Here is a 57,671-nt window from a genome sequence, read left to right as displayed (position 1 = left end):
CATGGGAGGGGAAGGCGAAGCGACCGCGAGACTCGTCGCGGAGAATAGCGACCCGGCCGCGATGGCCGGGGCGCCTAAAGGCAACGCTCAGGCGCTACCAGTGCCAGTGCGAGAGCTGGCTGTGGTGGCCGTTGCCGCCATCGTCCTGGCTCCACTGGCTACCCCAGTCATGACGGCCACCGCCATCCCAGGACCAGCCGCGGCCACCACCGAGACCGCCCCAGCCACCATGGCCGCTCCAGTGCCCGGAATTCGACGGCGTTTCCGCGTCCGTTCCACCCGTGCCGGTATCGACGTCAGGGATGGTGATCACGTCCGGGTTCCCGCTGCCAGGCTCGGAGGTGCCGGGCGTCGTGCCCTCCCCGGTCGTGGGCGTCGTCGGCGTCGCTTCGTTCGGCGTCGACGGCTCGGCGGTCACCGGAGGTGTCTCGCTGCCAGGTTCGGAAGAGCCGGGTGCCGTGCCTTCCCCGGTCGTGGGCGTCGTCGGCGTCCCTTCGCTCGGCGTCGACGGCTCGGCGGTCACCGGAGGCGTCTCGGCGCCTGGCTCGGAGGTCGTCGGCGGCGTGCCGCTCCCGTTCCCGCTCGACGGCGGATCAACCTCAGGCGAGGTGCCGGTCAGCGACGAGCCGACCGAGTCGAACGGCACCGAGTCGATGCCATGCGCCTGCGCCACCGACCCCGAGACGAAGCCATAATTGCCGTTCGCCGCGTCGACAAAGCCCGCCTGGCTCGTCTCCGTGCTGCCGGAATCGCCGCCCTGCCGCTGGAAGCTCGCCAGCGAGACGTCGGCGACCGTCAGCTCGCCACCGTTGGGGTTGTAGTAGACATTGTCGTGGATCAGGCTCGGATCGGTCTGGTCGGTGTCGATCGTATTGCTGCCGTCTCCGGAGACCTGGATGAAGTTGTTGTAGGTCTCGTTGCCGTTGATCGGATGACCGTCCGCCTCGATCGTCGAGACCCCGTACTTGCCGTTGTCGAGCAGCGTGTTGTCGTGGATCTGGTTGTTCGATCCGCCATGGACGAGGACGCCGCTGAACGTCGTCCCCTGGACGAAGTTGCCATAGATCTGGGCATTGCTCGCCATGTTGTCGAGATAGATGCCGGAGCTCCAGTCTTCCGCGAAGCCGCCATCCTTGGTGTTGGTTCCACCGGTGTCGACGATGGTGTTGTAGCGGATGATGCTGCCGTCCGCGCCAGAATCGTCGGCCGAGAACAGGTAGATGGCGCCAGTATCGGGCGTCTGCTGCCCGGAATGGCGGATATCGTTGTATTCGATGGTATTGCCGCCGGACTGGATGTCGGGATCGTAGTTGACCTCGGAGATGCCGAAGCGCGGCACGTTCGTGATCGTGTTGTGGTCGATCTGGTTGCCCGCCGACTCCTGCATGTCGATCGAGCCGTACTGCACGAACACCTCGTTCGAATGGTCGACAGTGTTGTTCGTGACGTGGTTGCCGCTCGTTCCGGCCGTCATCGCGATGGCGCTCGACCAGGTGTGCTCGAAGCTGTTGCCCGAGACGGTATTCCCGCTGCTGTCGCCGTGCAGGGCGACGCCGACGCCGACATTGGTGAAGTGGTTGCCTTCGATGACCAGCCCGGTCGCATCATGCGCCTCGATCGCAGCGGTCTCGGGGTCGCCCGACTTCGAGGCGGTGTCGGTGAAGGTGATGCCCTTGATGGAGACGTTGTCGGCCCCGTCGACGGCGACGATGCTGTGATCCCCGGAGACGACGCCGCCCTGGCCGGTGAAGCCGTCCGGAGCCTTGTAGGAAATGGTCTGCGTCGCAGCGTCGTAGGACCATTCGCCGACATTGTCCGGCGTGTCCTGCGAAACATAGTAGCGGCTCGCGGCGCCAAGATCGTAATTGGCCTCCGTGGTGAAGGTCATCACATTGCCTTGGACCGAGGCGACGGTCAGCACCTCGCTGGAATAGCCGTTCTCGGTGAAGACCGTGACGGTATCACCGGCTTTCGGCTGCTCGCCGGCCGGGTAATCCGACGGGTCGAACGCCATCGACTTCTGGGCGTCGTATCCCGACGGGAGGTCCTGCCCCCAGAGCCAGCCGCCATGAACCGGATCGGTCGGATCGACGTCGGGGTAGCGGCTCTCGGTCTGCTTCTCGCCGTTGACGGTGAACTGCTGGACGTCCTGCGCATCGACATGCGCCGTCCAGATGCCGTTGGCACCTTGCGTCCAGCCGCTCACCTGCGTGCCGCCGCTGATCACGACGTTCTGCCCGGACATCGCCACGATGGATGAACCGGAATCGGCGGAGGTCAGCTTGAGAGCATCATCCACATAATAGGTACCGCCGGCGATGTAGACAGTGTCCGCACCATTGCTCTGGTGCATGGCTTCGACCGCCCGCTCCAGCGTCTGGAAAGATGAATTTTCATTCAATCCCGTATTGTTGTCGCTTCCGGTGGTCGAGACGTAAAATGTGGCCATAAAGGGGCTCCTTTTTTGGCTGCAACACGTTAAGTGATCGCTGCCTAGATACCCTTGAGGCCTGATTCGGTGCTACCGGAACCGGCGAACTCTTACTCCGAAGGATTAGTTCATTCGGATTAGTCGTCTTGTTTTGGCGCAGTATATCAATGGATTGTTTCTTGGCGCCGTCTCCCCCGCCCTGTTGATGGATTGGCCTGATCGGCCCCGAGGGGCCGGTTTACCGCGCAGGCGGAGCCCTCAAATGGCCTTATTCTCGCAGCCAGAAGGCGAAATCGCCGCGTAACTCAACGCGGCCTTGTCCGAATCGGTTCCACCATCCGCATGGCAGACGGTCAGGTGATGGTCGCAGAACCGGGCGCTTGCAGCCAAGCTGTCGACATAGGCCCGAAAGGCGGCCAGCGTCCCGACCGGGCGCTGGCAACCATCGCAGATCACCAGCGCCTCCCCCGAGAGGTCGCTCGGCAGATGGACAGCGGGCGATCCGCAATCCTGGCAGCTGAACCCGCCAGCCTGCGGCGTCGGCGCAGATGCGCCGAGATCCGGGGCTGCGAGCAGAGCAGCATAGCGATGCAAGCGGCTGCTCATGCCGAGGCCTGATAGAAGGACTTGTAGTTGCGATAGACCCGGCCGCGGTCGGAGACGTCGTAGCGGCCCTGCTCCTCGAGATCGACGCCGTTGAGCACGACGCCGGCGACATCGAGGCCGAGCTTCCCGAGATGATCGAGCGTGGCGGCGACGGTGCTCTTCAGCGTGTCGTTCCATTTGACCACATGCAGCACCGTATCGGCATGCTCGCGCAGCAAGGCACTGTCCGCAGAGAGCAGCACCGGCGCCACCTCGAACAGGATGACGTCGTAGCGTGCCCGCGCCTCGCGCAGCATCGCCTCGAAAGCCGGGTTCGAATAGACGTTCTGGCTGTCGCGTAGGCCCGACGCGCGCCGGACCGTGGCGACCGGGCTCGTTCCGGGGCCGCCGGCGTCGCCGACCTGCGGCAGGCACTGGTCGAGCAGCGCCTCGTGCGGGAAGTTCTGGCCGAGCAGCAGGCGCCGGGGCGAACCGTCGACGACCAGGACCCGCTGGCCCATCATCGCCAGCACGCGCGCCATGGCGGAGGCGACGAAGGACTTGCCTTCCCCCGGGGCCGAGGAGGTGATCAGCACGAACTTGGGCGGATTGCTGGCCGGGAACAGCTCGGCCACCATCGAGCGCACCGCCTCGGCGAAGACCAGGCTCTCCAGGCCGCCCGGATAGTGCTCGAGGTTCGGCAGGAGGCCGACGCAGTTGGTCCTGGTCTCGACGGCGAACTCGTTCTCGCTGCGGAAGCCGCGATCACGCTTCTCCAGCAGATAGGAGAGCCCGGCCCCGGCCATCAGCCCGCCGGCCATGGCGAGGCCGAGCACCAGCGACGGCTTGATCGAACTCGGCAGCGAGGGAATATCGGCCGGGGCGACGATCTGGGCGATGATCGGCCGCAATTCGCTTACGGCGCTGGCCTGCTGATGGGCATCCGACAGTTGCTTCAGCCGGTCGCGCGCCGCGGTGGCTTCGGCCTGCAAGGTGCGCAGCTGTCCTTCCAGCCCCCTCGCCTCGATCGACTTGGTCTGCAGCGCCGCGACACGCTCGCGCAGAGCGGCCTCGGCGGCGCGGGCGGCCTGGACGTCGGTCTCGATATTGGCGACCGATTGCGCCAATTGCTTCTGCAGCCGCTCCTGCACGGCACTCAGCGACAACCGAAGCCGTTGGACAGCGGGGTGACGCTCGCCCGAAACAGAGACCATCTCGTCGAGCGCCCGGCGGGCCTTGCCCTCCTCGTCGAGGAGTTGCTGGACCACCGGCGAGCTGCCGAGATCGCTGGTCTGCGGGATGTTGCCGGCAGCGAGGGAGACCTGCGCGCGCTGCAGGCGGGTCTCCTCCGCGAGCCGCGTGGCGGACACCGTGTTGAGCTGGGTCAGCATGTCGCGAAGCTGTTGCTGCTGGATGTCGGCGCCATCCTGCCCGAGCTCGACGAAGCCGGTCCTGATCCGGAAGGCTTCGATCTCCTTCTCGATCCGCCCCAGATTGGCGCGGGCTTCCTGGGCCTGCGCCCCATACCACTGGCTGGAGCGCTGCGAAGCGTTCGCCGTGGCTTCCATCTTTCGGCGCAGATACTCGTTGCCGAAGGCGTTGACGATCAGCGCGGCGCGGTCGGGATCGGTGTCGCGATAGGTCAGCGTGACCAGATAGGCTTTGGTGTCGTTGCTCACACCGAGCGATGCGAGCAGCCGCTGGGCGGCGATATCGCGCTGGGTCGGCTCGGCGGCATCGCCAAAACCGGTGAGGTCGCGCAACGTCCTGCGCACAGACGACGGAAAGATCAGCTCGGCCGCCCCCCCAAGAAGACCGGAGGACTGCGTCCTTGTCTCCTTGTCGAGCCCCAGGCGCGCTGCGACGGCGCGCGCCGTCGCGAGCGAGCGGATGATCCGCGCCTCGCTCTCGACCAGCGTCGAGGCGTCGAGGGCGACGCTGCTCGCCTTGCCGCCGCCACCGCTGTCCTCGCGCGTGAAGTCGAATTGCAGCACCAGATCGGCGGTGTAGCGCTGCGGCGTCACCATCAGATAGAGGGCCGTCACCAGCATGATCCCGCAGGTGACAGCAGCGATCAGCAATCTGCGCCGCCACAGCATGGAGAGGAAGTCGAAGGTCACCGCATCATAATGCCGGGCGAGCGGCGCGGGCTGACGGTGGCCTCGCATATCGCTGAAGAGATCCATGGTCCGATGCCTCGCCTGCGGTTGCATCCGGGATGCCGGCCAGCCCGGCCGGCTCCGCCTCACATCGTCTTGCGCGCTATTTCGCGCCGCGCCCGTGCAGGACGGCCGGGACCGTTTGCAGCAGCACGTAGAAATCCAGCCAGAACGACCAGTTGTGGATGTAGAAGCTGTCCTGCCGCTTCTGGACGGCGAGATCGCCGTCGCTGCGGTCCGTGACCTGCCAGAGACCGGTCAGGCCGGGCGGCACGCTGGTGCGCAGCGCCTGGAAGGCGGTGTCGAAGCACTGGTTGTGATAGGCCGGGAACGGCCGCGGCCCGACGATGCTCATCTCGCCGCGCAGGACATTCCAGAGCTGCGGCAACTCGTCGAGGCTGGTGCTGCGGATGAACTGCCCGATCCGCGGCAGGATCCGGGGGTCGCTCGACAACTTGAAGAAGCGCTCCCATTCATTCCGGGCCGCGCTGTCCGCCTCCAGATGGGCAGCGAGCCGCGCCTCGGCGTCGGCATACATGCTGCGCAGCTTGTAGACCTTGAAGACATGGCCGTTCCGGCCGATCCGCGGCTGGGCATAGAAGGCGGGACCGTTGTCGACCGCCTTAACCGCGAGCGCCAGCACCGCGATCACCGGCAGGGCAAGGAGGGCGAGCGGGATCGCGACGATGAGGTCGAGCACCCGCTTCAGGCGCAGATTGCTCGGCATGTGGATGGCGCTGCGCAGTTCCAGGCCGAGCAGCCCGCCCATCGCCCGCAGCTGCGGATTGAGGACCTGCAGCATCGAGGCGTCATGGACGACGAAGATCTGGCGCAATGGCAGGCGGGCCAGCCAGTCGGCCTTCTCGACATGGAGATCGCCGGAGGCGCAAAGCGCGACCTCTATTCCCCGCGAGATGATGTTGGCCTGGCCGCGGGTGATCACAGGCAGCTCAGAAGCCTCGATGGCCTCGCTGAGCGCATCGGCCTCCTCGTCGGTGAGGATGGCGACCGGCTTCAGGCCGAGCTCCGGATGCAAGGCCAGATCGCGTGCCAAGGCCAGGCAGGCCGGCATCGTGCCGTAGAGCACGGTCTGGGCGCTCCAGAGATCACGCCGCACCAGCACGCCACGGACCAGCGCCTCGACATAATAGCCGAGCACGACCGTCAACCCCGCGCCCGCGACCACGAAACCCCAGAGATGGCTGGCGGGATCATCGACCGCCAGCCAGGTGAGCACCACGGCAGCGGCGACGACATTGCCGAGCGTGCGCCGGCGCAGGCGATCGACCGGCTCGGCCCGGTCCGAGCCATAAAGCCCGAAGCCGCCCAGGGCACCGCATAGCGCCAGCGTCCAGACCAGCATCAGGCTCGCCATGTTGGTGTCGGTATCCGACACGGCGATGGCCGCGCCCAGCTGCAGCAGCCCGGCGATGATGGTCAGCGTGACGAGATCCCCGACCATCAGAGCGGCGGCGACAAGCCGCCGCCGCTCGGTTGGCGTGACATTGGCACCGAGCAGCCGGCCCGGCTTTGCCATGCCGACCGAGGCGGGCACGACAGTCGTGATGACATCCGGCATGACAAACTCCCGGGATTTCGCTCAGCTAGGCAGGAAGGCGGCGCTATTGCGCCGCGATCGTGGGGATGTGCTCGATGCCGGCCTCGCGCTCGGCCCTCGCCTTCACCTCGCCCGAGATCCAGGCATAGGTCGGGATCAGCCCCTGGCCGAGATGGATCGAGGGTTCCCAGCCCAGCACCTCGCGCAGGCGGTTGTTGTCGCTGTTGCGACCGCGCACGCCCTGCGGACGGTTGATGTTGAAGCGCTTCTGGATCGTCTTCCCGGAGATCCCGGCGATGATGTCGACCAGCCCGCTGACATCGACCAGCTCGTCCGTGCCGAGATTGAGCGGCCCGGAATAGTCCGAACGCATGATGCGGTAGATGCCCTCGACGCAGTCGTCGATGTACATGAAGGAGCGGGTCTGCTTGCCGTCGCCCCAGACCTCGATCGCATCGCCGGACTTCGCCATCGCGACCTTGCGGCAGATGGCGGCGGGCGCCTTCTCCTTGCCGCCGTCCCAGGTGCCGAGCGGCCCGTAGACGTTGTGGAAGCGGACCAGCCGGGTCTGGAAGCCGTAGTCCTGGGTGAAGTATTCGCACAGCTTCTCGGTGTAGAGCTTCTCCAGCCCGTATCCCGGCTCGGGATCGGCCGGGAAGGCATCGTCCTCCTTCAGGGGCACGACCGAGGGCACGTCCTGGAGATATTGCGGATAGACGCAGGCCGAGGACGAGAACAGGAAGCGCTGGACCTTGGCGTCATAGGCCGCCTTCAGCATCTGCGCGCTGATCATCGTGTTGTTGAAGGTGATCGAGGCGTGCGCGCCGGAAATGTAGCCGATGCCGCCCATGTCCGCCGCGAGATTGTAGACCTCGTCCATGCCGTGGACCGCCTCGCGGCAATCATCCATCTCGCGCAGGTCGAGGAGGCGGAATTCGTCCGCCGAGCTGGCCTGGTACTCCGGGTCCTTGATATCGACTCCTCGGACCCAATAGCCTCTATCCTTGAGGTAATTGACAAGATGGAAGCCGATAAAGCCGCCAGCGCCGGTGACCAGCACAGATTTCTTGGACATTACTTCGCTCCACTGAAGAATGGGACTCAGTGATAGCGTTTTTGTCTTTTTAAATCAGGTGGTTAAACCGAACTATACCCCTTTTGGGACGGGTTGCCTCTTGGGGTTAGACCTACCTCTTCGAGGTGGCAGCGAGCGTAGTCCTCTGCCGGAGAAGTTGCAGGCTGGCGCCGAGCATGAACTGCGGCACGATCTTGCCATAGCGGCGCCAGAGCCGCCGTGGCTCCGAGAGCAGCCTGAACAGCCATTCGAGCCCGCGCTTCTGCATCCAGGCCGGAGCCTGGCGCTTGGTGCCGGCGAGGAAATCGAAGGCGGCGCCGACGCCGATCATGACCGGCGCCTCGATCCGGTCGAGATGCGCGGCCATCCAGTATTCCTGCTTGGGCGTGCTGAGGCCAACCCAGACGATGTCCGGCTTGGCGGCGTTGATCATGCGCACGATCTCCTCATCCTCTTCCGCCGATGACGGCCGGAAGGGCGGCGAGAAGGTGCCGGCGACAGCGAGCCCCGGAAAGCGGGTCGTCAGACGATCGCGCAGACGCTCGGCGAGCCCGGGCGCACCGCCGAAATAATACTGGCGATAGCCCTTCTGCGCCGAAAGCTCGGTGAGGCGCAGCATCAGATCCGGACCGTAGACCCGCTCGGTCCGGCCGTGGCCGAGCTTGCGGGCCATCCAGACCAGCGGCATGCCGTCGGGCGTCGCCATTCCCGCGCACTCATGGATCGTCATGAGCCTGGGGTCCGACTGGCTCTCGATCACGCCGTGGACACCGGTGATGCAGACATAGTTCCGGGCCCTGCGGGCGATCCAGTCTTCGACCGCACCAAGAGCGTCCGCCATGGTGATGGCGCTGACATTGACGCCCATGATGCGCGCACGGGGAAGGCTGCCGTCCTGCGTCACGAGTTCATCCTCGCGACCTCGACCCGGCGCACGGGGTCGTGCATCCTCGACAGCACGCCCTCGAAGTAGGCGATCGTGCGCTTCAGCCCGTCCTGCAGCGGGACCTTGGGCCGCCAGTGCAGCAGTTCGTGTGCCTTGCTGATGTCCGGGCAGCGCTGGCGCGGATCATCCTGCGGCAGCGGCCTGAAGACGATCTGCGAGCGCGAGCCCGTCAGCGAGATGATCAGCTCGGCGATCTCGGCCATGGAGGTCTCGACCGGATTGCCGAGATTGACCGCGCTATCGAGCTTCTGGGTTACGTTCATCAGGCGCATCAGCCCTTCGACCAGGTCGTCGACGAAGCAGAAGGCGCGGGTCTGGCGGCCATCGCCATAGAGCGTGATCGGCTCGTTGCGCAGCGCCTGGACGATGAAGTTGGAGACGACGCGGCCATCCTCCAGATTCATCCGCGGCCCGTAGGTGTTGAAGATGCGGGCGATGCGAATCTCGACGCCATGGCGCCGCTTGTAGTCGTAGAACAGCGTCTCCGCGCAGCGCTTGCCTTCGTCGTAGCAGGCGCGCGGCCCGCTGATGCTGACGAGCCCGCGATAATCCTCGACCTGCGGATGGACATCCGGGTCGCCGTAGATCTCGCTGGTCGACGCCTGCAGGATCGGGATGCCGAGCCGCTTGGCCATGCCGAGCATGTTGATCGCGCCGAGCACGCTGGTCTTCGTGGTCTGCACGGGATCGCGCTGGTAGTGCACCGGCGAGGCCGGACAAGCGAGGTTGTAGATCTCGTCGACCTCCAGATAGAGCGGGAAGGTCACGTCGTGCCTGAGCGTCTCGAAATTGGGCAGGCCGAGCAACCCCGTCAGGTTCTCGCGGCGCCCGGTATAATAGTTGTCGACCGCGATGACCTGGTGCCCCTGGGCGACCAGCCGCTCGCAAAGATGGCAGCCGAGGAAGCCGGCGCCGCCAGTGACGAGGATACGCTTCTGCATGTCTGAGCTCCGCCGGGTGGTGCACGGGAGGGAGCCAAAGCTTTGCCGCAAGCGCCGCCTTCTCAAAGGACGCTTTGGGAGCGAGAACGCCCCGGCGCGAACAAGGAAGGGCTACTTCCCACGCGACGCCGACGCCGCCCCGGCCCGAGGATGGCAGCCGCGCTCGCCTATGGGATTAATCCGGTAGCGACGCGCCTTGGCCCGAATGCCAATGCGGAAAGCGGCCCCGCCCTGACATCCTGCCCCCGATCCCATCGCCCCTCTGTGGGCAAGACGGTCGGAGCCGGCTTTGGACACCTCAATCCACCCCCGGAAATCTCACCTTGCCTCGCGCGCCCTGGTCTTGGCCCAGCCGCCGCGGCCGCATCGACTTTGGGCGCTCGCTTTGGCGCTGATGGCTTGGGCGCTCCTTCTGATCGCGACCACCGCGGCGGCCGAGCGCGAGGCGGCCGATACGCTCTCGATCGGCGACAAGGTCACGATCTCGGTCTTCGGGCAGAGCGACCTTTCCGGCGATTTCGTCCTCGACGGCTCGGGCGCGGTCAACATGCCGCTGGCGGGGCGGATCAGGATCGCCGGGCTCTCGGCGCCGGAAGCGGAAGCGCGGATCCGTAGCGCGCTGATGGACGGTTATCTGCGCGATGCCGTGGTCAGCCTGCGGGTCGCCGAGCTGAAGCCGGTCTACATCATGGGCGAGGTGCGCTCGCCGGGGACCTATCCCTTCCGGCACGGGCTCAACGTTCTCGCTGCGGTCGCACTGGCCGGCGGCTATCGGGTGGGCGATGAATCGATCGCCGTCCTCAAATCCGAGCTCCTGCTCGCCGACGAGCGCGAGCAGTTGCTCAACGCCTCCCTCCAGACGCTGACGGCACGACGCCAGAGGCTGGAAGCCGAGCGCGACGGCGTGAAGCAGCTCGTGCCCGATGCACGCAGCGCAGGCAGCGCCCAGATCCTGGCCGGCGAACAGGAGATCCTCGACTTCCAGCGCCGGGCGCGCGAGGGCGAGCGCGAATTGCTGAGCCAGCAGGTCGCGCGGCTCCAATCCGAAAAGGCGGCCCTGACCGAGCAGTCCCGACTGGTCGAGCGGCAGGTCGAGCTGACGCGTGAGCAATCCAGCGAATACAACAAGCTGGCGACGACCGGCCACGGCCTGCGCACCGTCCAGGTCGAGCGCGAACGCGACTATGCCCGCACGCAGGGCGAAGCGGCGCGCCTGCGGGCGGAGCTGGCCAAGAGCGAGACGGCGCTCGGCGAGCTGACTCTGCGACTGCGCGAGCTCGACACGACCTATATGCGCCGCGTCGTGCTCGAATTGCAGGAGACGCGGCAGAAGATCCTCGAGGTCGAGCGCAGCCTGCCGACCGCGCGCGAGATTTCCGAAAGCCGGCGCCGCAGGCTGGTGGCCAGCCAAGGCTCCGGCGCGGCGGCGGATTGGGACATCAGGATCACGCGACAGGCCGGCCTGTCGCCGGTGACGATCCAGGCGAATTTCGAAACGACTCTGCAACCCGGCGACATCGTCCAGGTGGCTCCGAAGACACGCGCTGCAGAGAGTTCACTTCCCGGAGAGGCGGCCAAGACACCGGCGCGCCAGCTCACGGGCCTCGCCAGCCAGCAATGACCCTGTCGCGGCGCCCCGGTCGCGCTGCCATGCCTGCCAGGGCAACGGTCGACTACGCGGTCAAACGCGATCCCGCTCATTGGTCGGGCGATATCGAGGAGGCGACTGGGGAGGAAGCACTCCCTTGGCCAAGACGGAGGCATCCTTGACGAGTTCGGAGAAGCACAACCGGGACGATGGCAGCGGCGCACGCACCGCCCCCGCGCTTCCGGCGGTCCGGAACTCCGCCTTTGCCAAGCATTGGCTTGCGGTGGACGATGGCGGCGCGGAACTGACCAAGGCGGTGTTCGGCGCCCAGCCTCGTCGGGCACCGCCCCGGCCGGCTCCGAACCAGGCGGCGCAGCCCCTGCCCTCCGCGGCACCCGTTTCGAGCAGCGCGCCCGTCCCCTCCCGCTTGCGAGCGAGCCTCGCCCTGCTCCTGCTCGTCCTCACCGTGCTCTTCGCCGCGCCTGCCGCCAGGCTGCTGGGTTTCGCGCCGCGGCCCGAGCGGGCTGGCACGGCAGAGGTTTCGCCGCACGGCAAGGCAACCCCGATGAAACCGAGCGCTCGCCCCGAGGCGAAACGTGCCGGCGAGGCCTGAGCGATGTCCGCCAGCGCCACATGGAAACAGAGCCTGCGCCTGACGGCCCGCACGGCCTCCGCCCACTGGCCCGGCATCGCCCAGTTACGCCGGCGGCTCTATGAAGCCCGCTTTCGTGCCGGCAAGTACCACTGCGGCTACAGCGGCAGGTTTGCCGGCTTCGAAGCGGCAGAGCGCGCGCTGCCGACCGGCCTTGCCGGCTTCGATCATGATGCGATGGCGGACATCGGCCATTACACCACCATGGCCGGCGGCATCGAGCCGATGCCGGCGACCGAGTATCCGGTACTGTTCTGGCTGCGCGCCGCACTCGACGAAGGCGCCCGGACACTGCTCGACCTCGGCGGCTATGTCGGACACGCCTTCCGCCAATACGACCGTTATCTCGCCTTCCCCGACGAGTTCCGCTGGAGCGTCTTCGATCTGCCGCACATCACCCGGGCCGGAGAGGCGCTCGCCGCTGGGCAGCCGACACCGCGCCTGCGCTTCACCAACGGTGTCGATGACGGCTGCGGCATGGACATCCTGCTCGCAGCGGGCTCGCTGCAGTACCTGCCGGAGAACCATCTGCACGAGAAGCTGAAGGCCTGGCCGAAGCCTCCCCGGCATCTGATCGTCCAGCGTACGCCGCTCCACATGCGGCACTCGTTCGTGACGATCCAGTCCGTGATCACGCGAACGGGCGAGGTCTCGTTCTGCCCCTACAGCGTGCCGGCGCGCGCCGGCTTCATCGATGGCCTGCTCGCCCTCGGCTATGAGCTGGTGGATTCCTGGGAGAAGCCGCGCAGCCTCGATGTGCCCTTCCATCCGGAGTGCCATGTCGAGACCTATTCGGGGCTCTACTTCCGGCTGGGCTCCTGAAGCCCTGCCCCCGCATCACACCCCTTTGAGGCTGCTTCACCCGGCTGAGCACACCCGACTTGTGTCATCCGCGCATGGCGCACCTCCCCCATGGGAAGATGGCGTTACTCCAACTGCTCCAATGTCGTCGCGCGGGCTTGGCGCATAGCCTTCCCTGCATGACACAGAGCATCGACAGCACAACCGCCCGCCAGGTCCCGCGTCGTCGCCGGCCTCGGGCGTCCGCCGCTCCCGAACTTCCCGGAGCCGCCCGCCCGCAAGTCGCCCGGCGAGAGATGCCACGAACCGCGCCCTCCACGCCGGCGACCCTGGTCGATCTCTTCGCCGCGCAAGTCGCCGCCCGGCCGCGCGCCGTCGCACTCTCCTTCGGCTCGGCCCACCTCTCCTATGGCGAGCTCGATGCGCGCGCCGAACGGCTGGCCGAGCAGCTGACCGCGATGGGCGCCCGCCCTGGCGCGATGGTCGGGCTCTGCCTGCCGCGCTCGCTCGACCTGATCGTCGCGCTGGTCGCGATCCTGAAGAGCGGCGCCGCCTATCTGCCGCTCGACCCGGCCTATCCCGGCGAGCGCCTCGCCTTCATGGTCGAGGATGCCGACGCCGCGATCATCATCGCATCCGACCATGCCGACTGGCTGCCGCCAGGCCGGCAACGGATCGATCCGCATCCGGCCGAAGACGCCAGGGCGGCAGCTTCGCCGACGCGGCGCGCGGCTGCGGCCAGCGACCTCGCCTATGTGATCTACACCTCGGGCTCGACCGGCAAGCCGAAAGGCGTCGCCATCGAGCATGCCGCCGTGACGCGGCTGTTCAGTGCGACGGATGGCTGGTTCGGCTTCCGGCCCAGCGATGTCTGGACCCTGTTCCACTCCGTCTCGTTCGACTTCTCGGTCTGGGAGATCTGGGGGGCGCTGCTTCACGGCGGGCGTCTCGTGATCGTGCCGGAGAGCACGACACGGGACCCCGCCGCTTTTTTGCGCCTCCTCGCCGACGAAGGCGTCACGGTGCTCAACCAGACACCGTCGGCCTTCGCTGCCCTCGACCGCGCCGACAACGACCGCGCCGGGCGCGACCAGCTCTCCTTGCGGCTGGTGATCTTCGGCGGCGAAGCGCTCGATCCGCGCCGCCTCGCCGGCTGGTACCAGCGCCGCGGCGAGCATGCCCGTCTCGTCAACATGTACGGGATCACGGAGACGACGGTGCATGTCACCTATCGTGCGCTCTCCCCCGCAGATGCGGAACAGCGATCGAGCCTGATCGGGCGGCCGATCCCCGACCTCGAGCTCCTGCTGCTCGACGGCGAGACCATGCGCCCGGTGCCGCGCGGCGAGATCGGCGAAATCTTCGTCGCGGGAGCCGGACTTGCCCGCGGCTATCTGAACCGGCCCGAGCTCAACGCCGCGCGCTTCGTGCCGCATCCGGACAAGCCCGGCGCCCGGCTCTACCGCTCCGGCGACCTCGCCCGCCAGGTCGAGGATGACGACTACGAATATTTCGGCCGAGCCGACCAGCAGGTGAAGATCCGTGGCTTCCGCGTCGAGCTCGGCGAGATCGAGACCGCGCTGATGGCCCATCCCGGCATCGGGCAGGCCGCGGTGTTGCTCCGCTCAGATGACGGGAACGAGCGGCTCGTCGGCTATCTCGTGGCCGATGGCGCGGACCGTCCCTCACCCACGGCGCTGAAGACCCATCTCGGTGAGAGCTTGCCAGCGCATATGGTGCCGGCCGCCTTCGTCTTCGTGCCCGATATCCCGCTGACGGTGAACGGCAAGCTCGACCGCACCGCGTTGCCGGCGCCCGGCCGCGCACGCCCGGAAACCGCCGCGCCCTATGCGGCGCCCCGCACTGCGCAGGAGCGGCGGTTTGCGGACGCCGTCGCCGATGTCTTCCAGATCGACATCGTCGGCATCGACGACAACTTCTTCGATCTCGGCGGCAATTCGCTGCTCGTCGCCGAACTTCACCGGCGTCTCGTCCACGATCTGCCGTGGTTCGCTCTCGTCGACCTCTACCGCTACCCGAATGTGCGGGCGCTGGCCGGCCACCTGACGCCTCAGAAGCCCGGCGTGCTCGGCAGCCTCGCTGCGGCACGCGAACGCGGCCTGCGCTCACGCGGCGTCCCTGCATCCTTCCCCGAAAGCGCGTCACTAGGCGGCTCGCATGACTGACCCCCTCCCCGAGCGCGCCGTCGCGATCATCGGCCTCGCCGGCCGCTTCCCCGGTGCACCGACCGTAGGCACGCTCTGGCGGAATCTCTTGGCCGGCGTGGAATCCATTACCAGGTTCGAATCCGCCGAACTCGAGGACGGCTTCGACGCAGCAACCCGCGCGCTCCCGAACTTCGTTTCGGCGAAGCCCGTCCTCGACGGCGTCGATCAATTCGATGCGCCATTCTTCGGCATGATGCCGCGCGAGGCCGCGCTCACCGATCCGCAGCAGCGCCTGCTGCTGGAATGCGCCTGGGAAGCGCTCGAGGATGCCGGCTACGACCCCGCCGCACCCGGCCAGTGCATCGGCGTCTTCGCCGGCGCTACCTCCAGCACCTATCTGCTGCAGAACCTGCTGCGCGACCGCGCGGCGATCGCCGACTACACCTCGGGCTTCCAGATCGGCAACCTGCCGCTGCTGGTCGGCTCGGCCGCGGATTTCACCGCGACGCGGGTCGGCTACAAGCTCGGCCTCACCGGCCCCTGCGTCGCCGTCCAGTCCGCCTGCTCGACCTCGCTGCTCGCCGTCGCCCAGGCCGTGCAGAACCTGCTCTGCCATGGCTGCGACATGGCCCTGGCGGGCGGCGTCTCGATCACCTTCCCGCAACGGCGCGGCTACCTCGCCCAGGAGGGCGGCATCGTCTCGACCGACGGTCATTGCCGTCCGTTCGACGCCGGAGCCAGCGGCACGATCTTCGGCAGCGGCGCCGGCCTGGTCGTCCTGAAGCGGCTGGAGGACGCGGTCGCCGATCGCGACCAGATCTACGCCGTCATCCGCGGCGTCGGCGTCAACAATGACGGCGCCGGCAAGGTCGGCTTCACCGCGCCGAGCGTCGACGGCCAGGCCGCGGCGATCGCGATGGCGCATGCCGCCGCCGACGTCGACGCGCGCTCGATCGGCTATGTCGAATGCCACGGCACCGGCACGCCGATGGGCGACCCGATCGAGGTCGCCGGCCTCACCGCCGCCTTCCGCCTGACGACCGAGGACCGCGGCTTCTGCGCGCTCGGCTCGATCAAATCGAATGTCGGCCATCTCGACGCCGCCGCCGGGGTCACCGGGCTGATCAAGGCCGCGCTCGCGGTGAAGAGCGGGGTGCTGCCGGCGAGCCTGCACGTCACGCAGCCGAATCCGGCGCTGGAGTTGCCAGAAAGCCCGTTCTTCATCGCCGACCACAGGCAGGAATGGGCCGGACAAAACGGGCCACGCCGCGCCGGCGTCAGCGCCTTCGGATTCGGCGGCACCAATGTCCATCTCGTGCTGGAGCAGGCCCCCGCCAGCGAAGCCGTAGCGCCGGCCCGCCGCAACCAACTCCTGACGCTCTCGGCCCGCAGCGCAGCGGCACTTGGCAAGGCGCGGGACCGGCTGGTGGAGCATCTCGAAGCGCATCCCGAGCAAGGCCTCGCCGACATCGCCTTCACCTTGCAGGCGGGACGGCGTTCCTTCCCGCACCGTCTTGCGGTAGTCGCTGGCGATCACGCCGAGGCTGCCGCAGCCCTGCGCAAGCAGAACACCGAGCGCGCCACGGCCGTGACCGGCGCCGGCGATCTCGTCTTCATGTTCCCAGGCCAGGGCTCGCAATATCCGCAGATGGCGCGGGAGCTCTATGCCGGCGAGCCTGTCTTCCGCCGGACGGTCGATTTGTGCTGCGAGTTGCTGAAGCCCGAGCTCGGGCTCGACCTGCGCACTCTGCTCTATCCGAGCAATGGCGGCGATCCGGAGCGGCTCTCGGCGACGCTGCTCGCCCAGCCTGCGATCTTCACGGTCGAATACGCGCTGGCGCAGCTGCTGATGAGCTGGGGCCTGCAGCCATCGGCCATGATCGGCCACAGCGTCGGCGAGTTCGCCGCCGCCTGCCTCGCCGGCGTGTTCTCGCTGGAGGACGCGCTCTCGCTCGTCGCCAGGCGCGGCCGGATGATGCAGGAACTGCCCGGCGGCGCCATGCTCGCCGTGCGCCTGCCCGACGCCGAGATCGCAGCTCTGGCGAAGGGCGACGTCAGCATGGCGGCGATCAACGCGCCCGGCATGAGCGTGCTCGCCGGACCGTTCGAGGCAATCGAGGCGCTGGAAGCGGAGCTCGCACAGCGCGGAGCGACTCATCGCCGCCTGCAGACCTCGCACGCCTTCCACTCCGGCATGATCGACCCGCTGGTCGCGCCGTTCACCGAGGCGGTCTCGGCCATTCGCCTCAATGCGCCGGAGCTGCCCTACATCTCCGGCGTGACCGGCGACTGGGTCAGCGCCGCACAGACCACCGATCCTTCCTATTGGGCGCGTCATGCCCGCGAGCCCGTGCGCTTTGCCGACGGCATCGCGACGCTGGCCCGCAGCCTCTCGCCCATCCTGCTCGAAGTGGGACCCGGCGCCGCACTGGCCAGTTTCGCGTTGCAAGGTGCTGGTGCGGGCCGGGCCGCCATCTCCTGCCTGCCCGATGCGCAGGGCGATGCCGAAGCCATGCTCGCCGCCGCGCTCGGCCGCCTCTGGACCGCCGGCGTCGCGCCGGACTGGTCGGCCTACCAGGCCGGCGACCGCCCGCGCCGCGTCTCGCTCCCGACCTATCCCTTCGAACGCAGCCGGCATTGGGTCGAAGCGCCAACCGCCTCGGCCGCCACCTTCGTGGCCGCGCCTGCGGCTGCCCCCGTTCAACCTCTTCCCACTCAACCCGAGCAGGAACCGACCATGGCTACCTCCGCGGACACCGACATCCCCCTGGGCCGTTCGGAGCTCGGCGGGCGGGTCGCAGCGATCTTCGAGAACCTGTCGGGGCGGCCCTTCGGCGCGGACGAGACGGGCGCGAGCTTCCTCGAGCTCGGCTTCGACTCGCTCCTGCTGACGCAGGCCGCGCAAGGACTGCAGACGGCCTTCGGCGTCCAGATCCGTTTCCGCCAGCTGCTCGACGATCTCCCCAGCGTCGACGACGTCACGCGCCACATCGCGGAGCTCTGCCCGCAAGAGATGGCGAAGCCGGTTGCGGTCGTTCAGGCAGCGGCGCCCGTCGCACCAACGCCTGCCACACCGGCTCCCGTTGCCGCAGTCACCATCGCCCAGCCGGTTCGCTCGGGCCTGGATGCGCTGATGCGCGAGCAGCTCGACGTGATGTCGCGGCTGATGGAGCGCCAGCTCCAGACCTTGAACGGCCAGGCGGCAGCCCTGGCACCTGCAACCGCAGCGCCAACCTTCCAGGCGTCACCTGCGCCGCAGCCTCCGGCGGTCGTACAGATCCAGCCTGCCCCCCCAGCCTCGACAAAGAACGCGGCCGGCTCGACAGCGCGGTTCAAGCCGCTGATCCGCACCGGCAACGAGAGCCTGACCGAGGCCCAGCGCGCCCACATCGCCCGGCTGACCAAGCTCTATGTCGGCAAGACCGCGACCTCGAAGCGGCTCGCAGACCAGCATCGCCCGGTCCTGGCCGATCCGCGCACCGTCTCCGGCTTCGCCGCCGACTGGAAGGAGATGGTCTACCCGATCGTCTCCGCCCGGGCGAAGGGCGCCCGGATCTGGGATGTCGACGGCAACAGCTATGTCGACCTCGTCAATGGCTACGGCCAGACCGCGTTCGGCCATGCGCCCGATTTCGTCGTCGAGGCAGTCCAGGCGCAACTGACGGACGGCTTCGCCATCGGGCCGCAATCGCCGCTCGCGCACGAGGCCTCTAAGCTGTTCTGCGAGCTGACCGGCCATGCCCGCGTCGCCTTCTGCAATACCGGCTCGGAGGCGGTGATGGCGGCGATGCGCGTCGCCCGCACCGTCACCGGTCGCGACCGGATCGTCGCGTTTTCAGGCGCTTATCACGGCCAGTTCGACGAGGTCCTCGTCCGCGGCGTCGGCGAGCAGCACCGCTCGGTGCCCGCAGCTCCCGGCATTCCGGCCGAGGCCGTCGGGCGCATGACCATCCTGGACTATGGCACCGACGAGAGCCTCTCCTGGCTGCGCGAGCATGCGCATGAGCTCGCCGCCGTGCTGGTCGAGCCGGTGCAGAGCCGCCGGCCGGGCTACCTGCCCGTCGCCTTCCTCAAGGAATTGCGCGCCATCACCGAGAAAGCCGGCACGGCGCTGGTTCTCGACGAGGTCGTCACCGGCTTCCGTGTCCATCCCGCCGGCGTACAGGCCCTGCTGGGCATCAAGCCGGACCTTGCGACCTATGGCAAAGTCGTCGGCGGCGGCCTGCCCGTCGGCCTCCTGGCGGGCACCCCGCGCTTCATGGACGCGCTCGACGGCGGCGCCTGGCGCTTCGGTGACGACAGCGTGCCCGAGGTCGGCGTCACCTTCTTCGCCGGGACGTTCGTCAGGCATCCTCTGGTGCTGGCGGCGACGGTCGCCGTGCTCCGGCATCTCAAGGAGAAGGGGCCGGCGCTGGCCGACGCCCTGACCCAGCGCATGCAAGGCCTCGTCGAGGCGCTGCGGCGCGCCTTCGCGAGGGTCGGCTGGGACGTGCCGATCGAGAGCTATGGCAGCGTCGCCTATTTCGAGCCGGGCCGCGACCATCGCCTCGGCAGCCTGCTGCATTATCATCTGCGTGCCCGCGGCATCTTCATCCAGGAGCACTATCCCTGCTTCCTGACGACCCAGCACGGCGACGCCGAGATCGCAGCGATCATCGCCGCTTTCGAGGACAGTCTCGCCCTGATGCGCCGGGACGGCATGCTGCCCGGAACAGCAGCTGAGAGTCTCCCGCCGGACACGCCTGCGGTTTCGTCGGAGATCGAGCTGCCCCTGACCGAAGCCCAGACCGAGATCTGGCTGTCGGACCAGACCGGCCCCGAGGCCAGCGCTGCCTTCAACGAATCCGTCAGCCTGACGCTCGACGGCGATATCGATGCGCTGCGCCTTGCCGAAACCGTCAGGCAGGTTGCGGCGAGGCACGCGATCCTCCATGCGCGCTTCTCCGCCGACGGCGAGACCATGCAGATTTCACCTTCGGGGACATTCCCCGTCGCGATCAGCGATCTGCGCGGCGAGCCTGATCCGCAAGCAGCCTTGCAGGCGTTGATCGAAGCCTATGCGAACCGCCCGTATGACCTCGTGCAGGGGCCGGTGGCCGAAGCCGAGATCATCCGGCTCGGCGAGCATAAGCATGTGCTGATCCTGTCGGCGCATCATATCGTCTGCGACGGCTGGTCGACCAACATCCTGCTCGACGAGATCGCCACGGCCTATCGCTCCAGCGTCGACGGGCTGCCGGCAGCGATGCCCTTCGCGGGCTACGCGGCGACGACCCGGCAGGACCCGCGCACGGAAGAAGCGGCGGCCTATTGGACCAAGATGTTCGCGGAGCTTCCCGCACCGCTCGAACTGCCGACCGACCGGCCACGGCAGGCGCCGCGCAGCTTCAATGGCGGCACGCGCACCAGCTTCATCGAGGCCGAGCTCTATCGCCAGGTGAAGGCGGCGGGCGCAAAGCGCCGGCGGACACTATTCGCCACGCTGTTCGCCAGCTTCCAGGTGCTGCTGTTGCGGCTCTCGGGTCAGCGCGACCTCGTCATCGGCGTCCCCGCCGCCGGGCAATCGCAGCTCGAAGGCCCCTCGCCCGTCGGCCATTGCGTCAATTTCCTGCCGATCCGCGGCGGGATCGATCCAGCCGAGCCGTTCTCGGCCCATCTCGACAAGGTCGGACGCGTCATCCTCGACGCCTACGACCATCAGAGCTTCACGCTCGGCGCATTGCTGAAGCGGCTGCGCGTCCCGCCGGTCTCCGGGCGTCTGCCTCTCGTCGAGGTACAGTTCAACCTCGAGCGGCTCGCTAGTAATCTCGACTTCGGTGCCGGCGTCAAAGCCAGCGCCGAGCCCAACCCCAAGGCCTTCTCGACCTTCGATCTCTATTTCAACATCGGCGAGTCCGATGATGGCCTGCGGATCGACTGCTGCTATGGCGCCGATCTCTTCGACGCGGCGACGATCGACCGCTGGCTCGGCCACTACCGGACGCTGCTCGCCGCCTTCGTCGCCAACCCCGACATGCTCATCGCGGCGATGCCGCTGATCGAGGGCGACGAGCGCCAGCGCCTCGTCTCCGCCATCAACGACACGCAGGTCGTGCTCCAGAGCGACGACGGCACGATCCAGGCCTTCGAACGCCAGGTCCAGCAGCAGCCCGAGGCGATCGCCGTCTCCTGCGGCGATCAGCAACTCTCCTATGCCGCCCTCAACGCCTGGGCCGACCGGATCGCGGCAGAGCTGACGGCGCGCGTCGACGCCCCTGAAAGCCGCGTCGGCCTCTTGATCGAGCGCTCGCCGGCGCTGATCGCCGGCATGCTCGGCGCGCTCAAGGCCGGCTTCCCCTATGTGCCGCTCGATCCCGTGATGCCGAAGGCGCGCATCCAGCGCATCCTGCGGGATTCCGAGGCCGTCGCGCTTCTGGCCGCGGGGCCGCTCGCTCCGGCAATCGTCGAGCCGGATGAGAAAGTCATGCTGATCGATGTCGACCAGACCACGGCGAACCTCGCCGGGATCCGGACGGCGGCGATCGCACCCGATCAGCTCGCCTACGTGATCTACACCTCCGGCTCGACCGGTGCGCCGAAAGGCGTCGAGGTCAGCCATGGCGGGCTCTCGAACCTGCTGTTCGCGATGGCGCGCGAGCCCGGCTTCTCCAGCTCCGACGCTATGCTCGCCGTTACGACGGTGACCTTCGACATCGCCGCGCTGGAATTGCTGCTGCCGTTGATCCAGGGCGGCCGCGTCGCGATCGCGACCTCGGACGAAGCCAAGGATGGTGCCGAGTTGCTGGCGCGGCTTCAGCAGAGCGGCGCAAACGTGCTGCAGGCGACGCCGATGACCTGGCGCCTGCTGCTCGAAGCCGGCTTCCGCTCTCGGCCCGGCCTGCGCATGCTCTGCGGCGGCGAGGCGCTGCCGCTCGACCTCGCACGCAAGCTGCTCGAAGGCGGCGGCGAGCTCTGGAACATGTACGGGCCGACCGAGACGACGATCTGGTCCTCCCTCGCCCGCATCCAGGCAGAAGACGAGGTCGTCACCATCGGCCTGCCGATCGCTAATACGCAGTTCTATGTCGTCGACGAAACCAATCAGCCCGTCGGCGTCGGCATTCCCGGTGAACTGCTGATCGCCGGCACGGGCCTGGCGCGCGGCTATGCCAACAACCCCAAGCTCACCGCCAGGAGTTTCATCGCCAACCCGGTCGATCCCGCCACGAGCGCGAAGGCCTATCGCACCGGCGACCGTGCCAAATACCTCCCCGACGGACGCATCGTGCATCTCGGGCGGCTCGATCATCAGGTGAAGCTGCGCGGCTTCCGGATCGAACCCGGCGAGATCGAGGCTGTGCTCGCCCGCAAGGCCGGCATCGTCTCGGCGGTGATCCTGCGCGAGGACGTGCCAGGTGAGCCGCGACTGGTCTGCTACTACGTCACCGGTGCGGACGCTCCTCCGCCAGCCGAATTGCGGACCGCGCTGGCGCAGGAGCTGCCGGACTACATGGTCCCGACTGCCTGGGTCAGCCTGCCGGCGCTACCGCTGAACCAGAGCGGCAAGCTCGACCGCGCCGCGCTGCCGACGCCGGATGCCCAGAGCGCAGCGCCCAAGGTCGAAAAGATCGCCGACAAGGCTGCGCCGCGGACACCTGTCGAGGAAACGCTGATCCGCATCTGGAGCGAGGTGCTGCGGCGGGAGGACATCGATGTCCACGACGACCTGTTCGACCTCGGCGCCGATTCCCTCAGCATCTTCCAGATTACCAGCCGTGCGCGCCGCGAAGGCCTCAAGCTCGCCGCCCGGGACTTCTTCCGGAACCGGACGATCGCCGCCGTCGCGGCAGCGCTCCCCGACGAGCCCGCCGCCGAAGCCGCCGCGCCTGCCGCGACGTTCTGGAAGCGGCCATGGCGCCGCCCACGCGACGGCGCGCAGCAGCCGAGCGAGCCGAGCGCCGTCTCGCAGCGCGAGAGAGGGTGAGCGATCATGGCAAACCAGTTCACCCGCGAGCCGGAACCACAATTGCGCGAACCAGAGCGCATCGTGATGACGGCCAAGTGCTCGTCGGCGCAGGAGCGCTACTGGGAGATCGACAGCAGGGATCCGGGCACGCCGGCGCTCAACATCGCCGTGAAATGGCGGATCCGCGGGCATCTGGACGCGTCCCTGGCGCAGGATGCGTTCCAGGCGATCCTCGACCGCCATGAATCCCTGCGAACGGCGATCCGACTGGAAGACGGCCAGCCCGTCCAGGCGATCGCCGAACACGTCCCATTCAAGCTGCCGGAGATCGACCTCTCCGGCCTGCCCGAGGCGGACCGGACACGGGAGGCCGACCGTATCGCCCAGAGCGAAGCCTGCACGCGCTTCGATCTCGGTGAAGCGCCGCTGTTGCGGGCAACGCTGCTGCGCAAGAGCCGGGCCGAGGCCGTGATCCTGGTCGTCGCCCACCACATCGTCAGCGACGGCTGGTCGATGGGCCTCATCGCAAAGGATTTCGTGGCGGCCTATCAGGCGCTCGGCCGTGGCCGCGAACCGGTCCTGCCCGAGCTGCCCCTGCAATATTCCGACTTCGCCGAAGGCAGCCAGGACAGCCTGGAAGGCGGCGTGCTCGCACGCGAGGAGGCCTATTGGCAGCGCAAGCTCGCCGAGTTGCCCATCGTCGAAGTCCCGGGCGATCGTCCACGGCCGGCGACACGGAGCACGCACGGCGCCTCGCTGTCGCGGTTGCTTCCCCGCCCCCTGACCGCCGGCCTCGCCGATCTGGCACGCAAGGAAGGTACGACTTTCTTTTCAGTCGCTTACGCCGTTCTCCTGACCTTGCTTCGGCAACGCACCGGCGCCTCCGACCTCGTGCTGAGCACGCAGATGGCGAACCGGGACGATGTCGAGCTGGAGACGATCGTCGGCCCCTTCGTCAATACGCTCGTGCTTCGGACCAAGGCCTCCGAGGAGCAGAGCTTCCTCGATCTCTGCCAAGCCGCGCGCGACACGTTCGAGGACGCAGTCGATCATCACCAATGGCCGTTCGACAGGCTCGTGGCGCTGCTGCCAACCCATGGCGATGCCGGCCGGCCACCGATCTCGATCAACTTCATCGTCCAGCGCGCCTTCATCGGCGAGCTCGCCAATGACAGTTTTCAGCTATCAGGGATTCCGTCGCCTTTGCCGGGCGCGCTCTACGACCTCAACTTCATCCTGGTCGAACGCGAGGAGGGCTGGCGCCTGACCTGCGAGTACCATCGCGACCTCTACGACGAAGCGACCGCGTACGAACTGGCGGCGCAGTTCGAGAACCTGGCGGAGACGCTCGTCGCCGACCCGGCTGCACGCCTGCCGCGGCCGGCGCCGATCTCCCTGCCGATCGCATCGCCGCTCTGGCTGCCGGCGACACCGGCATTGCCGCCGGTGATCGACGTGACGGCCCTGCGCCGGACCTGGCTGCAGAAGACCGGCACGCAACCAACCCTGTTCGCGCTCAACCACACCGCCCACAACCTGCGTCTCTACCGGCCCCTGTCGCAGGAGCTCGGCCCCGACCAGCCTTTCGCTGCGCTGCAACTGCTCGACCCGCTGGTGAACGGCGCGGCTCCGAGCTCGATCGAGCAGCTCGCGGCCGCCTATTGCGAGGCGATCGTCGCGACCAAGCCGGAAGGTGGCTATCGGCTCGCGGGCTTCTGTCGCTCCGGCGTGATCACCCTGGAGGTCGCGAAGCAATTGCTGGCGAGCGGCAGGCAGGTCGATCTGGTCATGCTGATCGACTGCTGGGCGCCCGGCTACTTCCTGCGGCTGCCCTATGGCGCACGCCTGTGGTTCCGCCTGAAGCGCGCCGGCCGCTTCGCCCGGCGCTTCTGGCAGGGCGGCCCACGCAGCTTCGTGACGCGCATGTCGTTCTGGCTGCAATCGACAGCCGCCGTCCGGCAGGCGAAGCGGCTGATCTTCTGGCGCCCGGCCGAGGAGGCTGCCGACGAGGCCGATTTCTGGCGGACGACCGACGAGCTCGAGGCCCTGGTCCAGCGCTACGCGCTGCCGAACTATGACGGGCGCGTGCTGATCTTCCGGAGCGGCGCGATCCCGGCCGGCTGGCCCCCGGATGCGACCCTGGGCTGGGCTGGCCATCTCGCGCCGGGCACGCCCTGCTTCTCGGTCGACGGCGAAGGCCATGAAGGCGCGTTCTCCGAAGCCGGCTCGCGAACCATGGCCGAGCGGATTCTCGAGGCCACGGGGCAGAGCCGAGCATGATCCGGGAACCTTGCGCCGGCGCAACTAAGGCCGGGCCATCCAGACCGGCGACCAGCCGCGATGGCGCGCCGCCAGCGTGCCGCAATAGCCGGGCGCCGGCTCCAGATCGGCGAGCTGCCAGAGATCGGCCTCGGCCGGGTCGGATTCCACCGCCAGGAGCCGTGCCCGGAACGGATCGAGCGAGACTTCGAAGCTCGATGGCGAGCCGTTGAGGCCTACCCCAATCGCCTTCAGGCACGCTTCCTTGCGCGTCCAGCAGCGGATGAAGGATTCCTCGCGCAGCTCGGGCGTCAGCGCGGCGAGCATGGCAAACTCCCGCGGGGCGAGACAGCCGGCGAGAAGATCGGCCGAGACCGGCCGAATCCGTTCGATATCGACGCCGACCGGCATGCCCTGTGTAACCGCAACGATCGCGAGCTCGCCCGAATGGCTGAGATTGAACGCGATCGGGCGCCCGCTGTACTCGTTCACGAGGAAGGGCTTGCCGAACGCCGTCTCGCCAAAGCGGAGCCGAGGCGGCGGAATCGGGACATAGAGCGCCAGGACGCGCCGCAGCCAGTTGCGCGCCACGATGAAGGCGACCCGCGCCTTCGTGTCATGGAAGCGGTCGGCGCGGGCGCGCTCCTCATCCGACAGGATCCCGCGTCGCTCGGCCGCCTCCATCACGGGCAGATCGACACGGCAGCACCAGAGGTGCACCTGGGAGGGCGGCAGCGCCATCATCGCGATGCCACCGTCACCGTGCGGCCGCGTGCCGGCGCGGCCGGCTGGCTCGCCAGCAAGCCCGGGACGCGCAGGGCGAGCATCACCAGGACGACGAGGGCGGCGAGCTCGGACAGGAGGGTCACCGCGATCAGTCCGGCCACGCCGAAGGCCGCCGCGGCCGGATAGACCGCCAGCAGGCTGAAGCAACCTCCGACGAGCGAGGCGACGAAGACTGGCCGCGTGCGCTCCAGCGCCCGGAAGGCGCAGCCGAGGACGAGGCTCGTCAGTGCCATCGGGAAGGCGAAGGCATACCAGATGATCACCCAGTCGAATTCGAGTATCTCGCCGCCATAGAGCCGGTGCAGCAACCAGGGGCCGAACAGGCCGAGGCCGAGAACCGTCACGGCCCCGACGAGGCCGGCGAACAGCATGGCGCGACGGAGAGTCCGGTGGAGCCCCGGCATGCCGCCCTCGGCAAACGCCTTCCCGGCCAGAGGCGGAACGATGTTCTCCAGCGCCTCGCGCACCACGTTGAGCACGGCGAGCAGGCTCTGCGCCGCCCGCAGCGCGCCGAGCACTTTCGGCCCGAACAGGCCCGCCGTCACCAGGAGCCCGCTATAGCTCAGCACCCATTGCACCGAGCCGGTGAGGACGAGCCAGCGCGCCGAGCGCCATTGCCGCCGGGTGACGCTGGCCAGAACCTGCCTGCGCCACAGCAGCGGGCCGGACATGCCAAGGCCACAGAGCGTCGAGACCGCAGCGGCGGCGGCGACGGCCCAAAGCGCAGTCGCGACGCCAATCATTCCGGCCTGCCAGAGGGCCGCGAGCGCGCCGAGCTTGAGGGCCTGGTTGATCGCGTCGATCAGCAGGATTCCGGCCGGCCGACGCCGGGCAAACAGATAGCGCCGCAGGAAGTCCTGCGTCAGATAGGAGGCTGCGGCCATCGCGCCCGGCAGCGCGGCATCGGCCAGCGTCGAGTCCGAGCCTGCGACGAATGTCAAGGCAGCGAAGATCGCGCCGCTGGCGACGACGACGTAGCCGGCCTGATGCAGGAAGACGATCGTGTAATAGGCCTCGGCCTCAGCCCCCTGCTCCTTCGTGCCAATGCTCATCATCGGGCTGACGATCAGGCCGAGCTGCAGGCTCATCGCGAGATAGAGCGCGAGCCAGACCATGGTGTAGATGCCGAAGGCTTCGAGCCCGAGCGCGCGGGCGAGCAGGATGGTCGTCAGGAAATTGCAGGCGCTCGACAGGGCCTGGTCGGTGAAGGACAGCGCCGGATCGCGCATGGCGAGGAGCCGCGCCCGCATGGTCTCGGACAGCTTGCCGGGCCTGCGCTGATCCGAGACGGCACGGCCCGGCTCGCGCCGCGCCCGGCCGAAATGCCCACCCATCTTGCCCGCGCTGAACGTCATCGGGTCTCCATCGACGATTACCCGGCCGCATCTTCTCGGGTGAAGTCTAGCGTCGCCCTCTTCCTAACGGCGCTGGGCATAGGGACTGCCCAGAAGGAACGTGGGCCAGCCGCCTCGCCGGCATGGCTACCTCGGATGCCCAGCCTGCTTGGGACCAGCCGGAGGTTACGCTCCTCCCGCAACGGCAGTCGCCACGCAGAGCGAGGGTGGACCGTGAATGGAATGCCACGAGCACCGGCCCGCACCGCGGCCGACCGGCGAGCGACGGATCGCTATTTGCCGATCCTGGCGCTCGGCTTTGCCGGCTATGTCGTCTTGGGCAAGAGCTTCGCCTATCTCGGCGTGCCGCCGCTCTTCGTCGGCGAGATGCTGTTCGCGCTCGGCCTGCTCGCCTTCCTCGCCTCGGGCAGCACAACGGCGCTGCTCACAACCGTGCCGGCCCTCAGCGCGGCCCTGCTGATGGGCTGGGTGCTGCTGCGGACGCTGCAGGGCATCGGCCCCTACGGTGTCGACGCGCTGCGCGACGGAGCGGTCGCGCTCTATGGCGGCTTCGCCTTCATCGTCGCGGCGCTGCTGGTGGAGCGCCCGATCCGCATCGCCCAGATCATGGGCTATTTCCGGATCCATGTGCGGGTGCTGATCCCGATCGCGATCGTCCTCTATTTGATCGCGCGCTTCTTCTTCGCCTCGATCCCGAAGCTGCCCGGCCAGAATGTCGAGATCATCTCGGTGCGCTCCGGCGAACTCGCCGCGCATCTCTGCGGTGCGCTCGTGCTCGTCCTGGTGGGGCTGTGCAAGGTCAGCCGGAGCTGGGTCGTCGTCGCGCTCGGCGCGGCCCTGCTCATCGCCAGCCAAAGCCGCGGCGGCATGCTGGCCCTGCTGCTCCCCCTGGTTCTGGCGATGATCCTGACCGGCCAGATCGGCCGCCTCGCCACCATCGCCGCCGCCCTCACGGTCGTGATGCTCCTGGCCGCCGCCGCCGATCTCGAGATCGACCTGCCGCGCGGCGAACGGCCGATCAGCGCGGCCGCCGTGGTCGAGAACCTCGCCAGCGTCGCCGGATCGAGCGAGGCCAACAATCTCGACGGGACCAAGCAATGGCGGCTGGGCTGGTGGCAGGCGATCCGCAACTACACCGTCCACGGCCCCTATTTCTGGACCGGCAAGGGCTTCGGCATGAACCTGGCCGAGGCGGACGGCTTCGTCGTCGGCCTCGAACGTGGCGGGCCGACGGTGCGCAGCCCCCATAGCGTGCACATGACCTACCTCGCCCGGAGCGGCGTGCCCGGCCTCGCCCTCTGGCTCCTGACCATCGGCAGCTGGACGCTCGCACTGCTGCGGGCCGCCCATCTCGCCTGGCGGCGCGGCGATCTCGACTGGGCACGCTACTTCGTCTTCCTGGTCTGCTACCTCGCCTCGATCGTCATCGACGCCTCCTTCGACGTCGCGCTCGAAGGGCCGATGCTCGGCATCCCCTTCTGGATCCTGTTCGGGATCGGCTTCGGCTCGCTGATGGTCTATCGCGCCTGGCATGTCGTCGAGCCGCCTGTTCGCCTCGGCGGTGCGGCGCGCAAGGGAGCCCAGATCGCTGGCGCAATCCTCCTTGGCGCAGTGGCGCTGCTCGGCAGCCCTCCCTCCGAGGCCGCCGAAAGCGCCCCCTGCCCGCCCGGTTCCATTCCGGTGCCGGTCGGCGTGCCCATCCAGCCCCTCGTCGACAAGGCCCCGCAGGGAGCGGCCTTCTGCATCGCAGCCGGCCTCCATCGCGCCCAGATGATCGTCCCCAAGGACCGGCAAACCTTCATCGGCCAGCCCGGCGCCGTCCTGAACGGCGCCGAACTGATCACCGATATCAGCCGGAAGGACGCCTTCTGGGTGACCGCCATGCCTCAGTTCGGGGTCAAGCCGTTCGGCTCCTGCCTGGCCCAGCGGGCGCGCTGCAACGATCCGCGGCGCTTCTTCCTCGATGGCCAGCCTCTGGAGCCGGTCTCCGACCGGGCCGAGCTGCAGCCGGGACGCGTCTACTCCGATGCCGCGACAGGGCTGAGCTATCTCGCGGACGACCCGCGCGGCCGGACCCTGGAGCGGACGCGCGTACTCTATGCGTTCAACAATCGGGGTGCGCGCGGCGTCACCGTCAAGGGCCTGATCGTCGAGAAATATGCGACACCCGCCCAGCAGGGTGCGATCTTCGGCGACGAGAACGCACGCGCTACCGACTGGCTGATCGAGGACAACGAGGTCCGCTTCAACAGCGGCGCGGGCATCGCGACCGGCGAGAGGAGCGTCGTGCGCCGCAACAAGGTGCATCACAACGGCCAGCTCGGGATCTCGCCCAATGGCAGCGATGTCGTGATCGAAGACAACGAGATCTACGAGAACAACATCTACGGCTTCGACGCTGCCTGGGAGGCCGGCGGCGTCAAGGCAGGCAAGGTCGAGCGCCTGACACTGCGCGGCAACCATGTGCACGACAATTACGGCTCGGGGCTCTGGTGCGATGTCGATTGCCGCAACGTCCTGTTCGAGAACAATCTCGTCGAGCGCAATGCGGATGCCGGCATCTTCTACGAGATCAGCTTCGACGCCATCATCCGCAACAATACGGTGCGCCTGAACGGGACCGGACGCGGCGGCCAGCAGGGCAGCGCCTGGATCTGGGGCGCCGGCATCCAGATCGCGGCCTCCGAAGGCGTGAGCGTCTACGGCAACACGGTCACCGTGGCCCCGGGCGGCACCGGCATCGTCATCGTCGACCAGGGTCGCGAGCGGCTCGATCAATCCAGGCGGAAGGACGGCCAAAAGAAGCTGTTCTACCTGACGGCGCGGAACTCCGTGCACGACAACGAAGTCGTCTACGACGGAGACGCCGGGCTCTCCGGCGGAGCGAGCGACGTGCCCGACTCCAATCCCAATTTCCGGATCATCGAAACGGGCGGAAACCGGTTCGACCGCAACACCTATGTGCTGCGCCGACCGACCGAGGCCCCGCTGTTCATCTGGGGCGGAGAGCCGGTCTCCTACGAACGCTTCCGCGATCTCGGTCAGGAAGCGAACGGCCGGATCATCCGGGCCGATCAGGGTCCGCCTGCCCAGAACGGCTTAGTCCAGAAGCCCTAGCGTTCAGTCGTCGGACCGGGCTGCCGACTGCGCGCCCAACGTTAGGATCGCGCTCGGGAACCGATAGATCATCGCGAGGCGAAGAGCTCATGAACATGATTCCGCGCTCGTTCCGCCGCTCGCAATTCCGCGAGGAACGCTTCAAGACCTATGTCCGCCCGATCATCGATGCCGTGATCAAGGCACGGGGATCGTGCCGCATCCTCGATCTGGGCGGAGACGCCGATTACTGGCAGTTCGACCTGCCGCCTTCGGGGGTGGAGATCTGGCTCCTGAACATCGAGGCCAAGCCGCCCTCGCCCGATCCGCGCTTTCACGTCGTCCAGGGCGATGCGCGCGACGTCAATGCGTTCGGCGACGGGAGCTTCGACTTCGTCCACTCCAATTCGCTGATCGAGCATGTCGGGCGCTGGGCCGACATGAAGCGCGTCGCGGCCGAGATCAGGCGGCTGGCGCCGGCCTACTATGTGCAGACGCCGAACTTCTGGTTCCCGCTCGATCCGCATAGCAATGCGCCGATCATGCACTGGCTGCCGCAGCCGCTGCAGCGGCGGATGGTGTCGAGCAAGGCCCGCGGCTTCTACGCGAAGGCAGCCTCCCTCGACCAGGCGATGCAGATCGTCGAAGGCACCACGATGCTCGACCGCGCCCAGCTCGCCGAGCTCTTTCCGGACGCGGAGATCCTGACCGAGAACGTCCTGTTCCTGCCGAAGTCGCTGATCGCCATCAGGGCGCCCAAGACGTGAGAGAGGCGGAAAACCTGCGGCCGGATTTCGCCTTCCTGGCCCTGGCCAAGGACTGCGCCGCCACGATCCCACGTTTTCTGGAGCTGCTGCGAGCGCTGAGGCGCAGCGGCTCGAGCGTCGTCGCATTCGTCGGCGAGAACGGCTCGCGGGACGGAACGCACGAGCTGCTCCAGCAGGCCCAGTCGCAGGGAGAGATCAGCCTCGTCCCCACCGCATTCATGGCGGGCGAGCCGGAGCGGCTCAGGCGGATGGCGCTCGGCCGGGAACGGCTCAAGAGCGAACTCGAAGCCTCGGGCCTCGCTCCCCGCTTCGTCTGCGTACTCGACATCGACAATGTCATCGCCGCGCCGCCCACGGTCCCGGCGCTGCTCGCCGCGGCTGCGAAACTCGATCGACCGGGCATCTTCGGGGTGTCGGCGAGCTCGCGCCCGCACTATTACGATCTCCTGGCCTACGAAGACGAGCAGCGATCCTTCGTGACGTTGCTTGACGAGCTTGCGATCAGTCGGTCGGGCATCGTGAAGTACTACCGTTTCTTCCGTTCACGGATCTACCCGCACCAGCGGGCCCTCACCTCCGATCGTGAGATCAGCTGCGCCTCGACCTTCAACGGCCTGTGCCTCTACCGCGCCGACCTTTATCGCCTCGGCAGCTATCTTGAGGCCGGCCCCGCCATCTGCGAGCATCTCGTCTTCAACCGCCGCCTCGCCGCCTTGACTGGAGGGGCGATGCTGATCGATCCCGGCCTGGTGCTGCGCACGCCGTCCGATCACGCCGAGCAGAGCTTCCTGCCCTTCGCCTGGAAGCGATTTCGCAAGCTGATCTCGCTGAAGTTGCACCGGCACGTTCACCGGCCGAATCTTCTCGCCAAGTGAACGCCGGAAGCGAGCTGCAATCGACATCTTGACGGATGTGAACCATTGTCAACAATGACCTTAGGTCATGCCTAGATTTTTGCCACTCCATGACTTCGCATCGAAGGCTCACGGGATCGGGAGCCGCGATCACGAATTTCTTACCTTGAGGATTTCCCGCCGCCGGTTGCCCAACCGCGGGAGGTCAACCCGCAGTTCCTGAATAACAAACAACCGTTGCAATTTAACGCAACACTATCACAGCGTAAAAAACGCAACTTTTAACCATAATAGACATTCGCTAATATTTTGAATCTTTATCTAAAATTTAGATCTATAATTAAGATGAATTTTTTCCGGAAAATTCTTCAAACTACATACGCAAGACGCGCTCTAAAGGCTCACTCCTAAGCTCAGATCAATACCCGATATGCAACTTACGTTAGAATTCGTGTCTCCCGCAAGCCTTTTTGGACGCCACCGCTCATAATCAAGCAGACAAGTCGTGATAATGTGCTATTATCACAGGGTAGATGTGGACTGTAAGCGGGAGGTCACGTTCGCTCCTCCCTATAACCGCCTTGCTCCTGCCGAGCCTGCAGCTGTTTTTCTTGCATGCTTGACATAGCGATCGGGGAGGTTTCGAGAATGGCCGACATTGCCTGGAAGGCACAAAAAAAGACAGTTTTTTTGCTCATACTTTAACTGAGACCCACGCGAGACTTAAAACTCTCAATGCTGGGACGGTTTTATTATCTATCCTGAAACAAAAAATCTCTACAATAAACGCCTTTGGATTCAGATTTTTATGATCTGAAGCAAACAACTCATTCAACGACAAGAACACACTCACTCACGCCAGACGATCGCTCGGAGCAATCACCGGGAGATGAAATTTCGTTCAAGCAATGAATGATCTGCGTACAGGCTGCCATTGACCTGCCTTTGCCTAAGGTAATGGTCAATTCAAGGAGTTGAACCAGCGTGAATCCGTCCATAGCCGACACCTCGCCGAATATCGGCGCACTCGATATCGACTTCGACCATCATGGTCTTTTCAACACCCTGGTCGCCGACCTGGCTGAACTGCTGGAAAGCATCGCAGGGGTCGAGGACGCGTGCGCCTATGTCAGCGGCATCGCCGCGCGCTTGGGCACGGATATCGAGAAGCAGTACAAAGTGGCACTGGGCGTCCAGCATCTCAGTCGCGATCAGTTGATTGAAGTCCTGATCGATCTGAATAATCGCGCTGGCGGGGCCTTCTCCGTCATCGAGCGCGACGAAGACCGGGTCGTGTTCAGCAACTGCTCGTGCCCGCTCGGGCGGGCGGCGGCGAACCATCCTTCACTCTGCATGGTGACATCGAACATCTTCGGGCGCCTGAGCGCCAACGCGGTCGGGTACGCCGCAGTCGACCTGGAGGAGACGATCGCCAGGGGCGCGGCCCAATGCCGCGTGGTTCTGCATCTGAAGCGTACGGAACCAGGTCCGGAGACGAGGGAATATTTCCGAGATGATGCATCTGCAGCTTCGGCATGAGCCGGATCTAGAGACCTATCTCGAGCCATCGATCATCGCCTTGAGCGATGGCAGCATCCGTGCGCTCAACCGCGCCGCAAGCCAGTTGCTCGCCCCCGGGCACGCGGACGCATCGCTGCTCGATCTCTGCACGAGCCGGGTCGAGGCCTTGCAGAGCTATCTTCTTGCCTGCTCGGGCTCGCGCCAGCCCTTGATCGAGAGGGTCGGCTTCGACGGCTCCCATGGCGCAAGCGATTATCGCTGCTTCGGCAATGTCCTGGTCCCGCGGCGCAAGAACCAGCCGGCAACGCTGCTGCTACGCCTGTTCCCCCTGCTCGACGCACGGTTCTCGGCCGCGGCGGAGCGGATGAGGCGCCTGACCGCCGAGCGGCAGCGTCGCCTTGCCATGCAGCAATTCGACGAGTTGCGCTGCGACCGCGTCCGGCTGGTCGAGCAATACTGCTTCGTCGCCGAAGCACTGCGTGTCGTGGAGGCACGAACGCACCAGCTCCAGGATGAGCTCAACCATATCCGAGCCGACGAGCGCGAACGTATCGCGCGGGACCTGCACGACCACGCCGGGCAAGAGATGGCCCAGGTGCTCGCGGAGCTGAGAGTTTTGCAGGAGAGCACGAAAGGATTGGCGAGAAAGCGCCTCGACGAAATCGTCGCGCATGTCGCCGGGGTCGGGCGCAAGATCCACCACGCCGTCGTCAGTGGCCGGCCACGTGTCGTCGAAGAGCTCGGCTTCAGGCGAGCCATCGAAACCATGGCGGTCTCGTTCGCAGCGGACGGGCGGATCGATCTCTCCTTCCGGAAGAAGGGGACCGAGCCCGAACGAATGCCGCCCGCTGTCGAGGACGCGCTCTATCGTGTGGCGCAGGAAGCACTGACGAACGCTCTCAAGCACGCGCTCGGTGCACGCAAGCTCGACGTCACGCTGGACTTCGCGGCCACGTCGGTCTCGCTCACGATCGCCGACGACGGCATCGGCCTCTCATCCGAGGCCGGGCAGGCGGGAAGCGGCCCCTGCCCCGGCATCGGCCTTCACGGCATGCGCCAACGCATGGACGATGTCGGCGGGACGCTGGACATCCGACCTCGCTGCGGCAAGGGCACGATCGTCAGCGCGACGGCCCCCCTGAGCAACGCATCGCCGCGGAGCGTTCCCTCGTGACGGCGCGGATCATCCTGGTCGACGATCACCCGGTCGTGCTGGCGGGGCTCAAGGCCCTGGTGCTCGGCCTGCCGGATTTCGACCTGGTAGGGCTGGCGAGCTGCGCGGCGGAAGCGCTCGTGCTCGTCCGTGGCCAGCGCCCCGACGTCGCCATCTTCGACATGGGGCTTCCTGGCATGAGCGGCCTGACGCTGGCGGAGCGAGCCCTCGAAGAGCTGCCCGATATCCGCATCGTCATGCTGACCCACTATGAGGAGCCCAGCTACGTCCAGAAGGCGCTCCGGACCGGCATTCGCGGCTATGTCCTCAAGGGGTCGGCCAGCGAGAAGGTGGAGCAGGCGCTGAGGACGGTCCAGAGCGGCGGGGTCTATATCGATTCCGACCTGGAGGATTTCCGCTCGGAATGGATCCGCAAGCTGTGTCCGACGGCCGGCGTGGGCGCGGTGACAGCGAGCGACACCCTGACCTATCGCGAGATGCAGGTCCTGCGCCTGGCTGCAGTCGGCCACTCCAACAAGGAGATCGCCCGGCGTGTCGGCCTCGGCATAAAATCGGTCGAGACCTATCGCTACAGGGCCTGCAAGAAGCTGATGCTGCACTCCCGCCTCGACATCATCAGATACGGCGCCAGCCATGGCTGGATTCTCGACGTCTGACAGCCCTGACTAAGCCATTGGCGCGCTGAACTACTGGAGTGTCTCCTGTGCGGAGTACTCAGCTTGGCGTGACTGGAACAATAATGGCCACACGCCCCGTGACGGCATCTCCGGAAGAGCGTCGCGACTTGCCGGGCCGTTCCCGCTACCAAAGTCCCCGGGGATAGGAGCCTGCGCTCGGGACCCGCCAGTGACGGGCGGAACCCGGCATCACGGTCGCATCTCCCACCGAAAAGGCGACCAGAGCGGCGGCACGACCATGGCAAGGATCCTCGTTGCCGACGAACATGCACTCTACCGCACGGGCCTGCGTACCATCCTGCAGGTCGCCTTGCCGGATGCCGAGCTTCTCGAAGCCGAGGACTTCGACGGCTTGATGCGCAACCTGATGGAGGAACAGCCGATCCATCTCGTGCTGGTCAGCCTCGGCCTGACGGGCTCTACCGATCCGCAGGTCATCTGGGATTTCAAGCGCGCCTCCGCGACGACACGCTATGTCGTCATCTCGAGCAACGGCACCTTCGACCAGGTCCTCCACTACATCGCGGAGGGTTTCCACGGCTTCATCTCGAAGCTGCAGCGGGACGACGAGATCATCGAGGCGGTCCAGGAGGTCCTGGCCGGGCGCCTGGCGGTTCCGCGCGGCCTCACTCCGTTCGGCTCCGCGGCCGAGGCCTACCGTCCCCGCGAGACGCCGCAGCGCCGGCTCGGCTCGCAGCAGGACCCCTTCGGACTGACGCGCCGGCAACGCGATGTCCTGACGCTGCTCGCCGACGGGCTCTCGAACCGGGAGATCGCCCAGGCGCTTCACATCGCGGAACCGACGGCGAAGATCCACGTCTCCGCGCTGATGCGAACGCTCAACGTGCGCAATCGCACCGAGGCGGCCGTACTCGCCAAGGATCTCATGCGCATCCTCAAAACCGACCAGACCAGCTGAAGCGGCTCGCGCCCTCAGCGGCCATGCCCCGGCGTCTTCCTCTACGGCAACCTGAAGACAATCTCCGTACATCCTGCAAGCCTAGCTGGTAAAATTGGACGCTTTGTCGCAGGTCGCATGTAAGGGTTTTCCTGACGGGATCGTATTTTTCCTGACAAGACGACTACATCCGAATGAACTAATTATTAACGATGACATTCGGGGTGCTCGCATCCCTTAGTGTCATCGTGTGGCCGTATCGGATTAGTCACCGCCTGCCTCATCTCGGAATTTCTCAACAGCACAACGGAATATCTCCGCTGATGCGGCCGGGGCGATATGCGCCTCGTCGCTTCCGCCACCCTAGTTTTGTGTCGAGTAAGAGGGAAGTACCGATGTCAGACATCATCGAGACCGCCGTACTGAGCGACAATGCACTTCTTCGGGAGGGCATAACCAAGTTGTTGGATGGCGCCCGGTTCCACGTCAGCCAGAGAACGACCAGTCTCGACCTTCAACGATACGATAGCGGCCAGCAAGCACCTGATCTCTTCATCATCGTGATCGACGACACGTCTTGTTCCATCGTCGGCGACATCAAGCGACAGTTCAAGAGCGCCAAGATCGTCGCGCTCGCCCTGCGCGGCAGTCGGGAGTTGATGCACCGCGCGATGCAGCTCGGTGCGGTCGGCTATCTCGTCGAATCCGTGTCCGCGCAGGATCTCATCACCTCGCTGGAAGTCGTCATCGCCAACGGCGCGGTATTTCCGCCCGAACTTCTGTTGCAACTCTCCGAGGTCGCAGTCGAGCCGCAGCGTCTGCTGCAGGGCGTGCAGCGCCGCGCCGACGGGTCACCGTTCCAAGGGCTTTCGGCCCGCGAGGTCAGCATCCTGGAAGGGCTCATGCTCGGCGAATCCAACAAGGTGATCGCGCGCAAGCTGGAGATCGCCGAGGCTACCGTGAAGGTGCATGTCAAGGCGATCCTGCGGAAGGTCCGGGTCCGGAACCGCACCCAGGCGGCGATGTGGGCCATGCAGAACGCGGTGACCCGGATCCCAGTGGTCGAGGAGCCCGATGCCGTGGAGGACGCGCCGCTGCCGATGATCCCGGCGAGGCCGGACATGGCGATCGCCTCCCGGCATGTCTGACCGAACCGGCCCCAACTGCGGAACCGCGCCAATGATCGTGACCATCGTGACCCCGACGCTGAACGCCGTCGATTATCTCAAGGAATGCATCGAGTCCGCGCGCCGCAATGCGACGCGCGGGATCGAGATCGAGCACGTCATCGTCGATGGCGGCAGCACCGACGGGACCGTCGAGCTCGCCCGGAGCTACGGGCTGAAGGTGATGCAGGGCAAGGACAGCGGCATCTTCGACGCCATCAACAAGGGCTCCTTCAATTCGTCAGGCGAGTTGCTGGGCTTTCTGGGTGCCGACGACGTCATGCTTCCGGGCGCTGCGGCAGCTGTCGTCGACGCCTATCGCAAGAGCCGCCGTCGCTGGGTGGTCGGCGCGATCCGCTGGATCGATTCGAGCGGGCACGGTCTCGGCGGGCTCGCGGCGCCTCCGAACTGGATGACCCCCGCCATGCTCGTCTGTCTGGGCTGGAATCCGATCATGCACATGGCGACCTATTTCTCCCGGACCTTCTTCGAGGAACTGGGCGGGTTCGACATCGCCTATCGCGACGCCGGCGACTACGACATGTTCTGCCGGGCCCTGGCGAAGGAGCCCTATGGCCGGATCGACAAGCCGATCGCCTGCTTCCGGCGGACGGGCGTCAACAACAGCGCCATCCATGGCAGCCGCACCGCCGCCGAATGCGCGAGGATCTATGCGCAGCACGGACCTTCATCGCAGGCGGAGCGCATGTTCTGGCGGGTTCTGCTGAAGGCCTATTTCAACCTCGGCAATCCCGACTGGCTGCTGTCGAAGATGGCGGACACGACGCGCACGACGCTGAAGCTTCAGCCGAAGGCGCATTTCTGATCCGCGTCGCCGAGCACATGCCCTTCGGCAATCGGAGCCCCGGCGGGAAGAGCCTGCCGGGGCTCCGTTTTTTCGAGCGTGGAAACCTCAGCGTACCGTAGGCAGCAGCTCGCGTTTCCCGGGACGAAGCTTCCGGCATGCCTGTGCCGACAGCAGGGCACAGCCGAGAACCGGCCAAAACATGCTGACCAAAGCGACGACAAGAATGTCCTTCGCGGTGAGCCGATCACGCTCGGCTTCGAGAACCGAATTGAGCGCGATCAGGCCCGCAATCACCAAATGCACGGCCGTGAGGATGACGAGGGCGATGACCATCTGAACCGCCTCTCGGCGAATGGTTTCTGCGCCTCACGCTAGCGCCGGCGAACGCCGCGGCAACCAGGCATGGAGTATCCCAACCACCCCTTTGGGATTACCGCATTGGACCGACCGCAGCGGTGGCCTGCCTCACCCGCAAAGGGCGCGGATGATCTTGCCGCTCTTCGGGTCGGTCTCGATCGTGACGCGCTCCTGCCGGAAATCCATCGTCACGCCCTGCCCCGGCCGGATCTGCCGGACCAGTGACGCGCCGGTGAGCTGGCGCGCCTCGTCATCGCTGACGCGGCTCCTGCCCGCCAGGGCCTCGGCCGCGTCGCGCCGGCAGAGGCCCGGCTCGCCGCCGACCTGTGCCTGGCGCGTCTCGCCTTGGCAGGCCGCCAGCGTCAATGTGGTCAGCGTCAGCGTTCCGGCAGCGAGCAGCTTCGCATGGAGCTTCAAAGCAATTCCTTTCCTCGATCGAGCGACGATCACCGCCCGCCCCTAGCGCACAGATTCGGCACAACCAAGGGCGAGCGACCCGTCGGACAGCTACAAGCGCGCTCCGTCCACTCCGGACACCCGATCCTTCTCAGTCGGGGATGCAGGTCTTCTTCACCGCGTCCCAGCTGCCGTCCTGGCAGGGCACGTCGGCGAAGCCCGAGAGCGCCAGAACGGCGAGCAGCGTGGCGAGGCCAACAACCAATCCGGCGACAATCGCAACGACGACCAGGCGTCTCACCGGCCTGCGGTCCAGAGCTCGACGGCATGATCGACGATCTGCCGCATCCCGACGAGGGTTCCCCGGCCCTCGCCAAGCGCCCGCGCAGCGGCCATTCCCGATCGCAGCGCACTCGCTCCGATCGGCAGGAAAGCTGCGCTGTCCATCACGCTCGGGATGTCGAAGGCGACCCATTGCCTTTGCCCGTCGCGCATCAACGGCGCGCCCTCGGCGATCCTCGGCCGGTCGGGCCAGGCCCTGCGCTCGGCAAGGTGCAGGGCGGTGCATCTGTCGAAATCCACGCCGATCAGCAGGATCTTGGCATCGAGGCGATAGAGCACGCCGAGCGGCGAGCCCTCCCCCAGCGGGTCGCCCAGGTCATGACGGCCGATGATCTGTCCGGCGAGCGGACCACGCGCCGCGAACGACGCCGACGGGTGATCGCTGCGCAAGGCGCCGGGCCAGGTGCGGAACAATTCGGCGATGCAGCCCATGTCCCGCGTCGGCGTGGTGCCGGGATCATAGGCCGGCATCGTCTCCCGGATCGTCTGGTGCCATGACGCCGGGACGGGCGGAGCGCCCCAGTTCGCGGGATCGCTGAGGTCCGCCGACTGCGCCGGCATGACGATGGTGCCTTCCGGCCCGACCGCCCGAAGCAGGGCTTCGATCACCGCGACGGGTCCACCATTGACCCAGCCCAGGGAGCTCAGGGACGCGTGAACGAGAACAACGTCGCCGGAACGTATCCCCAACGACAGCAGGTCCCGCGTCAGGCTGTCCGCCGTGATCGGCCTTCCGCCTCTGGCGATCTGCTCTGCTTCGGCCATCCGGCTCCTCCTGGCACCCTTCTCTTGTCCCGAAGCAGCGCGCCAGGCAATGTCAGCGTGAGCGGGTAGAGAGATCAGCGCGGGCGGCTTCTCGCCGCTCGGCTATTCAAGGTCTTGAAGTGCGCCGGGGGCCTTTCAGCCGCACCGTGGACACGGCGCGCTCATAGGCCGGCGCGAACTCAGTCGCCTTGTCCTCGCGGTAGATGCACTCGAAATTATAGGCCTTGCCGCTCACCACCGTGAACACATAGCGCTTGATCTGCGGCCGCTCCTTGGTGAACGGCCATCGCGCATTGCTGAAGACCATGTCGACAGCCGGCTGCCCGAACATCGTGGTCATCGCCGACGATTGCAGCGTGATCGTCGGCCGGACGGCGATCGCCTTCCTAAACTCGTCGGCGATCGCCTCACGCGTCCTTTCGCTGATCTCCGCAAGGCCACCGGGATCACGCGGCCCGAGGAAGGTGATGATCACATCGCCATTGGCCGGCGAGGAAGCCTTGACACCGGTCACATCGCCGGTGCCGTCAGCGAACTGGCGATCCAACCCGAAATTCGACGGATACTGAAAGCTGTAAGCGCCGTCGGCCGCTTCGAAGGTACGGGCCTCCTGAGCGAAACTGGCCGATGGAAAGGCGACGGCAAGCGCCAGAAGCGCGGTTCGGAGTACCAGAGGCATAGGCATCTGGCGCCGTCGTTTACGCCCTCATTCCCACTCGATCGTGCCGGGGGGCTTGCTGGTCACGTCGTAGACGACCCGGTTGATGCCCTTGACCTCGTTGATGATGCGGGTCGCGGTGCGGCCGAGGAAGGCCATGTCGTAGGGGTAGAAATCGGCCGTCATGCCGTCGACCGAGGTCACCGCGCGCAGGGCGCAGACATGGTCGTAGGTGCGATGGTCGCCCATCACGCCGACGGTGCGCACCGGCAGCAGAACGGCAAAGGCCTGCCAGATCACGTCGTAGAGGCCGGCCTTGCGGATCTCATCGAGATAGATCGCATCCGCCTTGCGCAGGATGTCGAGCTTCTCCTTGGTGATCTCGCCGGGACAGCGGATGGCGAGGCCCGGCCCGGGGAAGGGGTGGCGGCCGACGAAGGCCTCGGGCAGGCCGAGCTCGCGGCCGAGCACGCGGACCTCGTCCTTGAACAGCTCGCGCAGCGGCTCGACGAGCTTCATCTTCATGCGCTCGGGCAGGCCGCCGACATTGTGGTGGCTCTTGATCGTCACCGAAGGACCGCCGCTGAAGGAGACGCTCTCGATCACGTCGGGATAGAGCGTGCCCTGGGCGAGGAAATCGGCGCCGCCGAGCTTGGCCGCCTCGGCGTCGAAGACGTCGATGAAGAGCCGGCCGATCGTCTTGCGCTTGGCCTCGGGATCGGCACCGCATTTGGCAAGCTCGGAGAGGAAAAGCTCTTCCGCATCAACATGGACCAGCGGGATATTGTAGTGGTCGCGGAAGAGCGTCACCACCTGCTCGGCCTCGCCGAGGCGCATCAGGCCGTGGTCGACGAAGACGCAGATGAGCTGGTCGCCGATCGCCTCGTGGATCAGCACGGCCGCGACCGCCGAATCGACGCCGCCGGAGAGCCCGCAGATCACCCTGCCGGTGCCGACCTGGTCGCGGATCTTCTTGATCATCTCGGCGCGATAGGCCGACATGCTCCAGTCCGGCTTGCAGCCGCAGATGTCGACGACGAAGTTGCGCAGCAGCTTCGACCCGTCCGGCGTGTGGACCACCTCGGGGTGGAACATGGTCGAATAGAAGCGGCGTTCCTCGTCGCTCGCCACCGCATAGGGCGCGTTCTCCGAGGTCGCCTTGACGGTGAAGCCGGCCGGCAGCTGCGTGACGCGGTCGCCATGGCTCATCCAGACCGGATAACGCCCGCCCTGCTCCCAGACGCCGGCGAACAGGGCCGACGGCGTGACGATCTCGACATCGGCGCGGCCGAATTCGGCGGCATGGCCGCCCTCGACCGTGCCGCCGAGCTGATGGGCCATGGTCTGCTGGCCATAGCAGATGCCGAGCAGCGGCAGCTCCGCCGAGAAGACCTCCTGCGGCGCGCGCGGCGAATTGGCGTCAGGCACCGAGGCCGGACCACCGGAGAAGATCACGCCCTTCGGCTTCAGGCGCTGGAACGCCTCGGAGGCCGACTGGAACGGCGCGATCTCGCAATAGACCCCGATCTCACGGATCCGGCGTGCGATCAGCTGCGTGACCTGGCTGCCGAAGTCGATGATCAGGATGGAGTCGTGAAGGGCGGGGTTCTGGGGCTGGGCGCTCATCGCGCCCGGTTACGCCATCGCGCGCGAGCGCGCAACGGCGCTGAGAGCGGGTCAGGCCGGCACCGCAGGAAGCCTCAGGACGAGACCCGGTCGAGGAAGATCAGCCGCAGCGGCTCGGCCAGCAGGTTGCTGGCCTTGGCCGCGAACGCCTGGAAGTGCGGCGTCGCCTTGTGAAACTCGAGCGCGGCCGCGCTGGTGAAGGCCTCACGCATGTAGAAGGTACCGGGTTCGTCGCGCAGTTCGAACAGCACATAGTCGAGGCAGCCCGGCTCGGATCGCGTCGGTTCGATCAGCGCAAGCAGGCTCTCGCGCAGTGCCTCTCGCTGACCAGCCTTTGCCTTCAGGACTGCGATGGAGATCAAGGTCTCGTCGGTTGTCTGTGTCATGGGCGGCACCTCTGCTGATGAAGATACCGGAGATGTCGGCCCAGCCTGACCGGCGCAAGACGCACAAATCGTGCCCTTAGGGACAGGATTGATACCGCCGTCGCGTTGCGGCCATGGTCAGGCCGGCGCGGCAAGGCAGCTCAGATAGAACCCATCCGTCCCGGTCCGGCGCGGCGAGAGCTGCAGGCCGAAGCGCGTAGCGAAGCGGGCGAGCAGGCCGAAATCGACCTCGCCGGTATCGAGCAGCGAGCGCGTCGCCACTGGCGCGAAGCCGGCATGGCGCGCCAGGAAGGCCTCGACCGCGCCGTCGTTCTCCTCAGGCAGCATCGAGCAGGTGATATAGGCGATGCGTCCGCCCGGCTTAACCAGGCTGGCGGCGCGGCCCAGCACCTGCGCCTGCTCCTTGACACGCTCGGCCAGCGCGCCGGGGCGCACCCGCCATTTCGCATCGGGATTGCGCCGCCAGGTGCCGGAGCCGGTGCAGGGCGCATCGACGAGTACAAGGTCGATCGTGCCGGACAGATCGGCGAGCGCGTCATGGCCGCGGTTCCTGGGCACGCGGACCTCGACATTGCCGGCGCCCGAGCGGGTAAGCCGGTCATGCAGCGGCGCCAGCCGGCGGCTGTCGAGATCGGTGGCGAAGATGCGGCCCTTGCCGCCGAGCACCGCAGCGAGCGCCAGCGTCTTGCCGCCGGCACCGGCGCAGAGGTCGACGACGCTCATGCCGGGCTGGGCGCCGGCGAGCAGGGTCACGAGCTGCGAGCCTTCGTCCTGGATCTCGAACTCGCCGTTGAAGAAGCTCGGCTCGCTCTGCAGCGACGGACCACGGCCATCGGGGCCCGGCAGGAAACGCAGCGCATCGGGTGACCAGGCACCCGGCTCGGGCTGAAGATGGCTGAGCGCGGCACGCAGCTTGGCGCGGTCGGTCTTCAGCCGGTTGGTGCGGATATCGGCCGGCGCCCGGCCCGCCAGGGCCTGCCCTTCCGCGATCGCATCGTCGCCAAAGCCGGCCATGAAGGAGGGCCAGAGCCAGTCCGGCACATCGGCGCGCGCCCAGCCCGGCGCGGCATTGAGGTCGAAGGCCGCAAGCCCCGCGACCTCGAACTCGGTCAGCGGCGCGGGGGCGTGGTTCTGGCCGTTGAAGAGCTCGGCGATCTCCTCGACGCCAAGGCCACGCTGGCTGACCAGCATGCCGAGGACGAGCGCCCGCGGCGTCTCCTCGCCGAGCGCATGGGCGGAGGAGGCACGGCGGCGCAGCGCGTCATAGACCAGCGAAGCGACGGCGGCACGGTCCTTCGAGCCGGCAAAGCGGCGCGACAGCCCCCAATCCTTCAGCGCATCGGCCGCCGGGCGCCGACGCTCGATCAGGTCCGCCAGGACCTCGATGGCGGCGCTGATGCGGGCGGCAGGGGTCATGTGCGGCGGTTCCTGTCACTGCTGTGCATTACGGCTCTCAGGTCCACCGCGATCTGGAACGATTCCGAAGCGCGACGGGACCCTTGACGCCCTCGTCCCACAGGGCGCAAGACGATACAACTCCTTCCGCAACGCCAACCGCCTGGGATCCCTGCAATGACCGCCCTCTCCCGCCTTGCCCTCGCCGGCCTGTTCTGCCTGTCGCTCGCCGCCTGCGCCACCCAGCCGGTCGACACCACGCCGCCGCCGGCCAAGCGCCTGGACGCCAAGACCACGCTCGAAGGCCGCCGCTGAGCGTCCGGGGGCGCCTGCGGCCGCATGACGAGCAAGCGCCTCGACAAGCCCCGATGCTCTCCTTCGCGACGCCCATGACGCCATGGTCGAGGCGCCGCGCAGGGACAAGAAACCTTCACCAGCCTGTCATATCCGCCGAGCAGTTTCGCCGCCTTTCCGCAAGAAGTGAGGATCGGACGAGATGAAGCCCCTGTTGCAGCCGGCGACCATGCTGGCGACCTTTGCCCTTGCACTGGCCGCGCCGGCCCTGGCACAGAGCCCGGCCCCGACGCTCGACGGCAAGCCCGCTTTGATCGTTGGCCATCGCGGCGCCAGCGGCTATCTGCCCGAGCACACGCTCGAAGGCTACAAGCTCGCGATCGAGCAAGGAGCCGACTTCATCGAGCCCGACCTCGTCTCGACCAAGGACGGCCATCTGGTGGTCCGTCACGAGCCGATGATGTCGGGCACCACCGACGTCTCGACCCGGCCGGAATTCGCCGCGCGCAAGACGAGCCGCAAGGTCGACGGTGTCGACACCAACGACTGGTTCGCCTCCGACTTCACCCTGGCCGAGCTCAAGACGCTGCGCGCCAAGCAGGCGTTCCCGGAGCGCGACCAGTCGCATAACGGCAAATACGAAATCCCGACGCTGCAGCAGGTCATCGACCTCGCCAAGGCGGAGAGCACCCGCACCGGCCGCACCATCGGCATCTATCCGGAGATCAAGCACTCGACCTATCACTCGGCCATGGGCCTGGCGATCGAGGACAAGCTGCTCGACCAGTTGAAGGCCGCCGGCTGGAGCGAGAAGACCTCGCCGGTGATCATCCAGAGCTTCGAGACCGCCAACCTCAAATATCTGCGCGGCAAGACGCAGCTGCGCCTGATCCAGCTCGTCGATGCCGACGATGTCGACAAGGATGGCGGCATCGTCCTCGCCGCGCCGTTCGACAAGCCCTACGACTTCGTCGTCACCGGCGACAAGCGCAGCTTCAAGGACCTCGTCAGCGCCGAGGGGCTGAAGGAGGTCAAGACCTATGCCGACGGCATCGGCCCCTGGAAGCCCTATCTGATGCCGGCCAAGCAGATGGTCGGCGACGACGGCAAACCGCGCGATCTCAACGGCGACGGCGCGATCGACGAGCGCGACCGCGTGCTGCTGCCGCCGACCGATGTGGTGAAGAACGCCCATGCGGTCGGGCTCTTCGTCCATACCTGGACCTTCCGCAGCGAGCCCAAGCGCCTCGCCTCCGACTTCAAGGGCGACCCGGCGGCCGAGTACAAGGCCTATCTGGCGCTGGGCATCGACGGGCTGTTCTCGGACTTCCCCGACCAGGCCGTGAAGGCGCGCAACGCCAAGTAACCGCCGGCAAACAAAACAAGACCGCCGCACCGACTGGGTGCGGCGGTCTCGTTTACGCTACGCAACTCAACTCGACTTAATCACAGACCCGCACGGTGCGGCGCACCTCCCCACGCGGGGTTTCACGAATCCGCGTCTCGGTGCGGCAATCGCGCTCGGCGCGATAAGCCCGGCGCCGCTCCCAGCGATCACGCTCGCGCCAGCGATCCTCGCGGTCCATCGCGCGCTGATGCGGCGTACGCGGATCGATCCTGACGCCGCCCGGCCCGATATCGACGGACTGCGCGAAGGCACTGGAGCCAGCGAGCAGCAGGCCGGCGGCAAGGGTCGATGCTAGCAATTTCATCGGCTTTTCCTCCTGTGTTGGGAAAAGCAACGATGCGCGCCGACAAAGGTTCCCTTCCGTGAGCATCCGGAGGCCAGGCAAGAGAAAACCCGGCATCCGTAGGTGCCGGGTCGAAAGCCGGATGTCGGCTGGCTCAATCGCAGACGCGGGTGGTGCGGCGGACTTCTCCGCGGGGTGTATCATAGACCCGCGTCACGGTGCGGCAGCGGCGCTCGTCACGCCAGGCGCGGCGGCGCTCCATCTCGCGGCGACGCTCCCAGCGGTCGCGCTCGCGCATGCGTTCCTCATGCCGGATCTCGCGATCGACGGCGCGCTGGTGCGGCGTGCGCGGATCGACCGAGATGCCACCGGGACCGATATTGATCGACTGGGCATAGGCGGTGCCGCTCGCCAGCAGTGTCGCCACCAAAGCGGGAATCAGGCGCTTCATGAATCATCCTTCCGATACAAACGAATCGAAGAGATTCGTGAACTGGAAGGGTTAAGAGCCTCTAACTCCACCGCGATCTTCCGTCTGGCGGGCAAAGGCAGCGGCCCGGATCGGCGACGCCCAAGACGCAAACGGCGCCACTGAGGGCGCCGCCGCGATGACATTCCAGGCCTGCCGGATCAGTGCAGGATCTGGCTGAGGAAGAGCTTGGTGCGCTCGTGCTGCGGGTTCTTGAAGAACTCGTTGGGCTCGTTCATCTCGACGATCTGGCCTGCGTCCATGAAGATGACGCGGTCGGCGACCTGGCGGGCAAAACCCATCTCGTGGGTGACGCAGAGCATGGTCATGCCTTCGTCGGCGAGCGAGACCATGGTGTCGAGCACCTCCTTGACCATCTCCGGGTCAAGCGCCGAAGTCGGCTCGTCGAACAGCATGATCTTCGGGCTCATGCACAGCGAGCGGGCGATGGCGACGCGCTGCTGCTGGCCGCCCGAGAGCTGGCCAGGATACTTCGTCGCCTGCTCGGGGATCTTGACGCGCTTGAGATAGTGCATCGCGATCTCCTCGGCGTCCTTCTTGGGCATCTTCCTCACCCAGATCGGCGCCAGCGTCAGGTTCTCCAGGATCGTCAGATGCGGGAACAGGTTAAAGTGCTGGAAAACCATGCCGACGTCGCGGCGGATCTCGTCGATCTTCTTGAGATCGTTGGTGAGCTCGGTGCCGTCGACGATGATCTGGCCCTTCTGATGCTCTTCCAGCCGGTTGATGCAGCGGATCATCGTCGACTTGCCCGAACCGGACGGTCCGCAGATGACGAGCTTCTCACCACGCGAGACCTTGAGGTTCACGTCGCGCAGCACGTGGAACTCGCCATACCACTTGTTGACGCCGATCATCTCGACCGCCGTCGCGGTGTTCAGCGCAGTCTGCTTCAGGGCCGCCGGACGCGAGCTGGTGGTTTGTGCCATGGACATCGTTTTATCCCCTCAACGCTTCTGGCCGGCGGCAAGCCGCTTCTCGACCGCGATCGAGTAGCGCGACATGCCCCAGCAACACAGGAAATAGAAAATCGCGGCGAATGCATAGCCCGTCGAGCGGGTGGTCGGTGTCGCCCAGGTCGGATCGACCAGGGTCGCCTCGATGGTGCGCAGGAAGTCGAAGATGCCGACGATGGTGACCAGCGTCGTATCCTTGAACAGCCCGATGAAGGTGTTGACGATGCCCGGGATCACGATCCGCAGCGCCTGCGGCAGGATGATCAGCCGCATCATGCTCCAGTAGCCGAGGCCGAGCGACATCGCGCCCTCGTACTGGCCCTTGGGCATCGCCTGCAGGCCGCCGCGCACAACCTCCGCCATATAGGCGGCGGCGAAGAGCGCGACACCAACCAGCGGCCGCAGCAGCCGGTCCGGCGACCATTCCTGCGGCACGAACAGCGGCAGCATGGTGTTGGCCATGAACAGCACGGTGATCAGCGGCACGCCGCGGACGAACTCGATGAAGATCACCGAGAGCAGCTGGATGATCGGCAGCTTGGAACGCCGGCCGAGCGCCAGAACCACGCCGAGCGGCAGCGAGAAGACGATGCCGACCGCCGCGATCAGGAAGGTCACGGTCATGCCGCCCCAGAGGCCGGTGTCGACCCGCGGCAGGCCAGGGCTGCTCGCCAGCACGCCCAGGAGACCGAAGACGACGAGCGCGAACAGCACGAGCTGTTTCGGCCCGAAGAAGCGCTTCCAGATGGGCAGTTGCTGGACCACGCCGACAGCGGCCCCGCCGATGTAGAACTGGACAAGCTGCGGCACGAAGGAGAGCACGACGTAGAGCGCGGCGAGCGCCAGCGTCACCGTCATGCAGATGCCGAGGAAGCGCTCGGCACCGGCGCCGCCAAGCAACAGCACATAGGCCGAGATCGGCAGCAGCACGAAGAAGAAGAAGATGCCGAGCTTCTTCTTCGGCGCATTCGTCCACAGCAGCCAGGCCACGCCGAGCGCGAACATGGCGAAGACGACGTTCACGCGCCAGCGCTGCGGGATCGGATAGGAACCGTAGATGAAGTACTGGAAGCGGTCGGCGATATAGGCCCAGCAGGCACCGACCGGCCGGCCGACCTTTTCGGCCAGGCAGGCGTCGCGATTGGTGCCGGACCAGACCGCATCAAGGAAATAGAACCTGACGACCCCCGGTACCGTGTCGACGACGAGATAGAGGCAGAGCAGGGTCAGCGCGATGTTGAGCGGGCTGGAGAGCAGATGCTGCCTGATCCAGGCGAGCGGCCCGGCGACGGAGAGCGGCGCCGGCTGCTGCTCCAGCGTTTCCTTGCGGACGAAGGCGAAAGGAGCCATTTCGGTGGTTGCGTCGGTCATCGGGGCGCCCTCACCGTTCCACCAGCGCCATGCGCTTGTTGTAGATGTTCATGAACAGAGACGTGACCAGCGAGATGGTCAGATAGACCGCCATGGTGATGGCGACGACCTCGACCGCCTGGCCGGTCTGGTTCAGCACCGTGCCGGTGAAGACCTGGACGAGATCGGGATAGCCGATCGCGACCGCCAGCGAGGAGTTCTTGGTCAGGTTGAGATAGTTCGAGGTCAGCGGCGGGATGATCACCCGCATCGCTTGCGGGATGACCACGAGCTTCAACGTCGGCCCCGCCCTGAGACCGAGCGCATGCGCAGCCTCCGTCTGCCCCTTCGAGACGGCGAGGATGCCGGCGCGCACCACCTCGGCGATGAAGCCGGCGGTATAGGTGGTCAGGCCGATCAGCAGCGCGACGAATTCGGGGAAGATCTGGATGCCGCCGCGCAGGTTGAAGCCGGCGAGCTCGGGATAGACGAAGGTGATCGGCCGGCCGGTGGCGAAGTAGACCAGCGTCGGCAGGACGACGATCAGGCCGAGGGCGACCAGGCCGATCGGATATTGCTTGCCGGTCGCGGCCTGCTGCTTGCGGGCCCAGGAGCGGAAGACGAAGGTCGCGACGAGGCCGATCAGGAACGCCCAGATGATCAGGCTGCCGCCGGGGCCGAATTGCGGGTCGGGAATATAGAGGCCGCGGTTGTTCAGCAGGGCGCCGGCCGGCAGGACGATCGACTGGCGCGGATTGGGAAGCGGCTTCAGTACCGCATTGTACCAGAAGAACAATTGCAGCAGCAGCGGGATGTTCCGGATGACCTCGACATAGATCATCGCGATCTTCGATACGATCCAGTTGCTCGACAGCCGGGCGACGCCGACGAAGAAGCCGAGGAAGGTCGCGAGCACGATGCCGATCGAGGCGACGAGCAACGTGTTCAGCAAGCCGACCCAGAAGGCGCGGCCATAGGTGCCGGTCGAGGCGTCGTAGGGGATCAGCTTCTGGTTGATGTCGAAGCCGGAGGCATTGTGCCAGAACCCGAAACCGGAGGCGATCTTCTGCGCCCTGAGGTTCTCGATCGCGTTCGAGGCGGCGGACCAGATCAGAAAGCCCACCACGGCGAGCAGCAGGAACTGGTAGACATAGCCCCGGATCTTCGGGTCGTAGAGCAGCGAGGCCTTGCCCGGCTTGATCTCTGCGGAAGTGGTCGACACGTCTGACGCCCTTTTCGAGTGTTGGCGACCGCGGGTCCGGCAGTGCCCTCTGCGGATCACTGCCGGCCGGTATTCTTATCCGGTTCGCCGGAACAAGACAGCTTCAATGGACGACGCGCGGGGGAGCCGCGCCCCGGCGGTTCTCAGCGGATCGGCGGCGCGTATTGCAGCCCGCCATTGTTCCACAGCGCGTTCTGGCCACGGGCGATCTTGAGCAGCGACTGCTGGCCGAGATTGCGCTCGAAGCTCTCGCCGTAATTGCCGACGGCCTTGACGATGCGATAGGCCCAGTCGTTGTCGAGCCCGAGCGCCTGGCCGAAGGTGCCTTCCTTGCCGAGCAGGCGGCGCACGTCGGGATTCTCCGATTTCAGCATCTCGTCGACATTGGCCTGGGTCACGCCGAGCTCTTCGGCCGTCAGCTGGGCGTAGTGGACCCAGCTGACGATATCCAGCCACTGGTCGTCGCCATGGCGCACGATATAGCCGAGCGGCTCCTTCGAGATCGTCTCCGGCAGGACGAGGTGGTCGTCCGGCGTCTTGAAGCGCATGCGCTCGGAGTAGAGGACGGACTGGTCGGTGGTGAAGGCGTCACAGCGGCCGCTCTCATAGGCCTCGGTCGCCTCGTTGTTGGTGGCGAAGGTCACCGGCTCGAACTTCATGTTGTTCTTGCGGAAATAATCCGCGGTGTTGAGCTCGGTCGTGGTGCCCTGCTGGATGCAGATCGAGGCGCCGCTGAGTTCCTTCGCCGACTTGATGCCGGTTGCCTTCTTCACCATGAAGCCCTGGCCGTCATAGTAGTAGACAGGCCGGAAGTTCAGGCCGAGCTGCGTGTCGCGGCTCATGGTCCAGGTCGTCGTCGCCGCGATGAAATCGCTCTCTCCCGTCTGCAGCGCGGTGAAGCGATCCTTCGAGGACAGCGAAACGAACTTGACCTTGCCGGCGTCCTTCAGGACCGCAGCCGCCACCGCCTGGCAGAAGTCGATGTTCATGCCACGCCAGGTACCGCTCGCATCGGCTATGCCGAAGCCGGCAAGACCGGTCCCGATCCCGCAGTTCAGGACGCCGCGTCCCTGCACGGTCTTCAGCGTCTCCCGCGACGCCTGCGCCCGAGCCTCATGCGAGGCCGACGAGGCGATACCGGCAACGGCGGCGGCGAGCAGCGCCGCGCGCACGATCTTCTTCATGTTGTTGTCCCCTGTCTGGCGGAGCGGGTTCTCCCGCTCTCGATTGACTTGCAGCTTGGCAAATTCCGGGCCAGCCCCCGCAGGTCAGCCCCACCCTCCTCGTTCCGGAACGCGACCACACCGGTCGCGAGCACGTCCCCGCCGCCCGATGTTCACCGGATCGGCGGAGCGTACTGCAATCCACCCTTGGTCCAGAGCGCGTTCTGGCCACGCGACATCCTCAGCTGCGAGCGGCTGCCGACGGTACGCTCGAAGCTCTCGCCGTAATTGCCGACATGCTTGACGATCCTGTAGGCCCAGTCGGCCGTCAGCCCGAGGCCCTCGCCGAACTTGCCGTCGACGCCGAGCAGGCGCCTGATCTCGGGATTGGTCGATCCGCGCATCTGGTCGACATTGGCCTTGGTCACGCCGAATTCCTCGGCGTTCAGCATGGCGAAATGGACCCAGCGCACCAGCTTGAACCATTGCGAATCATTGTCACGGGTCAGCGGGCCGAGCGGCTCCTTCGAGATGATCTCGACGAGGACCATGTGGTCGTCCGGCGCGGTCAGCTTCAGGCGCTCGGAATAGAGCGACGAAGCGTCCGTGGTGAAGGCATCGCAGCGGCCGGCATCATAAGCCTTCAGCGTCTCCGGACCGGTGTCGAAGGCGACGATGGTGTGCCGGAGATTGTTGGTCTTGAAGTAGTCGACGACGTTGAGCTCGGTCGTCGTGCCACGCTGCACGCAGATCGAGGCGCCCGCCAGCTGCATCACCGACATCACGCCGAGCTTGCGGCGCACCATCAGGCCCTGGCCGTCGTAATAGTTCACATTGGTGAAGAGCAGGCCGGGCGGGGTATCGTTGGTGATCGTCCAGGTCGAATTGCGCACGAGCACGTCGACATCGCCGGCCAGCAGCGCCTTGAAGCGGTCATTGGCCGAAAGCGGGATGAACTTCACCTTGGTCGGATCATTGAAGATCGCCGCAGCGATGGCGCGGCAATACTCGACGTCGAGGCCGCTCCAGTTACCCTGCGGATCAGGCGCGCCGAAGCCGATCAGGCCGGTATTGGAGCCACAATTCAGGACGCCCCTGCTCTTGATCTGAGCGAGGGTCTGCTGCGCCTGCGCGCTCGCGGAGCCGAACAACGCCGCGACGGCGAACAGCACCGCGCTGATGATCCTGACCATGCATATCCCCTGTCTGGTGGAACGGGTTCAGCCCGTTCTCGGTCGGTGGACGGGTCCGCGATCGGTGCGGGCCCGCAAGCCACCTTGTCCAGTGTCCTGGAAAAGAATCGGGGCGGACGCTGGAAGCGCCCGCCCCACATGAGCCTTTAGCGGACCGGCGGAGCGTATTGCAGCCCGCCCTTGGTCCACAGCGCGTTCTGGCCGCGGGCGATCTTCAGCAGCGAGCCCTGGCCGACCGAGCGCTCGAAGCTCTCGCCGTAATTCCCGACATGCTTGATGATGCGGTAGGCCCAGTCCGTCGTCAGGCCGATGCTCTCGCCGAACTTGCCCTCGGTGCCGAGCAAGCGCTTGATCTCGGGATTGGCCGATTTCATCATCTCATCGACATTGGCCTTGGTCACGCCGAGCTCTTCGGCGTTGAGCATGGCGTAGTGGACCCACTTCACCAGGCCGAACCACTGGGCGTCGTTGTTACGGGTCGCCGGTCCGAGAGGCTCCTTCGAGATGATCTCGGGCAGGACCATGTGATCGTCCGGCGCGGTCAGCTTGAGGCGCTCGGCATAGAGGCCCGAGGCGTCGGTGGTGAAGGCGTCGCAGCGGCCGGAATCATAGGCCTTGACGGTCTCGTCCGAGGTCGCGAAGGCGACGACTTCGTACTTCAGGTTGTTGGCGCGGAAGAAGTCGGCGAGGTTGAGCTCGGTCGTGGTGCCCTGCTGGGTGCAGACCGAGGCGCCGTTGAGCTGCATCGCCGAGGTCACGCCGAGCTTCTTGCGGACCATGAAGCCCTGGCCGTCATAGTAGTTGACGCCGGTGAACTGCAGGCCGAGCGCGGTGTCGCGCGACATCGTCCAGGTCGAGTTGCGCACGAGCACGTCGATCTCGCCCGACTGCAGGGCCGTGAAGCGGTCCTTGGCCGAGAGCGGGATAAACTTCACCTTGCCAGGGTCGTTGAAGACTGTCGCGGCGATGGCGCGGCAGAAGTCGACGTCGAGGCCGGTCCAGTTGCCCTGCGCATCCGGCACGCCGAAACCGGCGAGGCCGGTGTTGGAGCCGCAATTCAGAATGCCCCTGCTCTTGATCTGAGCGAGGGTCTGCGGCGCCTGCGCCTGCGCGCTCGCCGCCGCCAGCGCGAAGCCGAATCCGGCGACCGCGGCTGCCATGAATTTCTTCATATCGATTTCTCCCGTTAATGGCCCCGCCGGCGCCTGCCGGCCGGAACGTGCCGATCCCCTCGCATCGTCGTGACTTGCTGCCCCGTTCGATGCCCAAAACTTAAGCGAAGCTCGGCGCTGGCCGATTGCCAGAGCCATGCCTGAGCGTCAAGCAAGGGCAGCTGGTATATCTGCCCCTTTTCATGGCCAGCATCACATGCGACTTTCGGGGGGTGGTCAAGTGCGGCTACAACCCTCCTCCCTCCCGAGCTGCTCCTCCGGCCCATGAAAAAGCTGTCCAAGCCCGAATTCGCGCGGCTGCGCGAGAAGACCCGCCTCGCCCTCGCCGGCCGCGACCCGTCCGACAGCTACGGCTTCGTCAACCCGCCCATCGTCCGCGGCTCGACGGTGGTCTATCCGAACACCGAGGATTTCCTCGTCCGCAAGGCGCGCTACAGCTACGGCACCGCAGGCAGCCCGACCATCGACGCACTGCTTGCCGCCGCCGACACGATGGAGGGTGGCGCGGGCGTTCTCGCCTGCTCGTCCGGCCTGCTCGCCTGCACCTTGCCCACCCTCGCCTTCCTGAAGTCCGGCGACCATTTCCTCGTGCCCGACAGCGTCTACCATCCGATGCGCAATTTCTGCGACCGGATGCTGCCGCGCTACGGCGTCGAGGTCGTCTATTACGACCCGCTCATCGGCGAGGGCATCGCGGAGCTGTTCAAGCCGAACACGAGGGCGGTCTGGACGGAGTCGCCGGGTTCCCAGACCCTGGAGGTCCAGGACATCCCGGCGATCGTCGCCGCGGCCCATGCGCGCGACATCATGGTGATGATGGACAATACCTGGGCGACACCGCTCTTCTTCGATGCGCACAAGTTCGGTGTCGACGTTTCGGTCCAGGCCGGAACGAAATACTACGCCGGGCATTCCGACGTGCTGATCGGCACGGTATCGGCCCGCACGCCGGAACTCTACGCCCAGCTCAAGCTGAGCTGGGACGCGCTCGGCGTGATCATTGCCGCCGAGGACGCCTATCTGACGCTGCGCGGCATCCGCACCATGGCCGTCCGGCTGAAGGAGCAGATGCCAGCCGGGATCGAGATGGCGAACTGGCTGGCGGCGCGTCCCGAGGTCGCCCGCGTGATCCATCCGGCATTGCCGTCCGATCCCGGCCACGCCATCTGGAAGCGCGACTTCACCGGCGCCTGCTCGCTGTTCTCGATCGAGCTGCAACCGGTTTCGATGAAGGCGGTGGCCGCGATGCTCGACGGGCTCACCCTGTTCGGCATGGGCGCATCCTGGGGCGGCTATGAGAGCCTGGTGCTGCCCTTCGACTGCAAGCGCTATCGCACCGCGACCAAGGCGGACTTCAAGGGGCCGACGATCCGCCTGCATATCGGGCTCGAGGACCTCGAGGACCTGAAGGAGGATCTCGACGCGGGGTTTGCGCGGCTCAGGGCCGCGAGCTGAGCGCGGCCATGACGCCGAACGGGCCCGTCGTCTTCGCCTATCTCGACGAGCCGCCCTTCTGCTGGCCAGCAGCCGGCGGCGCGGCCCAGGGCTGCGATGTCGAGCTGGTCACTGCCGCCTTGCATGCACTGGGCATCACGCGGTTCGAGCAGCGTTTGACCACCTTCGCCGAACTGCTGCCCGGCCTCGCCAGCGGACGCTGGACGCTGACCACCCCGCTCTTCGTTACCTCCGAGCGCCGACAGCTCGTCGATTTCAGCCGCCCGGTCTGGGCGCTCGCCGACGGGCTGCTCGTGCGAACGGGGGATCACGTGCGGCTGACCGGCTATCGCGCCGTCGCGGCGGCAGGTGCTCGGCTTGCCGTCGTCGCTGAGCAGGTTCAGGAGCAAGCCGGGCTCACCGCCGGCATTGCGCCGGAGCGGATGATCCGCCTCGCGACACAGGAAGAGGCGGTCGTCGCAGTCAGGACTGGCCGAGCCGACGCCTATGCCAGCGTCGCCATGGCCCATCGCGGCTATCTCGCCCGCGAACCCGATGCAGAGCTCGCGATCGTCAACGTGTCCGCGAGCGAAAGCGTGCCAGCGGCCGGAGCCTTTGCCTTCGGCAAGCAGCACGCTGCGCTGCGGCAGCGTTTCGACGCCGCACTCGAAGGCCTTGTCGGAAGCGACTGGCATCGCGCCATGATGGCACGCCACGGCTTCCCGGCAGGCGAATACTGAACGGCTGGCCTCAGCCCGGCCCTGAATTCGTGTCCTCGCCGCGCGCCTTGGCCCGCAGTACGAATTGCAGGTTGCGCAGGTAGACGAAAACCCCGAAGCCCTGGCCGAGGATGAAGACCGGGTCGCGGCGGTAGAGGGCGTAGATCAGGAGCAGCATGCCGCCGCCGATCGAGAACCACCAGAAGGTCATCGGCACGACCGAGCGCTGCGCCTTCTCGCTGGCGAGCCACTGCACCACGAAGCGCATGGTGAACAGGCCCTGCGCGACCACGCCGAGCAGCACCCACCAATCGACATTGTTGACGAAGACGTCGTGGAAATAGTCGCCGATCATGTTCTGCAGGTCGATGAGCATCAGCGCGCCTCCGTCGCGATCTGCGGCACGCGCTTGCGTCGCCGGATCAGCCACCAGACGCCGGCAAGGTCGAGGATGCCGACCCAGAGCCGGTCGAAGAAGCCGTAGTTCGAGACGCCGGTCAGGCGCTGGCGATCGCGCACGTCGTGATGCAGCACGGTGAGGCCCTCGCGCACCATCAGCGCCGGCATGAAGCGGTGCAGCGCGTCGAAATAAGGCAGCGCCAGATAGGCGTCGCGGCGGAAGCATTTCAGACCGCAGCCGGTGTCGCGCGTGCCGTCCTTGAGGATGGCGCCGCGGACCTTGTTGGCGATGCGCGACTGCATGCGCTTGAAGCCGGTGTCCTTGCGCCCGACGCGCTGGCCCTGGACCAGGCCGGCCGAGGCTCCTGCCGCCTCGAGCTGCGTCAGCATCGCCGGGATGAAGGCCGGATCGTTCTGGCCGTCGCCATCGAGGGTCGCGACGATCGGGGCTCTTGCCGCCCTCACCCCGCTGCGCACCGCCGCCGACTGGCCGCAGGACTGGGCATGACGGACGACCCGCAGCCAGGGCCGCGTCAGCGCGAGATCGGCGAGCGCGGCGGCGGTGCCGTCGCTGGAGCCGTCATCGACATAGATCAGCTCGAAGGCGCCGATGCCGGCGCAGGCGCTCTCGATATCGCGGACGAGCGGGGCGATGTTGCCCTGCTCGTTGCGCACCGGCACGACGATGCTGAGCCGGGGCTGGCCGTCTGAAGGCACGGGTTCGGTCACGGATTGAAGTCTTTCTGCATGGCGGCGCGCAAACTGCGTCAAGCGCCGCGACGGGGCAAGCGCCGATCACTCGCGGACATAGACGCTCATCTCGAGGCGCTTGCCGCCGTTGAGGTTGAAGCCGGCGATCGTGGTCAGCAGCCGCGGCGACTGTCCCGAGGCGGCGAGACCCTGGCGGAAACCGTCGAGGAAGCGGCTTTCGACCAGCGCGACCCGGCAGCCGGGCTCGCGCAGGAAGGCGGCGGCGGCACTGCCGTCGGCTCCCATGCGCAGATTGGTGCCGACCAGGAAGACGAGACTCGGTTCGCGATAGCCGACGGTCATGACCTCTGGATTCGGGCAAGAGACGGCCTGCACCGCCTCGGCCAGCCGCGGCGAGAGCTTCAGGCCGCGCAGGCTCGGCGCAGCCAGGCCGTAGACGCCGGCGCCGAGCAGCAGGCTCGCGACCACGCCGCGCCAGAGCGCCCCCTCGAAGGCACCCTCGCGGTAGGCCAGGAAGCTGCGGAAGGCGACGATGAGTGCCAGCGCCAGCACCGGCAAGGCGAGCCATGGCAAGGTCCTGTCGAGCGTCCAGGTGCCGTAGAGCAGCACGCCAACCAGCGCCGCCGGCACCGCGACGATCAGGAAGGCGGTCAGGTCGGCGCCACGGCGGAAGCGGTTGATGCCTCCATTGACCAGAGCGAGCAGGAGCAGCGCCGTGATCGCCGGATAGAGCGGCAGCACG

At 66.6% G+C, this 57,671-nt stretch carries 47 protein-coding genes (1 of these 47 only partly in view); 19 read left to right on the top strand and 28 right to left on the bottom strand.

Annotation, left to right across the window (positions count from 1 at the left end):
• Nucleotides 1-94: 94 nt before the first annotated feature.
• From AC3WLC_RS15265 to AC3WLC_RS15235, 7 genes are all read right to left on the bottom strand, one after another.
• Nucleotides 95-2,449: a right-handed parallel beta-helix repeat-containing protein gene (locus AC3WLC_RS15265; protein WP_493684783.1), complete on the bottom strand. Its 2,355-nt coding sequence runs from the start codon at nucleotides 2,447-2,449 to the stop codon at nucleotides 95-97.
• A 240-nt stretch (nucleotides 2,450-2,689) separates the two neighbouring features.
• The gene (locus tag AC3WLC_RS15260) at nucleotides 2,690-3,037 is read right to left on the bottom strand and encodes a hypothetical protein (protein WP_493684782.1); all 348 of its coding nucleotides are present in this window, start codon (nucleotides 3,035-3,037) and stop codon (nucleotides 2,690-2,692) included.
• Nucleotides 3,034-5,202, bottom strand: a complete 2,169-nt coding sequence (locus AC3WLC_RS15255) for a GumC family protein (RefSeq protein WP_493684781.1) — start codon at nucleotides 5,200-5,202, stop codon at nucleotides 3,034-3,036. The genes AC3WLC_RS15260 and AC3WLC_RS15255 overlap by 4 nt, the downstream gene beginning before the upstream one ends.
• Nucleotides 5,203-5,278: 76 nt before the next feature.
• Nucleotides 5,279-6,754, bottom strand: a complete 1,476-nt coding sequence (locus tag AC3WLC_RS15250) for an exopolysaccharide biosynthesis polyprenyl glycosylphosphotransferase (RefSeq protein WP_493684780.1) — start codon at nucleotides 6,752-6,754, stop codon at nucleotides 5,279-5,281.
• A 43-nt stretch (nucleotides 6,755-6,797) separates the two neighbouring features.
• Nucleotides 6,798-7,808 carry an NAD-dependent epimerase/dehydratase family protein gene (locus tag AC3WLC_RS15245; RefSeq protein ID WP_493684779.1) on the bottom strand — a complete coding sequence of 337 codons (1,011 nt, stop codon included), beginning with the start codon at nucleotides 7,806-7,808 and terminating at the stop codon, nucleotides 6,798-6,800.
• A 112-nt stretch (nucleotides 7,809-7,920) separates the two neighbouring features.
• Nucleotides 7,921-8,676, bottom strand: a complete 756-nt coding sequence (locus AC3WLC_RS15240) for a WecB/TagA/CpsF family glycosyltransferase (protein WP_493685391.1) — start codon at nucleotides 8,674-8,676, stop codon at nucleotides 7,921-7,923.
• Nucleotides 8,677-8,708: 32 nt separating this feature from the next.
• Nucleotides 8,709-9,695, bottom strand: coding sequence for a UDP-glucuronic acid decarboxylase family protein (locus AC3WLC_RS15235; RefSeq protein WP_493684778.1), 987 nt, complete (start codon nucleotides 9,693-9,695; stop codon nucleotides 8,709-8,711).
• A 394-nt stretch (nucleotides 9,696-10,089) separates the two neighbouring features.
• Between AC3WLC_RS15235 and AC3WLC_RS15230 the strand changes: the two genes are divergently transcribed.
• From AC3WLC_RS15230 to AC3WLC_RS15205, 6 genes are all read left to right on the top strand, one after another.
• Entirely contained in the window at nucleotides 10,090-11,316 is a 1,227-nt protein-coding gene (locus tag AC3WLC_RS15230; protein ID WP_493684777.1) for a polysaccharide biosynthesis/export family protein, read from the top strand.
• Between the two features lie 124 nt (nucleotides 11,317-11,440).
• Entirely contained in the window at nucleotides 11,441-11,896 is a 456-nt protein-coding gene (locus AC3WLC_RS15225; protein ID WP_493684776.1) for a hypothetical protein, read from the top strand.
• Nucleotides 11,897-11,899: 3 nt separating this feature from the next.
• Complete coding sequence (locus tag AC3WLC_RS15220) at nucleotides 11,900-12,757, top strand: methyltransferase, TIGR04325 family (protein ID WP_493684775.1); 858 nt, start codon at nucleotides 11,900-11,902, stop codon at nucleotides 12,755-12,757.
• 275 nt (nucleotides 12,758-13,032) lie between these two features.
• Nucleotides 13,033-14,922, top strand: coding sequence for an amino acid adenylation domain-containing protein (locus AC3WLC_RS15215; RefSeq protein WP_493684774.1), 1,890 nt, complete (start codon nucleotides 13,033-13,035; stop codon nucleotides 14,920-14,922).
• Nucleotides 14,915-22,867: a hybrid non-ribosomal peptide synthetase/type I polyketide synthase gene (locus tag AC3WLC_RS15210; RefSeq protein WP_493684773.1), complete on the top strand. Its 7,953-nt coding sequence runs from the start codon at nucleotides 14,915-14,917 to the stop codon at nucleotides 22,865-22,867. Before AC3WLC_RS15215 ends, AC3WLC_RS15210 begins: the two co-directional genes overlap by 8 nt.
• Before the next feature lie 6 nt (nucleotides 22,868-22,873).
• Complete coding sequence (locus AC3WLC_RS15205; RefSeq protein ID WP_493684772.1) at nucleotides 22,874-25,129, top strand: condensation domain-containing protein; 2,256 nt, start codon at nucleotides 22,874-22,876, stop codon at nucleotides 25,127-25,129.
• A 24-nt stretch (nucleotides 25,130-25,153) separates the two neighbouring features.
• Here the strand turns inward: AC3WLC_RS15205 and AC3WLC_RS15200 are convergent, their stop codons facing one another.
• Together AC3WLC_RS15200 and AC3WLC_RS15195 are read right to left on the bottom strand one after the other, a co-directional pair.
• Entirely contained in the window at nucleotides 25,154-25,852 is a 699-nt protein-coding gene (locus tag AC3WLC_RS15200) for a 4'-phosphopantetheinyl transferase family protein (RefSeq protein WP_493684771.1), read from the bottom strand.
• Entirely contained in the window at nucleotides 25,849-27,249 is a 1,401-nt protein-coding gene (locus AC3WLC_RS15195; protein WP_493684770.1) for a lipopolysaccharide biosynthesis protein, read from the bottom strand. Before AC3WLC_RS15195 ends, AC3WLC_RS15200 begins: the two co-directional genes overlap by 4 nt.
• A 222-nt stretch (nucleotides 27,250-27,471) precedes the next feature.
• Between AC3WLC_RS15195 and AC3WLC_RS15190 the strand changes: the two genes are divergently transcribed.
• The 9 genes from AC3WLC_RS15190 (at nucleotide 27,472) to AC3WLC_RS15150 (ending at nucleotide 38,228) form a co-directional block, all read left to right on the top strand.
• Complete coding sequence (locus AC3WLC_RS15190; protein WP_493684769.1) at nucleotides 27,472-30,366, top strand: right-handed parallel beta-helix repeat-containing protein; 2,895 nt, start codon at nucleotides 27,472-27,474, stop codon at nucleotides 30,364-30,366.
• Between the two features lie 89 nt (nucleotides 30,367-30,455).
• Complete coding sequence (locus tag AC3WLC_RS15185) at nucleotides 30,456-31,112, top strand: methyltransferase domain-containing protein (RefSeq protein WP_493684768.1); 657 nt, start codon at nucleotides 30,456-30,458, stop codon at nucleotides 31,110-31,112.
• Nucleotides 31,109-31,987, top strand: a complete 879-nt coding sequence (locus AC3WLC_RS15180; protein ID WP_493684767.1) for a glycosyltransferase family 2 protein — start codon at nucleotides 31,109-31,111, stop codon at nucleotides 31,985-31,987. Before AC3WLC_RS15185 ends, AC3WLC_RS15180 begins: the two co-directional genes overlap by 4 nt.
• A 963-nt stretch (nucleotides 31,988-32,950) precedes the next feature.
• The gene (locus AC3WLC_RS15175; RefSeq protein ID WP_493684766.1) at nucleotides 32,951-33,505 is read left to right on the top strand and encodes a methanogen output domain 1-containing protein; all 555 of its coding nucleotides are present in this window, start codon (nucleotides 32,951-32,953) and stop codon (nucleotides 33,503-33,505) included.
• Entirely contained in the window at nucleotides 33,480-34,661 is a 1,182-nt protein-coding gene (locus AC3WLC_RS15170; RefSeq protein WP_493684765.1) for a sensor histidine kinase, read from the top strand. The genes AC3WLC_RS15175 and AC3WLC_RS15170 overlap by 26 nt, the downstream gene beginning before the upstream one ends.
• Nucleotides 34,658-35,317, top strand: a complete 660-nt coding sequence (locus AC3WLC_RS15165; RefSeq protein ID WP_493684764.1) for a response regulator — start codon at nucleotides 34,658-34,660, stop codon at nucleotides 35,315-35,317. Before AC3WLC_RS15170 ends, AC3WLC_RS15165 begins: the two co-directional genes overlap by 4 nt.
• 259 nt (nucleotides 35,318-35,576) lie before the next feature.
• On the top strand, nucleotides 35,577-36,257 hold the full coding sequence (locus tag AC3WLC_RS15160) for a LuxR C-terminal-related transcriptional regulator (RefSeq protein WP_493684763.1): 681 nt from the start codon (nucleotides 35,577-35,579) through the stop codon (nucleotides 36,255-36,257).
• Between the two features lie 374 nt (nucleotides 36,258-36,631).
• The gene (locus tag AC3WLC_RS15155; protein WP_493684762.1) at nucleotides 36,632-37,384 is read left to right on the top strand and encodes a LuxR C-terminal-related transcriptional regulator; all 753 of its coding nucleotides are present in this window, start codon (nucleotides 36,632-36,634) and stop codon (nucleotides 37,382-37,384) included.
• A 31-nt stretch (nucleotides 37,385-37,415) separates the two neighbouring features.
• Nucleotides 37,416-38,228, top strand: coding sequence for a glycosyltransferase family 2 protein (locus AC3WLC_RS15150; protein WP_493684761.1), 813 nt, complete (start codon nucleotides 37,416-37,418; stop codon nucleotides 38,226-38,228).
• Between the two features lie 87 nt (nucleotides 38,229-38,315).
• On the opposite strand, the gene AC3WLC_RS15145 is transcribed toward AC3WLC_RS15150, so the two are convergent.
• The 8 genes from AC3WLC_RS15145 to AC3WLC_RS15110 all read right to left on the bottom strand — a co-directional run bounded on the left by AC3WLC_RS15145 (nucleotide 38,316) and on the right by AC3WLC_RS15110 (nucleotide 44,156).
• Entirely contained in the window at nucleotides 38,316-38,543 is a 228-nt protein-coding gene (locus AC3WLC_RS15145; protein ID WP_493684760.1) for a hypothetical protein, read from the bottom strand.
• 132 nt (nucleotides 38,544-38,675) lie between these two features.
• Nucleotides 38,676-38,984 carry an I78 family peptidase inhibitor gene (locus tag AC3WLC_RS15140; RefSeq protein ID WP_493684759.1) on the bottom strand — a complete coding sequence of 103 codons (309 nt, stop codon included), beginning with the start codon at nucleotides 38,982-38,984 and terminating at the stop codon, nucleotides 38,676-38,678.
• Between the two features lie 130 nt (nucleotides 38,985-39,114).
• Nucleotides 39,115-39,264, bottom strand: coding sequence for a hypothetical protein (locus AC3WLC_RS15135; RefSeq protein WP_493684758.1), 150 nt, complete (start codon nucleotides 39,262-39,264; stop codon nucleotides 39,115-39,117).
• Nucleotides 39,261-40,070, bottom strand: a complete 810-nt coding sequence (locus tag AC3WLC_RS15130) for an AAC(3) family N-acetyltransferase (RefSeq protein ID WP_493684757.1) — start codon at nucleotides 40,068-40,070, stop codon at nucleotides 39,261-39,263. The genes AC3WLC_RS15135 and AC3WLC_RS15130 overlap by 4 nt, the downstream gene beginning before the upstream one ends.
• Before the next feature lie 106 nt (nucleotides 40,071-40,176).
• On the bottom strand, nucleotides 40,177-40,755 hold the full coding sequence (locus AC3WLC_RS15125; RefSeq protein WP_493684756.1) for a hypothetical protein: 579 nt from the start codon (nucleotides 40,753-40,755) through the stop codon (nucleotides 40,177-40,179).
• A 21-nt stretch (nucleotides 40,756-40,776) separates the two neighbouring features.
• Nucleotides 40,777-42,354 (bottom strand): glutamine-hydrolyzing GMP synthase, encoded by a 1,578-nt coding sequence (gene guaA, locus AC3WLC_RS15120; protein ID WP_493684755.1) that lies wholly within the window; start codon nucleotides 42,352-42,354, stop codon nucleotides 40,777-40,779.
• Between the two features lie 74 nt (nucleotides 42,355-42,428).
• Nucleotides 42,429-42,740 (bottom strand): putative quinol monooxygenase, encoded by a 312-nt coding sequence (locus tag AC3WLC_RS15115; RefSeq protein WP_493684754.1) that lies wholly within the window; start codon nucleotides 42,738-42,740, stop codon nucleotides 42,429-42,431.
• A gap of 117 nt (nucleotides 42,741-42,857) precedes the next feature.
• Nucleotides 42,858-44,156, bottom strand: coding sequence for an RsmB/NOP family class I SAM-dependent RNA methyltransferase (locus AC3WLC_RS15110; RefSeq protein WP_493684753.1), 1,299 nt, complete (start codon nucleotides 44,154-44,156; stop codon nucleotides 42,858-42,860).
• Nucleotides 44,157-44,312: 156 nt separating this feature from the next.
• Between AC3WLC_RS15110 and AC3WLC_RS15105 the strand changes: the two genes are divergently transcribed.
• Nucleotides 44,313-44,450, top strand: a complete 138-nt coding sequence (locus tag AC3WLC_RS15105; RefSeq protein WP_171019471.1) for a hypothetical protein — start codon at nucleotides 44,313-44,315, stop codon at nucleotides 44,448-44,450.
• 181 nt (nucleotides 44,451-44,631) lie between these two features.
• Nucleotides 44,632-45,795 carry a glycerophosphodiester phosphodiesterase gene (locus AC3WLC_RS15100; protein ID WP_493684752.1) on the top strand — a complete coding sequence of 388 codons (1,164 nt, stop codon included), beginning with the start codon at nucleotides 44,632-44,634 and terminating at the stop codon, nucleotides 45,793-45,795.
• Between the two features lie 76 nt (nucleotides 45,796-45,871).
• Here the strand turns inward: AC3WLC_RS15100 and AC3WLC_RS15095 are convergent, their stop codons facing one another.
• The 8 genes from AC3WLC_RS15095 to AC3WLC_RS15060 form a co-directional block, all read right to left on the bottom strand.
• Entirely contained in the window at nucleotides 45,872-46,141 is a 270-nt protein-coding gene (locus AC3WLC_RS15095) for a hypothetical protein (RefSeq protein WP_346359692.1), read from the bottom strand.
• A 133-nt stretch (nucleotides 46,142-46,274) separates the two neighbouring features.
• Nucleotides 46,275-46,571 (bottom strand): hypothetical protein, encoded by a 297-nt coding sequence (locus AC3WLC_RS15090; protein ID WP_493684751.1) that lies wholly within the window; start codon nucleotides 46,569-46,571, stop codon nucleotides 46,275-46,277.
• Between the two features lie 179 nt (nucleotides 46,572-46,750).
• Nucleotides 46,751-47,467 carry an amino acid ABC transporter ATP-binding protein gene (locus AC3WLC_RS15085; RefSeq protein ID WP_493685389.1) on the bottom strand — a complete coding sequence of 239 codons (717 nt, stop codon included), beginning with the start codon at nucleotides 47,465-47,467 and terminating at the stop codon, nucleotides 46,751-46,753.
• Nucleotides 47,468-47,557: 90 nt separating this feature from the next.
• A complete protein-coding gene (locus AC3WLC_RS15080) occupies nucleotides 47,558-48,937 on the bottom strand; it encodes an amino acid ABC transporter permease (RefSeq protein ID WP_493684750.1) in 1,380 nt (459 codons plus the stop codon).
• A gap of 10 nt (nucleotides 48,938-48,947) precedes the next feature.
• The gene (locus tag AC3WLC_RS15075; RefSeq protein ID WP_493684749.1) at nucleotides 48,948-50,138 is read right to left on the bottom strand and encodes an amino acid ABC transporter permease; all 1,191 of its coding nucleotides are present in this window, start codon (nucleotides 50,136-50,138) and stop codon (nucleotides 48,948-48,950) included.
• A gap of 143 nt (nucleotides 50,139-50,281) precedes the next feature.
• Nucleotides 50,282-51,322 carry an amino acid ABC transporter substrate-binding protein gene (locus tag AC3WLC_RS15070; protein ID WP_493684748.1) on the bottom strand — a complete coding sequence of 347 codons (1,041 nt, stop codon included), beginning with the start codon at nucleotides 51,320-51,322 and terminating at the stop codon, nucleotides 50,282-50,284.
• Between the two features lie 152 nt (nucleotides 51,323-51,474).
• Nucleotides 51,475-52,494: an amino acid ABC transporter substrate-binding protein gene (locus AC3WLC_RS15065; RefSeq protein ID WP_493684747.1), complete on the bottom strand. Its 1,020-nt coding sequence runs from the start codon at nucleotides 52,492-52,494 to the stop codon at nucleotides 51,475-51,477.
• Nucleotides 52,495-52,640: 146 nt separating this feature from the next.
• Nucleotides 52,641-53,666 (bottom strand): amino acid ABC transporter substrate-binding protein, encoded by a 1,026-nt coding sequence (locus AC3WLC_RS15060; protein WP_493684746.1) that lies wholly within the window; start codon nucleotides 53,664-53,666, stop codon nucleotides 52,641-52,643.
• Between the two features lie 264 nt (nucleotides 53,667-53,930).
• Between AC3WLC_RS15060 and metC the strand changes: the two genes are divergently transcribed.
• Both metC and AC3WLC_RS15050 read left to right on the top strand, forming a co-directional pair.
• Complete coding sequence (gene metC, locus AC3WLC_RS15055; RefSeq protein WP_493684745.1) at nucleotides 53,931-55,121, top strand: cystathionine beta-lyase; 1,191 nt, start codon at nucleotides 53,931-53,933, stop codon at nucleotides 55,119-55,121.
• 8 nt (nucleotides 55,122-55,129) lie between these two features.
• Complete coding sequence (locus AC3WLC_RS15050) at nucleotides 55,130-55,840, top strand: transporter substrate-binding domain-containing protein (protein ID WP_493684744.1); 711 nt, start codon at nucleotides 55,130-55,132, stop codon at nucleotides 55,838-55,840.
• 10 nt (nucleotides 55,841-55,850) lie between these two features.
• Here the strand turns inward: AC3WLC_RS15050 and AC3WLC_RS15045 are convergent, their stop codons facing one another.
• The 3 genes from AC3WLC_RS15045 to AC3WLC_RS15035 all read right to left on the bottom strand — a co-directional run.
• On the bottom strand, nucleotides 55,851-56,195 hold the full coding sequence (locus AC3WLC_RS15045; RefSeq protein WP_493684743.1) for a lipid-A-disaccharide synthase N-terminal domain-containing protein: 345 nt from the start codon (nucleotides 56,193-56,195) through the stop codon (nucleotides 55,851-55,853).
• Nucleotides 56,195-56,947 (bottom strand): glycosyltransferase family 2 protein, encoded by a 753-nt coding sequence (locus tag AC3WLC_RS15040; protein ID WP_493684742.1) that lies wholly within the window; start codon nucleotides 56,945-56,947, stop codon nucleotides 56,195-56,197. The genes AC3WLC_RS15045 and AC3WLC_RS15040 overlap by 1 nt, the downstream gene beginning before the upstream one ends.
• Before the next feature lie 66 nt (nucleotides 56,948-57,013).
• A protein-coding gene (locus AC3WLC_RS15035) for an ArnT family glycosyltransferase (RefSeq protein ID WP_493684741.1) crosses the window boundary here: on the bottom strand, nucleotides 57,014-57,671 show its 3' end. It continues 1,031 nt past the right edge of the window; 658 of the gene's 1,689 nt are visible here — the last part of the coding sequence; its start codon lies beyond the right edge, outside the window; the stop codon is at nucleotides 57,014-57,016.

This window comes from Allobosea sp. GW821-FHT03A12 (assembly GCF_058986765.1).
This window is presented reverse-complemented; position numbering and strand designations above follow the sequence as displayed.

Bases quoted from the DNA above. Each gene is read 5' to 3' on its own strand.
- AC3WLC_RS15265 (WP_493684783.1), bottom strand. From the start codon at position 2,449: ATGGCCACATTTTACGTCTCGACCACCGGAAGCGACAACAATACGGGA.
- AC3WLC_RS15260 (WP_493684782.1), bottom strand. From the start codon at position 3,037: ATGAGCAGCCGCTTGCATCGCTATGCTGCTCTGCTCGCAGCCCCGGAT.
- AC3WLC_RS15255 (WP_493684781.1), bottom strand. From the start codon at position 5,202: ATGGATCTCTTCAGCGATATGCGAGGCCACCGTCAGCCCGCGCCGCTC.
- AC3WLC_RS15250 (WP_493684780.1), bottom strand. From the start codon at position 6,754: ATGCCGGATGTCATCACGACTGTCGTGCCCGCCTCGGTCGGCATGGCA.
- AC3WLC_RS15245 (WP_493684779.1), bottom strand. From the start codon at position 7,808: ATGTCCAAGAAATCTGTGCTGGTCACCGGCGCTGGCGGCTTTATCGGC.
- AC3WLC_RS15240 (WP_493685391.1), bottom strand. From the start codon at position 8,676: ATGGGCGTCAATGTCAGCGCCATCACCATGGCGGACGCTCTTGGTGCG.
- AC3WLC_RS15235 (WP_493684778.1), bottom strand. From the start codon at position 9,695: ATGCAGAAGCGTATCCTCGTCACTGGCGGCGCCGGCTTCCTCGGCTGC.
- AC3WLC_RS15230 (WP_493684777.1), top strand. From the start codon at position 10,090: ATGGCTTGGGCGCTCCTTCTGATCGCGACCACCGCGGCGGCCGAGCGC.
- AC3WLC_RS15220 (WP_493684775.1), top strand. From the start codon at position 11,900: ATGTCCGCCAGCGCCACATGGAAACAGAGCCTGCGCCTGACGGCCCGC.
- AC3WLC_RS15215 (WP_493684774.1), top strand. From the start codon at position 13,033: ATGCCACGAACCGCGCCCTCCACGCCGGCGACCCTGGTCGATCTCTTC.
- AC3WLC_RS15210 (WP_493684773.1), top strand. From the start codon at position 14,915: ATGACTGACCCCCTCCCCGAGCGCGCCGTCGCGATCATCGGCCTCGCC.
- AC3WLC_RS15205 (WP_493684772.1), top strand. From the start codon at position 22,874: ATGGCAAACCAGTTCACCCGCGAGCCGGAACCACAATTGCGCGAACCA.
- AC3WLC_RS15200 (WP_493684771.1), bottom strand. From the start codon at position 25,852: ATGATGGCGCTGCCGCCCTCCCAGGTGCACCTCTGGTGCTGCCGTGTC.
- AC3WLC_RS15195 (WP_493684770.1), bottom strand. From the start codon at position 27,249: ATGACGTTCAGCGCGGGCAAGATGGGTGGGCATTTCGGCCGGGCGCGG.
- AC3WLC_RS15190 (WP_493684769.1), top strand. From the start codon at position 27,472: ATGCCACGAGCACCGGCCCGCACCGCGGCCGACCGGCGAGCGACGGAT.
- AC3WLC_RS15185 (WP_493684768.1), top strand. From the start codon at position 30,456: ATGAACATGATTCCGCGCTCGTTCCGCCGCTCGCAATTCCGCGAGGAA.
- AC3WLC_RS15170 (WP_493684765.1), top strand. From the start codon at position 33,480: ATGATGCATCTGCAGCTTCGGCATGAGCCGGATCTAGAGACCTATCTC.
- AC3WLC_RS15160 (WP_493684763.1), top strand. From the start codon at position 35,577: ATGGCAAGGATCCTCGTTGCCGACGAACATGCACTCTACCGCACGGGC.
- AC3WLC_RS15155 (WP_493684762.1), top strand. From the start codon at position 36,632: ATGTCAGACATCATCGAGACCGCCGTACTGAGCGACAATGCACTTCTT.
- AC3WLC_RS15150 (WP_493684761.1), top strand. From the start codon at position 37,416: ATGATCGTGACCATCGTGACCCCGACGCTGAACGCCGTCGATTATCTC.
- AC3WLC_RS15145 (WP_493684760.1), bottom strand. From the start codon at position 38,543: ATGGTCATCGCCCTCGTCATCCTCACGGCCGTGCATTTGGTGATTGCG.
- AC3WLC_RS15130 (WP_493684757.1), bottom strand. From the start codon at position 40,070: ATGGCCGAAGCAGAGCAGATCGCCAGAGGCGGAAGGCCGATCACGGCG.
- AC3WLC_RS15125 (WP_493684756.1), bottom strand. From the start codon at position 40,755: ATGCCTATGCCTCTGGTACTCCGAACCGCGCTTCTGGCGCTTGCCGTC.
- guaA (WP_493684755.1), bottom strand. From the start codon at position 42,354: ATGAGCGCCCAGCCCCAGAACCCCGCCCTTCACGACTCCATCCTGATC.
- AC3WLC_RS15115 (WP_493684754.1), bottom strand. From the start codon at position 42,740: ATGACACAGACAACCGACGAGACCTTGATCTCCATCGCAGTCCTGAAG.
- AC3WLC_RS15110 (WP_493684753.1), bottom strand. From the start codon at position 44,156: ATGACCCCTGCCGCCCGCATCAGCGCCGCCATCGAGGTCCTGGCGGAC.
- AC3WLC_RS15105 (WP_171019471.1), top strand. From the start codon at position 44,313: ATGACCGCCCTCTCCCGCCTTGCCCTCGCCGGCCTGTTCTGCCTGTCG.
- AC3WLC_RS15100 (WP_493684752.1), top strand. From the start codon at position 44,632: ATGAAGCCCCTGTTGCAGCCGGCGACCATGCTGGCGACCTTTGCCCTT.
- AC3WLC_RS15095 (WP_346359692.1), bottom strand. From the start codon at position 46,141: ATGAAATTGCTAGCATCGACCCTTGCCGCCGGCCTGCTGCTCGCTGGC.
- AC3WLC_RS15090 (WP_493684751.1), bottom strand. From the start codon at position 46,571: ATGAAGCGCCTGATTCCCGCTTTGGTGGCGACACTGCTGGCGAGCGGC.
- AC3WLC_RS15085 (WP_493685389.1), bottom strand. From the start codon at position 47,467: ATGATCGGCGTCAACAAGTGGTATGGCGAGTTCCACGTGCTGCGCGAC.
- AC3WLC_RS15080 (WP_493684750.1), bottom strand. From the start codon at position 48,937: ATGACCGACGCAACCACCGAAATGGCTCCTTTCGCCTTCGTCCGCAAG.
- AC3WLC_RS15070 (WP_493684748.1), bottom strand. From the start codon at position 51,322: ATGAAGAAGATCGTGCGCGCGGCGCTGCTCGCCGCCGCCGTTGCCGGT.
- AC3WLC_RS15065 (WP_493684747.1), bottom strand. From the start codon at position 52,494: ATGGTCAGGATCATCAGCGCGGTGCTGTTCGCCGTCGCGGCGTTGTTC.
- AC3WLC_RS15060 (WP_493684746.1), bottom strand. From the start codon at position 53,666: ATGAAGAAATTCATGGCAGCCGCGGTCGCCGGATTCGGCTTCGCGCTG.
- metC (WP_493684745.1), top strand. From the start codon at position 53,931: ATGAAAAAGCTGTCCAAGCCCGAATTCGCGCGGCTGCGCGAGAAGACC.
- AC3WLC_RS15050 (WP_493684744.1), top strand. From the start codon at position 55,130: ATGACGCCGAACGGGCCCGTCGTCTTCGCCTATCTCGACGAGCCGCCC.
- AC3WLC_RS15045 (WP_493684743.1), bottom strand. From the start codon at position 56,195: ATGCTCATCGACCTGCAGAACATGATCGGCGACTATTTCCACGACGTC.